Genomic DNA, 57,671 nt, shown 5'->3' on the forward strand with positions numbered 1-57,671 from the left:
GCCCGCGCCCGTGATCAGCACGGTGCCGTCGGGTCGCCACGGCGACCCGACGGCCGGCTCGTAAGCGGGGACCAGCCGCGGCACCAGCACATCGCCGCCGCGCGTGGCGATCTGGGGTTCACCCGCCGGCAGCGGGCTCGTCGCCCCGTCGTCGGTGTCGACGAGCAGGAAGCGGCCCGGATGTTCCGACTGCGCCGACCGCACCAGCCCCCACACCGCCGCGGCGGCCGGATCGGTGACGGCCGCGCCGCCCACCGCCACCGCGCCGCGGGTGCGGATCGCCAGCAGTCCGGTATCGGCCTCGCGCAACCACGCCCGGATCCGATCCAGCGCCGCGTCCAGCGCGGCCCGCACGCCCGTGGGCGTCGGCTCGAACGCGGGCAGGTCGAACCAGCTCAGGTCCGGCCACGCCAGGCCCGGACCCTCGGCGGACGGCCGGATCCAGCCGAGCCGGTAGCGGGCCCCGAGGGCGCCGAGGGCCACCGGCCGCAGCACGAGCGCCTCCACCGACAGCACCGCGCGACCACTCGCGTCGACCACGTCGACGGAGGTGTCGGTGCCCGTGGTCAGTCGCGCTCGCACCGCGCCCTCGGCGGGACCGAAGAAGCGAATCCCGCGCCAGGAGAACGGCATCCGTATCGGCCCCGACGCGGCGGCCAGCGGATGCAGGACGGCGTCGAGCACCGCGGGATGAATGCGATGACCACCGGCGGGCATCCCGGCGACGACGGTCAGGTGGTCGTCGCCGCGCGTGGACACCTCCGTCGCGCCCCGGAACGCGGGCCCGTACTGATAACCCGCCGCCGCGAGTTCGCGATACCGCGCGTCCAGGTCGGCGGCGACGGCCCCGTCCTGCGACCAGCCGCGCACCGACGTCTCGGCGGGCGCGATCGACGCGTCGGCCGGGGCGGGGGACAAGGTCGCCTCGGCGTGCAGGACCCAGGCGCCGTCCGGCGGACGGGTGTGGACGGTCAGACCGCGACGCCCGCCGGGAGCGGGGGCGGCGACGGCGAGTTGCAGAGGGAGAGAACCGGTTTCGGGAATCGCCAGCGGTTCGAGGAGAGTGAGTTCCTCGATGTAGTCGTCACCGGCCCGCTCACCCGCCAGCAACGCCATATCCACGAAGGCGGTCGCCGGGAGCAGTGCGGTGTCGTGGATGACGTGGTCGGACACCCATCCGGCCGAGCCGCGAGACAGGCTGCCGGAGAAGAGGAATCCGCCGTCGGCGAGTTCCAGGCAGCGGTCCAGCAGCGGGTGCCCGGTACGTTCGCGGTCCGCGCCCACGGTGTCGCCGGCATCGAGCCAGTACCGGCGATGCTGGAAGGCGTAGGTCGGCAGTACGTCCGGATCGGGGGTGACGCCGGGATACCATTCGATCGGCGTGCCGGCGGTATGCGCCGCCGCGAGCCCCGCGACGACCGCGTCCGGTTCGGTGCGCCGACCCGGCAGCAGCGGCGTCGTGGTCACGGCGGGGGTGCCGGAGAACGCCTCCCGCGCCAGAGCGGTGAGCGTGCTGCCCGGCCCGACCTCCACGAACACCCGCACGCCGTGGTCGTCGTGCAGGCCGCGCAGCCCGTCGAAGAACCGGACCGGACGGCGCACCTGGTCGACCCAGTACCCCGGATCGCGCAGCCGCGCCGGATCCGCCAGCGCCCCGGTCACGTTCGACACGATCGGCAGCGCCGGCTCGTGGTACTCGATACTCCGGCACACCCGCGCGAACTCGTCGAGCATCGGCTCCACCAGCGGCGAGTGGAAGGCGTGCGCCACCCGCAGCCGGGAGGTGCGCCGCCCCAGCGTCTCCAGGGTGGCGGCGATCTCGCCGACCGCGGTGTCGGCGCCCGACAGCACGACCGCGGAGGTGCCGTTGATCGCCGCCACCGACACCGCGTGCTCGCGGCCGACCAGCAGCGGCGTCACCTTGTGCTCGCCCGCGGCGACCGCGATCATGCTGCCGCGGCCCGGAAGCCGGTCCATCAGGCGGCCGCGCGCGGCCACCAGCGTCGCGGCGTCGGGCAGGCTCCACACACCCGCGAGATACGCGGCGGTGAGTTCCCCGATGGAGTGGCCGATCAGGAAATCCGGTCGCAGCCCGAAGGATTCGGCCAGCCGGAACAGCGCCACTTCGACCGCGAACAGCGCCGCTTGCGTAAAGCTGGTGCGGGCCAGCGACTCCGCCGCCGCGGTGCCCGGTTCGGCGAACACAACCTCGGCCAGGTCGGCGTCCAGGTGCTCGGCGAAGTGACCGCAGACCTCGTCGAATGCCCGCGCGTAGACCGGGTGCGCGGCATACAGCTGGCGGCCCATGGCGACACGCTGCGCACCCTGCCCGGGGAACATGACGGCGGTCGCGACCGGCCCCGCGGGCGCGCTGCCGCGGACGACGGTGGGCGATTCCCCGCCCGCCGCGAGCGTATCCAGGGCCGCCAGCAACTCCCCGCGGTCCCGGCCGAACACGGCGGCGCGACGGGAGAATCGGGTCCGGGCCGCCGACGCGGCGCCGATCTCCGCGAGGGGCAGATCGGCATGCGCGCGGACGTGCCGCGCGAGCCCGGCCGCCTGCCCGGCCAGCGCCGCATCGCCGGGCCCCGACAGCACCCACGTCGTGAACGGCGACAGTGGTTGCGGGCGGGCCGGTTTCGGATCCTCCGCGGGCGCCTGCTCGATGACGACGTGCGCGTTGGTGCCGCTGATCCCGAACGACGACACCCCCGCCCGGCGCGGCCGCCCCGTCGCGGGCCACTCGCGCGCGGCGAGCGCCGGTCGCACCGCGCCCGCGGACCAGTCCACGTGCGGGGTCGGCTCGTCGACATGCAGTGTGGCCGGGACGATCCCGTGCCGCATCGCCATGATCATCTTGATCACCCCGGCCACACCGGCGGCGCCCTGGGTGTGCCCGAGATTCGATTTCACCGAACCCAGCCACAGCGGATCGCCGTCCCGGTCGCCGAACACCTCCAGCAGCGCGCGCACCTCGATCGGATCGCCGAGGGTGGTCCCGGTGCCGTGCCCGTCGACCGCGTCTATCTCACCGGGCGCGACGCCCGCCGCGGCGAGCGCCTGCCGGATCACCCGCGCCTGCGCGGCGCCGCTGGGCACCGTGAGGCCGGGGGAGTCGCCGTCGGAATTCACCGCCGACCCGCGCAGCACGGCCCACACCCGATGCCCGTGCCGCCGCGCCTCCGACAGCCGTTCCAGCACCAGGACGCCGACGCCCTCGGCGAACCCGGTGCCGTCGGCCGCCGCCGCGTACGCCTTACACCGGCCGTCGCGGGCCAGGCCGCGCTGGCGGCTGAACTCCAGGAAACTCGACGGCGACGACATCACGGTCACCCCGCCCGCCAGCGCCAGGCCGCATTCGCCGCCGCGCAGCGCCTGCATCGCCTGATGCACCGCCACCAGCGACGAGGAGCACGCCGTATCCACGGTCACGGCGGGACCCGTGAACCCGAAGCTGTAGGCGATCCGGCCCGACAGCACGCCGCCCGCGCTGCCGGTGCCCAGCTGCGCCTCCAGCTCGCCGGGCACCTCGCGCAACCGGCTGGCGTAGTCGTGGTACATCGCGCCGACGAAGACGCCGCAATCGCTGTCGCGCAACGCCTTCGGATCCAGACCGGCCCGCTCCAGCGCCTCCCACGCGACCTCCAGCAGCAGCCGCTGCTGCGGATCCGTCGCCAGCGCCTCGCGCGGGGAGATGCCGAAGAAGTCGGCGTCGAAATCGAAGGGGGCGTCGAGGAATCCGCCGCCCTCGGCGGTGACGGTGCCCGGCCGGTCCGGGTCGTCGCCCAGCAGCGCCTCCGGATGCCAGCCGCGGTCGGTGGGGAAGGGCCCCACCGCCTCTCGCTCGTCGGCCACGAAATCCCACAGCTGCTGCGGGGACTCGATGCCGCCGGGATACCGGCACCCGATCCCCACCACCGCGATCGGCTCGCGGGGCGCGGCCTCCGCCCGGCGCAGTCGCGCGCGGGCGTCCAGCAGTGCGGCGGTGGCGCGCTCGAGATAGTCGCGCATGGCGGTGTCGTCGGTCACGGGATGCTCCTCCCCAGCGGCAGGGCTCGAGTGGTCGGGGGACGGTGGTTCAGCGTGTTCCGAGCTCCGCGTCGAGCAGGTCGAACAGCTCGCGGTCGGTCGCGCCGGTGAGGTCGGCCGGGGCCGCGTCGCCGGAGCCGGTGAGGTGGTCGAGGGAGGTGCGCAGGCGGGCGCGCAGTTCGGCCCGGACGGCCGGGTCGAGGGTGTCGTGCCGCAGCGCGCGCTCGAATTCGGTGATCCGGTCGAGGATCGCGGGGCGCGCGCCGCGCGTCGCGAGCCGGGTACGCAGGTGCAGTACCAGCGCGCCGACCGTGGGGTGATCGAACAGCGCCGTACTGGGCAGGTCCAGCTGAAGGGTCTCGCCGAGGTGGCGGGCCAGCTCCACCGCGGCCAGTGAACCCAGCCCGATATCGCGCAACCGGTCGTCCTCCGCGAGGACCGGCGGCGCGCCGCGAATGGTCCGGGCCAGACCGGCCGCCACCACGTCGAAGACGAGGCGGTACTGCTCGTCCGGCGGCAGCGACGGCAGCTCGCGCAGCCACTGCGGCGCGACCGGGGTGTGCGAAGGCGTTGCGGCAGTAGGTGTCTCGGCCGCCTCGTCGATATCCGGCGAGTCGAAGACGCTGTAGTCGTCCGCGGCGAGGGCTGCGCGGATACCGACCTTGTCGATCTTGCCCATCGCGTTGCGCGGGATCTGCCCGGCGTGCACCACCCGCGTCGGCAGCTTGTAGCGCGCCAGCTCGCCCTCGGCGAACCGCCGCAGCTCGGCCAGCGCCGGACGGATACCGGCGCGGCCGGTCACGACCGCGACGACGCTCTCGCCCTCGTGCGGATCGGGTACCCCGACCACCGCCACGTCCTCGACGCCCGGGAAGCGTTCCAGCACGTGCTCGACCTCGGCCGAGTACACGTTGTCACCCCCGACGATGATCATGTCCTTGCGCCGGTCGACCAGGTACAGGCAGCCGTCGGCATCCAGATATCCGATATCGCCGGTGCGGAACCAGCCGTCCGCGAAGGCCGCCGCGGTGGCCTCGGGCGCGTCGCGGTAGCCGCGCGAGACGGTCGGGGCGCGCAGGCACACCTCGCCCCGCTCACCGGGTTCGAGCGGTGCGCCACCGGCGGGATCGACGATCCGGATCTCGGTGTAGGGCAGGACGAGACCGGCCGACCCCGGATGCTCCGCGGTCCGGTCGGCGGGCAGGCAGGTCGCGAACAGGGTCTCGGTCAGGCCGTAGGCCTGTTGCAGCGCGATGCCCCGCGCCCGATACCGCTCGATCAGCGGGGCCGGGGCGGGTGCGCCCGCGGTGACCGCGGTGCGCAGCGCCGACAGATCCGCCTCCGGGAACTCCGCGAGCGCCGCGACCGCCGCGAACATGGCCGGGACCGCGAACACCGTGGTCACCCGGTAGTCGACGAGATCCGCGAGCATCCGCGGCGCCTGGAAGTCGCGGCGCAGCACCACGGTGCCGCCGCGCGTGAGCGTGCGCAGCGCGAAACAGCCCAGCGGCGCGGTGTGGAACAGGGGAGCGACGACGAGCGTCACGTCCAGCGGCAGGGCCGGCGCCACCATGTCCATATTGACGCCGTTCCACCACAGATTGCCGTGCGTGAGTTCGACGCCCTTGGGGCGGCCCGTGGTGCCCGACGTATAGGCCAGCATGGCGAGCCGGTCGGCCGGACACGGCACCGGATCGGGCGCCGGCAGATCGTCCGCCGGCAGTGTTTCCCAAGGGGCGCTCGGTGTTTCGTCGATATCGGCCGCCGGATCACCGGGGACCAGCAGCAGGCGGGTCCCCTCCGGCGCGGCGGCGTCCGCGATTTCCCGGTGCCCCGGCTCCACCACGAGGGTGTGCGGTGCGCAGTCGCCGAGGACCACCGCCACCTCGGGCGCGGTCAGCCGCGAATTCACCGGCACGAACACCGATCCCAGCCGCGTCGCCGCCAGGAAGGTCGCGAGGAACGTCACGCTGTTGCCGCCCAGGTACACCACCCGGTCCCCGTCCCCCGCGCCCCCGGCGGCCAGCACCGCCGCGAGCCTGCGCGCCTGCGCGGCCACCACGGCATAGCTGTAGGTGCCGCCCTCGTACACCACCGCCACCCGCCGCCCGGCCCGCGCGGCCAGGTCGTCGACGCGTGCGGCCGCGCCCAGATCCACCGTCCCCGTCATCCATCCTCCCGGTGTCGTCGGTTACCGCCGCCGCGTCACGCCGAATCCGGCAGTGCCACAGGCAGGCTCGCGGGAAATCCCGCCCGCCGCGCGAACTCGGCGATCCCGGCGAGGTGCCGGGGCCCGAGCCCGAAGTCGAGTGCGCCGGTGTAGTAGCGCCGCAGCGTGTCCGCGTCGAATTCCTCCCAGCGCGCGGCCCTTTCGCACAGCTCGTCCATCTCGGTGAGCGCGAGATCCCGCGCGGCGAGCAGGTCGCTGTGCACGCGGTGCACCGTCTCCGGTTCGCGCGCGGCGAACTCGCGCCGCACCCCGAGGACGGCGAAGACGAACGGCAGCCCCGTCCAGTCCCGCCACATCTGCCCGAGGTCGTGCACGGCCAAACCCCGTGCGGGAGCGTCGAACAGCGCGGTGCGCAGCGCCACGTCGCCGATCAGCACGGCGGCCGGGGCCTGGGTGAACATGATCGCCGGATCGGGCGGGCTCACGAAGAACCGCGGCCGCACCCCGACGCATTCGCTGAGCAGCAGCCGGGCCAGGCGCACCGAGGTGCGGCTGGTCGAACTCAGCGCCACCGGAACGCCGTCCAGCCGGTCCAGCGGCACCCGGCTCACGATCAGGCACGACATCACCGGCCCGTCGCAGCCGATCGCCAGATCCGGCAGCAGCTCCAGATCGTCCGCGTGCGAGAGATATTCGACCAGGCTGATCGGCCCGAGATCGAGCCTGCCCGCGGCGAGCGCGTCGCTCAGATCGTCGGGGGTGCCGTGCACCAGATCGAGTTCGATCAGGTTGCCGGTGCGGGCCAGCCCCCACAGGATGGGTAGCCAGTTGAGGAAGTCGATATGACCGACCCGCGGACGAGGCCGCACGGTCGTGCGGTGGCCGGTGCGGGCGGCCGGGCCGGACAGTGAGCGCATAGGCTCACTGTCGTCCACCGGTGCAGGGGCGGTAACCCCTACGCGGCCCCTAAGGTCGCCGTCTCACCGAACGGTTGTGCGCTACACCGCGATCCGATCGGGATCGGTCGCGTGCTCGCGCAGCAACCGCAGCATCGCCGTGCGGGCCCGGTCGAAGACGGCCGTATCGTCCAGCAGGGTCGCGTCGGCGACGGCGCTGCGCTCGATGGCGGCCAGCTCGAAGGCCAGCTGCGCCGGATCGGTTCCGGGGGTGATCTCGCCCAGTTGCTGGGCCTCCACGATGGTCTGGCGGTGGAAGTCGTGCCACTGCTGCCACACCGACACGATCGCGTCGCGCACCCGGCCGGGCCGCGACCCGTACTCGGACCCGACAGACAGGAAGAAGCAGGCGCCGTCGGCCGCGGCGTCCTTGCTGGTGTGGTCCAGCCACGCCTCGCACAGCGTGCGCAGCCGGTCGATGCCCGAGGGCCGGCGCAGCGCCGGGCCGATCACCTCGGCGACGAATGTCGACTTGGCCTCCTCGATGGCGGCCAGCTGCAACTCCTCCTTCGACCCGAACAGGCCGAAGACGCCGCTCTTGCTGGCGCCGAGCGCGGTGGCCAGCCGGCCGATGGTGAGCCGGTCCAGGCCCTCCACCGCGCCGACCTGAACCGCTTCGCGCAGGATCGCGCGACGGGTGTCGTGCCCGCGTGCCGGGCGAGTCTCGGTCATCGACCCCAGTCTCCTTCTTCACCTGCCCTGTAGGGCATACCCCTGGACAGTCATCCTAGCCGAACGGTCGTTCGTGAAGTTCGTGCCCGCGGTCGGTGCCGCCGCCCGTGCTTCGCGCAGTTCGCCGAGTACGGGCGGGGTACCCAGGTTCAGGTAGCTCGACACCTCGTCTTGACCGAAACGAACGATCGTGCGTTAATTATCGCGCACGAACGTTCGGTTCAACAACTGTGAGGACTTTCCGATGTGCCCTCTCGTGACTCCGGCAGGTGGACGATGACTGACGACCTCGCCGACAAGATCTCGGTAAATCGGAGCGCGGCACCCGGCCGCCCGGCGATCGAGCCGCGGCGTGTCCTGCTGATCACCTCGGTGGCCACCTTCGTGGCCTTCCTCGACATGTCCGTGGTGAACGTCGCGTTCTCCGACATCTTCGAAAGTTTCCCCGACACCGCGCTGCCGACCCTGTCGTGGGTGGTGTCCGGATACGCCGTGTTCTTCGCGGCCGTGCTGACCCCCGTGGGCCGCTACGCCGACGTGGTCGGCCGCAAGGCGGTGTTCCTGTGGTCGCTGCTCGGCTTCACCGTCGCCTCGGCCCTGTGCACCATCGCGCCGAGCGTCGAATTCCTCATCGCCGCACGGTGTTTGCAGGGCGTCGCGGCCGGCGGCATGATCCCCGCCGCGCTCGGCTTGGTGCTCGGGTCGTACCCGCCGGAGCGCCGGGTCGCGGCGGTGGCGGCCTGGGCGGCGGCCTCCTCCGCGGCCGCCGCCTTCGGTCCCGCCCTCGGCGGGCTGCTGGTATGGGCCTGGGACTGGCGGGCGGTCTTCCTGATCAACGTGCCGGTCGGCATCCTGGCCTGCGCGGTGGGCTGGTCGTGGCTGCCCGAGATCAAGCCCGAGCAGCGGGTGCGGCCCGATCCCGTGGGCGCGGCGCTGGTCGCGCTCGGCGTCGGCCTGGTCGTCGTGGGGCTCACCCAGGGCGGCGAATGGGGCTGGGGGAGTGCGGGATTCCTCGCCACCACCCTGGGCGGCGTGGCGCTGCTGGCGGCCGGGATAGGACGCTCCCTGCGGCACCGCGCGCCGGTGTTCGAGGTGCAGCTCTGGGCGGACCGGAAGTTCGCCTCCGCCAGCGCGGTGTCCTTCCTGTTCGGCATCGCGATGTTCGCGTGGCTGCTGGCCTGCCCGCTGTGGACGATCGTTGTCTGGAAGTACTCCATCTGGGAAGCGGGCCTGGCGAATTCGCCGGGCGCGTTCACAGCGGCCATCGGGGCCGGCGTCGTCGGCAAGTCGAAGAATCCGGACATCCAGCGCATCGCGACGATCCTCGGTGCGGTGCTGTTCGGCATCTCCGCGGTGCTGTTCGCCGTGCTGCTGCACGAGGAGAGCCGGTTCCTGGCCGTGTGGCTGCCGGTGGGCCTGCTGTCCGGCCTGGCGATCGGCCTGCTGATGACCGCGGTGTCCTCGGCCGCGGCGACCTCGCTCCCGCCGGAGAAGTTCGCCTCCGGCTACGGCATGAGCATGACCGCCCGGCAGATGGGCGGCGGGCTCGGCATCGCGGCGTTCGCGGCCATCACCACCTCGGTCACGACCGGCTGGCTCGACGGGCTGCACGCGGTGTTCTGGTTCGCCGCCGCCGCGATGGTCCCGGTGGCCCTGGCCGCCCTCCCGATGACCGGGTCGCCCGTCCCGGCGGCCACCGGCGCACCGGGCGTCCGCGACGACGTGTGATCGAACTCATAACCCGGAATTCGCCGGATCGACGGGGCCCGGCGGCGTCCGGAACGGCGGTGGGAAAGGCGGCCCGCACCGAAACTCCCGAATAGAAAAATTTCGCCTGAACCGGTTGGGCGTATCGGACGATCCGATACGTCCTACCGGCGTGTTCGCGTCCGCCGTATTTCTCCGGCATGGGTGAAGAATTTCCGATGAACCGGTTTTTCGGGTGCACCGTGGGTAGCAGCATGGAAATCGAGGCAATGGGGGGCGAACATGGGATCTTCGGCTGAATCTACCGGTTGCTGCCCATGAATTCCGGGGCTTCGGCACGGCATTGGTGTGAACGCATTCGGGCATTTCTGCGATTACCATGACGAACGATGGACGCCGGGGTCCTCGTACCGCATCCGTTACCGGTCGCAGCCCGTCTGCGTCGGTCCGTTGGGTAAGGCTCTGCACCTTGGTAGCTATCGAAAAAATTGCGGAATCGACGCGAGAACTCTCCGAGCCGGTCCTCCCCGCCGCTGGTCGGAGCTGGCCGGTGCCCGCGGCGCTGGCCTATTTGAGACAAGGCGGTACGGCCCGGATCCGGGTCGCGCGGTTGCTGGCCGTGCTGGATCAGCCCACGGCGCTGTGGATCCTGGCAAGCGTCCTGGACGCCGATCGCGCCGCGGTGCGGTCCGTCGTGGGGGAACTGACCACGGTGAATCTGGTGGGCTACGCGCGGTTCCGGCGCCGCGACGTCCGCGAGGCGGTGCTGCGCGAGACCCCGGTCCCGGTGCGGCAGCGGCTGGAACGCCGGATCGCCGAGGTCCTCAACGACGGCGGCGCGCCGGCGGTGCGGGTGGCCGACCACCTGCTCGGCGCCGGCGACGTGCGGCTGCCGTGGGCGGTCACGGTGCTGCGCGCCGCGGCCGAGGACGCCGTCGCCGACGACGAGATCCCCAGGGCCATCGACTATCTCGAGCTGGCCTGCCGGCTCTCGGGGGACGAGGCCGAGCGCGCGGTCATGCTCCTGACGCTGGCGATGATCCGCTGGCGGCTCAACCCGTCGACGTCCAACCGCAGCTTCGCCCGGCTGCTGGCGGCGCTGCGGGCCGGGGCGATGCCGGTGGCGTGCCTGCCGATGACGGCGCGATATCTGTTGTGGCACGGCCGAACCGGCGACGCCGCGGAGGCGCTGCGGCTGCTGGAGTCCGCGGCCGACGCGGGCGACCCGGCCGGGATCGCCGGCTGGTCGGCGCTGCGCGAATGGGTGGCGTGTCACTACCCGGGCCTGCGCGAGATCCCCGGGTCGGCCGTCGGCGAGCCGCCGACCGGCAGCGAGACCGACCGCGCCGCGGCGTTTCTGGGCAGCGGCTGGGCGGAATCGGATGCCGATGCCGCACACCTGCTCTCGGATGTGTTCGCGCACGGCGCCTGTGAGCACGCGGTGGCCCGGGCGCGGCGGCTGGTGCGCGCGCATCGCCTCGACGACACCACCTTCGGCGCGCTGCTCATGGTGCTCGACGGCATGGTGTACAGCGAGCACCTGGAATCCGCGGCGACCTGGTGCGAATCGCTGATGCTGGAATCCGCGGCCCGGCGGGCCCCGGCGTGGCAGTCGATCTTCGCGATCTGGCGGGCCGCGATGTACGTGCGGGCCGGCGCGCTCGACGCCGCCATCGGCCACGCGGGCGGGGCGCTGGGCCGGGTGCGCGGCGAAAGCCTGGGCACCTACGCGGGTTTGGCGGTGGCGAGCCTGGTGGAGGCGTCGACCGCCGCCGGCCGCTACCGCGAGGCCGCGGCCTATCTCGAGACCGATCTGCCGGAGACGGTGCCGCTGTCCCGGATCGGCCTGCACTACCTGCACGCCCGCGGCCGCTACCTCCTCGCGATCGGCGAATACGAGGAGGCGCGGCGGGACTTCGCGGCGTGCGGCGACCGGATGCGGCGCTGGCACATGGATATTCCCGGCGTCGTGGCCTGGCGCAACGATCTGGCCGAGGCGTACCTCGCCGCCGGTGATCCGCGTTCCGCCCGCACCTGGGCGTCGGCGCACGTGCACCACATCCGCGGCGCCGCACGGCATCCCACCGGCGCCACCTCGCTGCGCGTGGTCGCGGCCACGAGCGCCCCGGCCCAGCGGATCGGGCTACTACGCAAGGCGGTCGACATCGCCGGGACGGGACCCAACATGCTCGGCTTGGCTACGGCCCTGGCCGATCTCGCCGACGCCTACCATCTGGTCGGCGAGCGGGACCGGGCGCGCACGGCGTCGCGGCGGGCGCTGCGGCTGGCCGAGCAGTGCGGCGCGGAACCGCTGCGGGCGCGGCTGGCCGGGGGACGAGGGCCGGCGCTGCACTCGGTGAACGCGGCCGAGAATCCGCGCGGTGCGCTGGATACGCTGAGCCCGTCGGAGTTGAAGGTGGCGCGGCTGGCGGCGGCCGGGTGCCGCAATCGCGATATCGCGCGGGATCTGCACATCACCACCAGCACGGTGGAACAGCATCTGACCCGCGTCTACCGCAAGCTCGGCATCGCGCGCCGCACCGATCTGACCGTGGTACTCGGCGGTGCGGCCGACTCCGCGCGCACCGAGGCGGTCTGACGCGGTCTCACTGCTGCAGGATCTGCTCCATGAGCTTCTCGGCCTCCAGCAGCAGGAGGAACAACCCGTAGTAGATCGTGAGCATAGTGAATAAGTGTGCAACACTCCGCCGCGGCGGGCCCAGCTTCGCAGGTAGACCGGGCCCCCGCGGGACGCTCAGTCGCCGGCCGCGGGGGACCACCGGAACTCGGTGTCGGCGAGCAGTTTGGTGATCTGCTCGGCGGGCATCGGATGGTGGAAGAACCAGCCCTGAGCGGTGTCGCAGCCCAGGTCGAGCAGCCTTTCGGCCTGGTGCTGGGTCTCCACGCATTCGGCGGTGACGGCCAGCCCGAGTTCGTGACTGAGGTCGATCACGGTCTGTAGAACGAGCAGGTCGCTGCGCCGCGAGGTGCTCGGCGTGCGGATGCGATGGATGAACGGCCCGGCCAGCTTGACCACGTGCAGCGGCAGCTGCCCGAGATACGCGAGATTCGAGTAGCCGGTGCCGAAGTCGTCGATCGCGATGCGCACCCCGGACGCGGCCAGGGCGCGCAGCACCTGCAGCGGACGCCCGGTGGCGTGCATGAACGCCCGCTCGGTCAGCTCCAGCTGCAACCGGTGGGGATCCATGCCGGTCTCGGCGACGATCCGCTGCACCCCGTCCAGCCAGGTCGGATCCGCCACCTCCGCGGCCGAGACGTTGACGCTCAGCACCGGTGTGCGCGCCGCCCCGTAGCGGTCGTGCCACTCCCGCGCGGCGCGGCACGCCTCGGCGAGCACCACGGCGCCCAGCGCGCCGATATGGCCGCTGTCCTCGGCCAGCTCCACGAACCGGGTCGGGGTGAGTACGCCGAGTTCGGGGTGACGCCACCGCACCAGCGCCTCCACGGCCAGCGGCGTGCGGTCGGCGAGCGAGACGATCGGCTGGAATTCGAGGAAGAACTCCCCGCGGCCCAGCGCCCCGGGCATGGCCGCGGACAGTTCGGCGCGGGTGTGCTCGCGGCGGCGCCGGTCCGGATCGAAGACCGCGTAGCGCGCGCGGCCGTCGGCCTTGGCCCAGTACATGGTGGTATCGGCGGATTGCAGCAGCTCGTCGGCGCTCAGCTGCCCGGCGCGCTGCACCGTGACGCCGACGCTCGCGCTGATGCCGAGCCGATGGCCGTGGATGTAGAACGGCGCGGCGAACGCGGCCAGCACGGTGCGCGCCAGCCGGGCCAGCTCGCCGCTGCCGCCCGAACGCGGCACCAGCACCACGAACTCGTCGCCGCCCATGCGGGCCACCAGATAGTCCGGCTGGGTGATGCACGCGCTCAGCCGCGCGGCGGCCTGGGTCAGCAGTTCGTCGCCCGCCGCGTGCCCGAAGGTGTCGTTGACGCTCTTGAAGTGGTCGAGGTCGACATAGCAGAGCCCGACGTGCGCCGCCGGATCGGCGAAGGCGGCGGTCAGCGCGTCGAAGAAGCGCGTCCGGTTGGCCAGCCCGGTGAGCGGGTCGTGATGGGCGCGGAAGTGCAGCCGCTCGCGCAGCGCGCGCTGTTCGGAGATGTCCTCCACCAGCACCAGCGTGAACTGCGGCTGCCCGTGCTCGTCCCGGATCAGCGAGACGTTGATGTTGGTCCACACCGTGTGGCCGTCGCGGTGCAGGTAGGCCTTCTCCGTCTGCACGTTGTCGTGGTCGCCCCGCAGCACGCCCGCGTACAGCTCCCACATGGCCGGCGGGTCCTCGGGATGGGTGAGTTCCGCGACGTTGAGTTCCAGCATCTCCTCGGGCAGGTAGCCGAGCATGCCGGCGAACGCGGCGTTGACCTCGATGATCCGGCCGGTCATATCGGACAGTCCGGTGCCGATCCCCGCCTGGGAGAAGACTGCCCGCAACCGGGCCTCGCTGGCGCGCAACCGCTTCTCCGCCCGGCGGCGCGCGGTCATGGCGGCGGAGTGCACGCTCTCCTGCTCGCTCAGCAGCCACGCCCGGAACGCCCGCATGTAGCCGGAGGAGAAGGCGGCCAGCACCTCCGCGGCCCGGTCGGGCGTGACGGCGATCGCGGCGAAATAGGAGCTGATCGCGGCGACGCTGCGGCCGAGCACCTCGTCGCCGACGAAATGCGCGTCCGCCAGCCGCGCGCCCGCCTGCGCCGCGCGGGCGGTGCCCCCGGTGTGCGCGACGGCATCGAGCTCCGCGGCCAGCGCCGTCAGCAGTTCGCGCACCTCGGCGGCGCTCAGCGGCACGACATGATCTCGTGTCCCGCCGCCGAGTGCGGCCGCCCAGCGTTCGGCCAGATCGGCGTGCAGGACGTCCCTGGACCCTTCCCACGCCATAAAGATCGATCGTAGCCGGGGCCGTCGGAACATGTGAACCGCACGCATTTCTGTGGTTGCTCGAATACGATTGCGATGCTTCGCCTTCCGGTAGCAGAGGGGATTTCGATGAGCAGACCGACTTGGGCGCCCGAGGGGATCGATCTGGATCGGCCCAGCGCCTCGCGGGTCTACGACTATTTCGTCGGCGGCATGCACAATTTCGAGATCGATCGCGTGCTGGCGCGTCAGATCGAGACGTTCACCCCGAATGTCGCCGAGGTCATGCGCGCCAATCGCGATCTGCTGCGCCGGTGCGTGCGCGATCTGGTTGATGCCGGGATCACGCAGTTTCTCGACCTCGGATCGGGCATTCCGACCGTCGGCAACGTGCACGAGGTGGCGCAGGCGCGCGAGCCGCGGGCGCGGGTGGTCTACGCCGATATCGATCCCGTCGCGGTGGCGCACAGCCGGGCGATCCTGGACGGCAACGCGGGCGCGACCGTCATCCAGGCCGATGTCGCCGAGCCGGCGGCGATCCTCGCCGATCCCGAGGTGACGCGGCTGCTGGACTTCGACGCGCCGATCGCGGTCCTGTTGCTGGGTGTGCTGCACTTCGTGCCCGATACGGCCGATCCGGCCGCGTGCGTGGCACGGCTGCGGGAGGCCGTGGCGCCCGGCAGCTACCTCGCGATCACGCACGCCACGGCCGACGGCCAGCCCGCGGAGGTCCTCGAGGCGCAGAAGCTGTCCGGCCGCACCTCCACCGAGATCGTGCTGCGCTCCCGCGACGAGATCACCACCTATTTCGGCGACTGGCCGCTGCTCGAGCCGGGCCTGGTCCACCTGCCCCTATGGCGCCCGGAGAACCCGGACGACGTGGGCGAACGCCCCGAACTGTCCGGGGCGTACGGCGGTCTGGCCCGGAAGGAGTAGGGCGGCATCTCCCTCCCGTTGTCGTGACGGCCCGATGTTTCCGGCACGCTTTTGGCCGGAATCAGATGCCGAGGCCGCCCGGAACGTTTGCCGGGGAATTGTTTTCACCGATCCATGATCGGTCGGTGCGGCGGCGACTGTAAGGTGTGAGCGCCTCGAACGTATGGAAGGACTGTGGTGCGTACACCTTTGCTGATGGTTGGGTTGGGACTGGCGCTGGCTGCCGGCGGCCCGAGTGTGGTTGCGGCGGCCGATCCGGCGCCCGGCGTGAATTTCGTTGTGCCGGTGGCCGAGCCGATGGTGGTGGGCACCGACGCGAACGGGCAGTCGATGACGCTGTCCGCCGGGCAGGAACTGGTGGTGGCGCTGCCGGACGACCCGTCGACCGGCTACAGCTGGCAGGTCGGCCAGGTCGACGCGGCCGTCCTGCACCAGGAGGGCGACCCGCAGTTCCGCGGCCAGCCGGGCCAGCTGCTCCCGGGCGGCCCGGGCACCTCGGTGTGGGCCTTCACCGCCGGTGACCCCGGCACGACCCACCTGTCCATGGTGTCGGTGAAGCCGGGCGCCGCCCCGGCCCAGGAGTTCACCCTGGATATCACGGTGCGCTGAGTGCGGCCCCTGGTGTTTCCGGCCAAAAGCACGCCGGAAACACCAGGGAAGTATGGGCTGTGCCGGAAGTCTCGGCACAGCCTTACTCATTTCCCGGCATGCTTTTGGCCGGGAACTCAGGACACCGCGATCAACCGCGCCGCGTTGGCGGTCTCGTCGTCGGCGGCCTCGTTGGCGGTGAGTTCGGCGCGGACGCGGTCGCGGTAGCGGGTGAGTTCGGCGGCCTTGGTGGGGGCGTCCCAGCCCAGGTGCGGGGCGACGAGGTCGGCTACCGTGTCGGCGGCGGCGAGGCCGCGGTCGGGCACCTCGATGGAGATGCGGGTGCGGCGGGTGAGGATGTCGTCCAGGTGCAGGGCGCCCTCGTGGGTGACCGCGTAGACCGCCTCGACGCCGAGATAGTCGCCGCCGCCCGGCAGCCGCATCCCCAATTCCGGTGCGGCGTCGATCATTCCGATCAGTTCCGTCGTCAACGAGCCGTAGCGCTCCAGCAGGTGCGACACCGTCTCCACCGGCAGCCCGGCCCGCCCCGCGACACCCTCGGCGTCGTCCAGCAGCTCGTGATAGCCGACCGCGCCCACCAGCGGCAGGCTCGCGGTGACCGACGGCCCCACCGCCTGCCCGAATCCCGCCACGGCCGCGTCGACCACGTCGGCCGCCATCACCCGGTAGGTGGTGTACTTGCCGCCCGCGATCACGAACAGGCCCGGAACCGGTTCGGCCACCGCGTGTTCGCGCGACAGCTTCGAGGTGTCGCTGGACGCGCCCGACAGCAACGGCCGCAGCCCGGCGTAGGTGCCGACGATATCCGCCTCCGACAGCGGTTCGCGCAGCAGCGAATTGACGTGGTCGAGGATGTACCGCACATCGGTGGCGGTGGCCACCGGATGATCGCGGTCCAGCGACCAGTCGGTATCGGTGGTGCCGATGATCCAGTGCTCCCGCCACGGGATCACGAACAGCACGCTCTTCTCGGTCTTCATGATGAGCCCCGAGTGCAGGTTCAGGCGCCCGCGCGGCACCATGATGTGCACGCCCTTGGACATGCGAACATGGAACGGGAAGTCCACGCCCGTCAGGGAATTCATCTCGTCGGTCCACACCCCGGTCGCGCTGATCACGCTGCGCGCCCGCACCTCGTGCGTGCGACCCGTCTCGAGATCGGTGACCACCGCGCCGACGACCCGCTCCCCCTCACGGAGCAGGCCGGTGACCTTGGTGCGCGTCAGCACGGTGGCGCCGTGCCGGGCCGCGGTGCGGGCGAGCGTCATGGTGTGGCGCGCGTCGTCGACCTGAGCGTCGAAATAGCGGATCGCGCCGGTCATGGCGTCCTCGCGCAGCGCGGGCGCCAATTCCAGTGCGCGCGAACGGCTCAGGTGCTTGTGCATCGGCAGGGCGCGGGCGCCGCCGAGGGTGTCGTAGAGCGCGACGCCCGCCCCGATGTAGGGCCGCTCCCAGTGCCGTTGCAGCGGGAACAGGAACGACACCGGATGCACCAGATGCGGGGCCAGCCGGTTCAGCAGCAGCCCGCGCTCCTTGAGCGCCTCCCGCACGAGCGCGAAGTCCAGCTGTTCCAGATACCGCAGGCCGCCGTGGATGAGCTTGCTGGAGCGGCTGGAGGTCCCGGCCGCCCAGTCGCGGGCCTCCACCACGACGGTGGTCAGCCCGCGGGCGGCGGCGTCGAGGGCGGCCCCGGCCCCGACCACACCGCCGCCGATGACGAGGACGTCGATATCGGTGCGGCCCAGGGAGTTCAGCCCCTCGGCCCGGTACTGCGAATCCAATTGTGTTGTCACTGCAGTATTTCTCTCTCGTCTTGCGTGATGGGTCAGTCGTCGACGTCGATCCAGTCGAGCGTGCGCGAGACGGCCTTCTTCCAGCGGGCGTAACCGCTCTCGCGCTGCTCCTCGGTCGAGGTCGGGTTCCAGCGCTTGGACTCCTGCCAGTTCTGCGCCAGTTCGTCGGTGTCCTTCCAGAATCCGACCGCGAGCCCGGCGGCGTAGGCGGCGCCGAGCGCCGTGGTCTCCGCGACCACCGGCCGCGACACCGGCACGCCGAGGAAGTCGGCCTGCAACTGCATGCACAGCTCGTTGGCGGTGACGCCGCCGTCGACCCGCAGCACGTCCAGTTGCACACCGGAATCGGCCTGCATGGCCTCCACGACGTCGCGGGTCTGATAGCAGATGGCCTCCAGCGCGGCCCGGGCCAGATGCGCGTTGTTGCTGAAGCGCGACAGCCCGACGATGACGCCGCGCGCGTCCGAGCGCCAGTAGGGGGCGAACAGGCCGGAGAACGCCGGGACGAAGTACACCCCGCCGTTGTCGTCCACCTGCCGCGCCAGCGATTCGCTCTGCGCCGCACCGGAAATGATGCCCAGCTGATCGCGCAGCCACTGGATAGCGGAGCCGGTCACCGCGATCGAACCCTCCAGCGCGTACACCGGTTTGCGGTCGCCGAACTGGTAGGCGACGGTGGTGAGCAGGCCGTGCTGCGAGCGCACCATCTCCTCACCGGTGTTGAGCAGCAGGAAGTTTCCGGTGCCGTAGGTGTTCTTGGCCTCGCCGGGGCGGAAGCACAGCTGGCCCACGGTGGCGGCCTGCTGGTCGCCGACGACGCCGGCGATGGGGATCTCGGCCTGGAACGGCCCGTCCGCGGAGGTGGTGCCGAACAGTGCCGGATTCACCGAGGGCTGGATCTCGGGCAGCATCGCGCGCGGCACCCCGAACAGCTCGAGCAGTTCGTCGTCCCAGTCCAGCGTTTCCAGATTCATCAGCATGGTGCGGCTGGCGTTGGTGACGTCGGTGACGTGCCTGCCGCCGCGCGGGCCGCCGGTGAGATTCCACAGCACCCAGCTGTCGGGCGTGCCGAACAGCGCGTCGCCGCGCTCGGCCGCCTCGCGCACGCCCGGCACGTTCTCCAGGATCCACTTCAGCTTGCCGCCGGAGAAGTACGGCGCCGGGGGCAGGCCCGACTTGTAGCGGATGGTGTCCGCGTGACCCCCGCGTTCGAGTTCGGTGACGATGCGATCGGTGCGGGTGTCCTGCCAGACGATGGCGTTGTAGTAGGGCCGCCCGTTGCGCCGGTTCCACACGATGGTGGTCTCGCGCTGGTTGGTGACGCCCACCGCGGCGAGATCCTCGGCGGTCAGATCCGCGTGTGCCAGTGCGGTTTTGATGACGGTGCTGGTGCGCTCCCAGATCTCGGCCGGGTTGTGCTCCACCCAGCCGGCGCGGGGCAGGATCTGCTCGTGCTCCAGCTGCCAGCGGGCGACCTCGCTGCCGCCGTGATCGAACACCATGAAGCGCGTGCTGGTGGTGCCCTGGTCGATGGCTCCGACGTACCGGGTCATCGCGGGTTCCTTTCGGGAAAGGTGATGGGGGAGAGAGTGTTCGGAGAATGTCAGAAGACGGCGGCGGCGACCAGCCCGGCGAGCGCGCCGCCCACCAGCGGGCCGAGGACGGGCACCCAGGCGTACGCCCAGTCGTTGTTCTTGCGTTGCGGCTGCGGGGTTTCGGCCGATTCCGTGCCGCCGGACCGGGCGCCGACACCGGCCGGAACGCGCGCCGCCGAGGTGACGGGCAGGACCGCGTGCGCCAGTCGCGGGCCCAGGTCCCGGGCCGGGTTGATGGCGTAGCCGGTGGGCCCGCCCAGCGAGGCGCCGATGCCGACGACCAGCAGCGCCGCCGCCAGCGGGCCGAGGCCGCTCGGGGTGTGGCCGATGCCGATGATGACCAGCACCAGCACGAAGGTGGCGATCACCTCGGTGGCGAAATTCCAGCTGTAGGAACGGATCTCGGGGCCGGTGGAGAACACGCCGAGCTTCTTCGCGGCGTCCGGCTCGGCGTCGAAGTGTTTCTTGTAGGCCACGTACGCGGCCGTCGCGCCGAGGAATCCGCCCACCATCTGCGCGGTCAGGTAGGCGATCGTATTACCGGCCGTGACGGCGACGCCGGGCGCGTACTCGTCGGCGCCGTTGAACAGCATGCCGATCGTGACCGCCGGATTGAGGTGCCCGCCGCTCTTGTAGGCGACGTACACGCCGCCGAAGACCCCCAGCCCCCAGCCGAAGTTGATCAGCAGCCAGCCGCCGTCGAAGCCTTTGGTCTTGGCGAGGACGACGTTCGCGACGACGCCGACACCGAGCAGCGTCAGCACGCCCGTGCCGAGCGCCTCGCTGAGAAAGATAGAGCCGAAGTTCACCGTTGAGCCTCCGTCTGCCATCGGTCGTTGGTCCGACCGTACTGATCGTGACGGTACGGGCGTGGTGACAACCCGGACATACCGGCGATTCGACATTGTCGAACGCCCGGTCTGGAGCGTGATCGGGGGGAAGGTTACCGTCCGCCCGTGGTGATGAGATATGGCCCAGGTCACACCGCGCGTTGCGGACGTCACCGGAGCGGCGGGCGTGTTCGACATCGTCGAACGCACCGCATTCGCTCCGGCCATGCGCGGGCTGACGACGGCTACGCCGACTGCGTCCATTAGGTTGCGTGCATGCCGGGTCCGATTCAGTCGATCGAACGCGCGGCGGCCGTCCTGCGATTGCTCGCCCGCTCCGGTCGCCTCGGGGTCGGTGAGGTGGCCTCCGCGCTGGGCCTGGCGAAGCCGACCGCGCACGGCATCCTGCGCACGCTGCAGGGCGTCGGATTCGTCGAGCAGGAACCGGGGAGCGGCAAGTACCGGCTGGGTACGGCGCTGCGCGAGGTCGGCACCGGCTACCTCGACCCGAACGATCTGCGGTCGCGGGCGATCAACTGGGCCGACGCGCTCGCGGCACGCACCGGCGAGGCCGTGCGGATCGCGGCGCGCGCCGGGGACGACGGCATCGTGGTGGTGCATCACGTATTCCGGCCCGACAACTCCGAGCAGGTGCTCGAGGTCGGCGAGCCGCTGCCGCCGCACGCCACGGCGCTGGGCAAGGTGCTGCTGGCCTACGACGCGGATCTGGCGGCGCAGCAGCGCGGCGCGCTGACCGCGGTGACCTACCGCAGCGTCGTCGACCGGGCGGCGCTGGACAAGGCGCTCGCGCAGGTCCGGCAGGACGGATGGGCGGGACAGGTCGAGGAGTTCCGGTCGGGCGTCGCGGGTATCGCGGCGCCGATCCGCTCGCGGGGCGGGCTCGTGGTCGGCGCCATCGGCATCGCCGGGCGCGTGGAGCGGCTGTGCGACGCCCGCCTCCGGTTCCGCCCCAAGCTCGTCGGCCACGTCCGCGACGCCGCGCGAGCGGTGTCGCGGGAGCTGGGAGCGCAGTGATAGGAGACGGCTACCTATGACGCAGCGATACGTCCTGGCTATCGACCAGGGGACGACGTCCAGCCGGTGCATCCTGTTCGATCAGCGCGCCCGCTTGGCCGGCGTGGCGCAGCGCGAGCATCGCCAGCACTATCCGCGGCCGGGCTGGGTGGAACAGGACGCGGCGGAGATCTGGCGGAATGTGGAGCGCATCCTGCCGCAGGTGCTGCGCGACTCCGGGATCGCCGCGAATCAGGTTGTGGCCGTGGGTATCGCGAATCAGCGCGAGACCACCGTGGTGTGGGACCGGCGGACCGGGACGCCGGTGGGCCGGTCGATCGTCTGGCAGGACGTGCGCACCGAGGAACTGGTGCGGTCGCTGGCGGACGCGCCCGGCGCGGAGCGGATCCGGGAGCTATGCGGCCTGCCGCTGGCCACCTACTTCGCCGCGCCGCGGCTGCGCTGGCTGCTGGATACCGTGCCGGGGCTGCGGGAGCGGGCCGAGCACGGCGACGTCCTGTTCGGCACCATGGAGAGCTGGCTGATCTGGAATCTGACCGGCGGCGTGGACGGCGGCCTGCACGTGACCGACGTCACCAATGCCAGCCGCACCCTGCTGATGAATCTGGCGACCCGCGCGTGGGATCCGGAGTTGTTGCGGTTCTTCGGGATTCCCGCCGCCATGCTGCCGCGCATCCAGCCCTCGACCGCGTCGTTCGGCCGCACGCGCAGCGTGGTCCCCGGCATCCCGATCGCGGCGGCGCTGGGCGATCAGCACGCGGCGCTGTTCGGCCAGACCTGTTTCGCCCGCGGGGAAACCAAATGCACCTACGGCACCGGCGCGTTCCTCATGATGAACACCGGCAGCGAGCTGGTGCAGTCCGAGCACGGGCTGCTCACCACGATCGGCTACCAGATCGACGACGAGCCGGTGTACGCGCTGGAGGGGCCGATCGCCATGACCGGATCGCTGGTGCAGTGGGTGCGCGACAATATCGGCCTGGTCGCCACCGCGCCGGAGATCGAGACCCTGGCGCGCTCGGTGGACGACAACGGCGGCTGCTATCTGGTGCCCGCCTTCTCCGGCCTGTACGCACCGCATTGGCGCAGTGACGCCCGGGGCCTGCTCATCGGGCTGACCTCCTATGTCACCAAGGGGCACGTGGCGCGCGCGGTGCTCGAGGCCACGGCCTGGCAGACCCGCGAGGTGGTCGACGCCATGAACGCCGACTCCGGCCTGCAGGCCCGCGCGCTGCGCGTCGACGGCGGCATGACCTCGGACAACCTGCTCATGCAGATCGTCGCCGACGTGCTCGACATCCCCGTCATGCGGCCGTTCGTGGCCGAGACCGTCTCCCTCGGCGCCGCCTACGCGGCCGGGCTCGCGGTCGGCTACTGGCCGGATCTGCAAGGGCTGCGGGGTAATTGGCGGGTGGCGGCGCAGTGGGTGCCGCGGATGGACCCGCGCCACCGGGAGGAGGAGTACGGCAACTGGCAGCGCGCGGTGGAGCTGTCGATCGGGTGGGCGCGCCCCCGGCAGGAGCGGTCCGGGACGGTCGTCCGGCGCGGCTGATCGGTGGATACCGGCGCGTTCCGGTGGCACACTGCGGGGCGTGAGCGCGGTGGTGAAGGAGACGGCGCCGGTCATCCGGTGCGGGACGCGGGTGCGGCTACAGTCCGAGGCGCACGCGCGGGCGGGGCGGCTGGCCGCGGCGCTCGCGGGCGCGGGGATCGGCCGCGGCGCCCGGGTCGCGGTGCTGCTGCGCAATGATATCGAGTTCCTCGAGGTGTCCCTGGCGGTGGCCGCCGCGGGCGCGAATCCCGTTCCGGTGAATACGCGCTGGCAGGCGCCGGAGGTGGCGCACGTCCTGTCCGACAGCGGCGCGCGGCTGGTGATCGCGCACACCGAATTCGTGGACGTCGTGGAGCGGGCCGTCGAGATCGCCGCCACCGCCGTCGATCTCGTGGAAGTGGCGATGCCGGTCGAACTGCTGGCCGAGGCCGGCCTGGAGCCGGGACTACAGGCCCCGACCGGGCGGTACGCGACGCTGGAGCAGTGGATCGATTCGCGGCCCGAACAACTCGGTCATATCGAGGGCGCGATCGCCGACTCGATGGGGTTGATCTACACCTCCGGCACCACCGGTCGCCCGAAAGGCGTTGTGCGCGATCGCATGACGCCGGAACAGCTGCTGTCGATCGCGGGCGGGTCGGCGCGGCGGATGGGTCTGGCGCCGGGCGGGGAGATGCTGGTGGCCGGTCCGCTGTATCACACGAGCCCGAACGCCGTCGCGGTGCTGGGCCTGCGGATGGGCACGAACATCACCGTCATGCCGCGCTTCGACGCCGAGTGTTTCCTGCGGCACGTGCACACCCATCGCGTCACCCAGGCGAAGGTGGTGCCGACGATGCTGTCGCGGCTGCTGTCCCTGCCGGAGGACGTGCGCGCCCGCTACGACGTCTCCAGCCTCACCCATCTGATCCATTCCGCGGCACCGTGTTCCGCGGCGGTGAAGCGCGCGGCCATCGACTGGTTCGGCGACGCGGTCGTGGAGTTCTACGGCTGTACCGAGGCCGGGACGATCACCTGGATCTCGGCGGCCGAATGGCTCGCGCATCCCGGCAGTGTCGGGCGGCCGGCCGACGGATCCGGGGTGGTGGTCGCCGACGACCACGGAAATCCGTTGCCGCCTGGGGAGATCGGCCGCGTGTACGTGCGCGGCGCGGACTACTGGCCCGGGTTCACCTATCTCGGCGCCGACGAGAAGGCCGGTCCCGTAGCCGGTTTCATCGGCGTCGGCGATACGGGATACCTCGACGCCGACGGATTCCTCTACCTCACCGGCCGCTCGTCGGAGATCGTCATCCGCGGCGGTGTGAACATCTACCCCGCCGAGATCGAGAACGCCGTCATGGCCCTGCCCGGCGTCGAGGACGTGGCGGTGTTCGGCATACCCGACACGGGCGACCTGGGGGAGGCCGTGGTGGCACACGTCGTGCCGCGGCCGGGCACCGAGGTGACGGCCGAGACGATCCGCTCGGGCCTCCGGAGCGTCCTGGCGGCGTTCAAACTGCCGACGACGATCCGGATCACCGCCGCCCTGCCCCGCGACGACTCCGGGAAGATCCGCAAACATCTACTGCGCGAGCAGTATTCGCAGCGTCTGTAGTCGCGCGGAGACGAATATCCTCGTCGGCGCGATCAGTTCCGCGCCAGGGGATTCCGCGCGGTCAGCGGCCGGTGTCGGGTGACCTGCCGGCTCCGGAGCCGTGGCCGGACAGCGGAGTGGACGGCGTGACTCGGTAGCGGCGGCCGGGGATCCGGTCGGGCCGGTAGTGGACGACGGGGTCGGTGACGACGAGCCATTCGTGTGGGCTGCCCGCGAGGATTCGGATTGCACTGGAAATCAACATGTTTGGGTCCTATTCGCCCAGCGGGACGATGGGGTCGAATTGCTGTTCGTAGTTGCTCATGCTGTCGTTGAGGGTTTGCATGAGGCGGAAGATCATGGACGGGGGGAACTTCACGCGGGCGACGACCTGGACGGGCTGGCGCAGAATCGGTTTGCCGTCGTCGTCGTGGCCGGGGTCGGCCGGGAGGTGGACGAGGAAGTCGAGGGTGAAGTCGGTGCGGTTGTACCAGCAGGTGAATCCGTTGGCGTAGACGCCGATGCTCATCGCCTCGGGCACGATGACCTCGACGCTGACGGGCGGCGGAGGGGGTTCACTCATGGGCACACCTGGCGGTAACGGCACCGAATGGGTCACCCGCGCAGAGCGACCCATTCGACGTCACCTCGGTTCTCCTAGCGGGTCTGCTGCATCCGGGTCTGCTGGCGGAGCTGCTGGAGTTGCATCTCCCAGCGGCTGGCGCGGTCCTGGTTGCGGTTGGCCTGGTCGTCGGCCTGCTGGGCCAGCTGGTTGGCCTGGTCGGCCTGGTCCTGCGCGGTCTGGGCGCGTTGCTGGGACTGGTTGGCCTCGCCCTGAGCCTGCTGGGCCTGCTGCTGGGCGCGGTCGGCGTCGTTCTGTGCCTGCTGCGCCTGGTTCTGCGCCTGGACGGCCTGCTGGCGGGCCTGCTGTGCCTGCTGGTTGGCCTGGTTGGCCTCGTTCTGCGCGATATTCGCCTGCTGCTGGACCTGACGGGCCTGCTGCTGGGCCTGCCGAGCGAGGTTCTGGGCCTGCTGGGCCTGCTGGCGCGCGTTCTGAGCCTCGTGCCGAGCGTCGTCGACCTGTCCGCGGAGTTCCTCGATATCCCGGACGGTAAGCATGTCGCGCTGCTCGCTGGTCTCTTGTGCCATATCGAAATCTCCTGTGTGGCTGAGTATTTGAGAGTCCCTGCGGCGGTGGAGGGGATATAAGAGATGTCTACTCGCGGCGGCACGTGAACGCAATGAGTACGAAACATGACTGTAACAATTGTCGTATAGGTGAAGAGCCCTCGATTTCGTGGCCCGTGGCAGCGCATTTCCGGCACGTCCTATCCGGACACGTGGCAGGGGGACGCACATTCGCGACATCCGGGTGGCGAATGCCGGGAAATCCACCGGTCGCGGACTACGGATTCGGCCCCGGCCCGGCAACCGGAAAATTTCCGGCCGCCCCGCCCGCGGCGGTCTCGGCGGGTTTACAGGGCCGGCGGTGGAAGTCATGCCCGGCGGATGTCGTGTGGTCCGGATGTCGTTCGGCGGATCACCGGTTCGTCCGCGCGGAAGACGAACCGGCCGACGCCGGTCCGGCCGCTCGCGGCGCCGGGATCGCTCGACGGTTCGACCACGGGACCGAAGAAGACGAACAGGCCCCAGAACTCGCCGGAACCGTCGTTCTTGCGGAGCACGTCGTACCCGGTCCCGTGCACCCGCCGCCAGCAGTCGTCGCCGAAGGGGCCGTGGATCACGTCCCCGAGGCGAACTTCGGTCACACCCACTGCCTCGATGCCCATCGTGGTCCCTTCCACACCCAGCAGCGGTCGTCCGTTCCCGCTGAGGAACCACCATCGCGCGCGGCGTCCCGGCAGGTCTAGGGCAGAAATGCCCCTTGACCGGCGCGAAACGCCCCGCCCGCGCCGGACGGCACGGGCGGGGCGCTGAGGCGGAATCAGTCCAGGCAGCCCTTGGTCTTCAGCTCGGCGAGCACGTCGTCGGAGACCGTGATCGACTTGCCCGGCTGCAGGTCGATGCCCGCTCCCAGGTCGATGTTGTTCTGCACTGCGCAGCCCAGTACCTCGGCCGTGACGGAAATGGTCTCGTCGGCCTGGGCCACTCCGCTGCCCAGGACGGCCAGGCCGGCCAGGGCCACGGCGACGGCACCGATCTTGACGAATCGCACGGAAATCCTCCTCGGTTCGAAATCGGATACGGCATCTTCCGGTCGTTTGTCCAGGTCAAATGGGCTTTCGGCCGGCGTCCGCCGCGATTGCGGACCCAAGGGTAGGGGGTGCCTCGGCGGGCGTGTCGGGCAGCCCCGCGAACCGGCCGGGCTCAGCGGAGATCGCGGGCCAGGCGGGCGGCCCCGACCGCCATATAGCTCCCGGTCAGGGCGACCAGCGGCGCGGCGGCGGTGCGCGGCACATCCCCGCGGGCGAGATGGTTCGCGCCGTGCGTGGTGTCGATGATGTCGACCATGAGGGCCAGGCGCTGCCAGCGGCGGCGCTCGCCCTCCGGCGCGGTGAGGTAGCCCAGGCCGAGTGCCAGGGCCCGCGCGCCGAATATACGGGTGAGATAGACGGATTCGGGACCGAGACGCATCCCGAGCGTCCGGCCCAGCCAGCGGGGCGCCACCAGGGAGGCGGCGCCCAGGGCGATGCGACCGGCCGCGAGTCCGCGCAGGGCCGTCGCCAGTGTCCGGTCCGTGCGCGATGCCTGGTTCGGAGTCATGGTTCGAGCGTGCCCGCTCCGAAGGGTCCGGTCGATTACCCGCGAGGTAATGGGCGCGGCGGGACGGAAGAGACTTCAATCAATGATTGAAACAGTGATTGAATCTGTGCTTGACTGGTCGGCATGAGTGAGAAGGTCTCGGTGCTGGGCACCCGCGAGCGGCTGCTGGCCGCCGCGGAGCGCCTGCTGCTCACCGAGCGCTACGACGAGGTCTCGGTGCGCGCGATATGCGCTGCCGCACAAGCCAATCCGGCCGCCGTGCACTACCATTTCGGGTCGAAGGACGCGCTCGTGTCCGCGTTGCTCGAGGATCGGCTGGGCCCGCTGTGGGAGGACCGGCTGTCCGCGCTGGCCGCCCGGCGCGCGAGCGTCCCGGAACTCGTCGAGGCCGTCGTCGCGCCGTTCGTGGAACTGTCCGCCGATCCGGTCGGCCGCCTGCATCTTCAGCTGCTGGCCCGGTTCGTCCTGGGCCGGCACGAGGGGGACTGGCGGCAGCCGTGGTTCCGGATGGACTCCTGGACCGACCTGCTGCCGGGAGTGAGCGCGGCCGACGGCGGCCGCCGGTGGATGCTGGCCTTCGAACTGATCATCACGCGGTTCGGCGCCGCCCGGGAGCGCGGGCCCTCGCCCGCCTCGGTGGCCGCGCTGCGGGAGTTCGTGGTGGCCGGGCTGACCGCGGGAGGCGACCGGTGACCGATATCTTCGAACCCGCCACCCTCGGCCCGATCACGCTGCGCAACAGGGTGATCAAGGCCGCGACGTTCGAGGGCCGCACGCCCGACGCGCTGGTCACCGACGACCTGATCGAGTTCCACCGCGAGATCGCCGCGGGCGGCGTGGGGATGACGACCGTGGCCTACTGCGCGGTCGCGCCGGGCGGCCGCACCGACCGCCACCAGCTCTGGATGCGTCCGGAGGCGGTGGCCGGACTGCGCGCGCTGACCGACCGGGTCCATGCCGAGGGCGCGGCGGCGAGCGCCCAGATCGGGCACGCGGGCCCGGTCGCCAACGCCGCCTCCAATCGCGCGCCCGCGCTCGCGCCGAGCCGGATGTTCAGCCCGCTCGGCATGCGGCCCATGCGCGTTCCGGGCGAGGCCGAGATCGCCGAGGTCGTCGCCGCGCACGCCGAGGCCGCCCGCCTGGCCGAACAGGCCGGATTCGACGCGGTGGAAATCCATTTCGGCCACAACTACCTGGTGAGCTCGTTCCTGAGCCCGCTGCTCAACCGCCGCACCGACCGCTACGGCGGATCGGCCGAGAACCGGGCGCGCCTGGCCCGCGAGGTCGCCGCGGCGGTCCGCGCGGCCGTCGGCGGCCGATTGGCGGTGACCGCGAAACTGAATATGGAGGACGGGGTGCGCGGTGGGCTCACCGTGCCCGAGTCGCTACAGGTCGCGGCCTGGCTCGAGGACGACGGCACGCTGGACGCCCTGGAACTCACCGCCGGCAGTTCGCTGCTGAATCCGATGCTGCTGTTCCACGGCGACGCGCCGCGCCGCGAATTCGCGAAAGTCCTTCCGGGACCGGCACGCTGGGGTTTCCGTATGGTCGGCCGCGCCTTCCTCAAGGAGTACCCGTACCAGGAGGCCTACCTGCTGGAGCGCGCCCGGCAGTTCCGCCGCGAGCTGTCGATGCCGCTGGTCCTGCTGGGCGGCATCACGAATCTCGACACCATGCGGGCGGCGCGGGCCGAGGGCTTCGAATTCGTCGCCATGGGCCGGGCGCTGCTGCGCGAGCCGGATCTGTTGCACCGCATCCGATCCGACGCCGCCGTCCGGTCGGTCTGCGTGCATTGCAACCGGTGCATGCCCACCATCTACACCCGCACCCGGTGCGTATACCGGCCGGAGCGGCCGGACCCGCGGGTGGCGTCCTCGACCGAGAGCACGGGATCGGAGAACCCATGACGGAACGACTGTCCGGACGCGTCGCGCTGATCAGCGGCGCGGCGTCGGGAATGGGCGCCTCGCACGCGCGCGCGTTCGTCGCGGAGGGCGCCGCGGTGGTGCTCGGCGATATCGCCCTCGACGCGGGCAAACAGCTGGCCGCCGAACTCGGCGAGCGGGCGGCCTTCGTCCCGCTGGACGTCACCAGCTCCGCCGATTGGCAGACCGCGGTCCGCACGACGGTCGACCTGTTCGGCAAGCTCGACGTGCTGGTCAACAACGCCGGGGTGCTCGACGGCGGCCGGCTCGGCGCCTACACCGAGGAACAGTGGCAGCGCGTCCTGTCCATCAATCTCACCGGTCCTTTCCTCGGCCTGTCCGCGGCCCGCGACGCGCTCGTCGCCGCCCGTCCGTCGTCGGTCGTGAACATCTCCTCGGCCGCCGGCATCCAGGGCGTCTCGGGCATGCACGCCTACACCGCCTCCAAGTTCGGGCTGCGCGGATTCACCAAATCCGCCGCGCTGGAACTCGCCCCCTTCGGCGTCCGGGTCAACTCCGTCCACCCGGGCGGGATCATCACTCCGATGATCGGCGTCCAGCCCGGTCAGGTCACCATCGACAGGAACGAGAACACCCTCGAACGCCTCGGTACACCCGAGGAGGTCTCGGGCATGGTCGTCTATCTCGCCAGCACCGAGTCGAGCTATTGCACCGGGGCCGAATTCCTCGTCGACGGCGGCATGACCACGGGCTCGATCCACGACTGAGGCGGCTCAGCTCGCGTAATCGAGTGTCGGGAGAACGAATTCGTCGGTCACCCAGCGGGCGACGCCGTCCGGATAGGGCGCGGGCGGGTTGAGGACCAGGTGGGTGAAGCCCGCATCGATGAGCCCCCGCAGGTACTCGCGTGTCCGCTCCGGCTGCTCGTAGGGAACGACCAGCTGCGCCGAGCGCGTGATCTCCCCGGGATCGCGGCCGACCTCGGCGCAGTACTCGTCCAGCGTCCGGCTGCGCTCGCGCAGCACGCCGAGATCGCCGGCCGGCGGGCCGATCACGTTCCAGATGTCGGCGTGCTCCGCGACGATCCGCAACGTAGCCGGTCCGGCGCCGGCGATGAGCAGCGGCGGATACGGCCGCTGTACCGGCCGGGGGTGACAGCGCGCGCCGGTGAGCGTGTAGTACCGCCCGGGGAAGTCGAAGACGTCCCCGGTCCACAGCCGACGGATGAGCGTGCACGCCTCGGCGAATGCCGCGACCGCCTCACCCCACGGCCGGATCGGGATGCCGTAGGCGTGGTATTCGGGAGCGACCGTGATCGGGAACTGTGGATTCGTCCTGGGCAGACCGCCGATGCCGAGGCCGACATCGAGCCGCCCGCCGGAGATCTCGTCGACGGTGGCCGCGATCTTGGCCAGCAGGGCGGGATGCCGGATCCGGTTGTTGGTCGCCAGCAGCCCGAGCCGCAGCCGATCGGTCCGAGCGGCGAGCGCGGACAGCAGCGTCCAGCCCTCGTGGACCGAGCCGGACAACTCCGTATCCGCCGCGCCGCCCCGGCCGACCCGGGGGAGCAGATGGTCGTACAGCCAGGCGTGCTCGAGTTCGGGAATCCGGTCGGCCTCCTGCCAGACCCGCAGGATATCCCGATAACCGACATGGGCAGGCGTCGTCTTGATACCGAAACTCGGTGTGCGCGTGGCCATGATCGCGACCTTACGAGCCGGAGGGCACTCGAAGTCAAGTGGCGGGCCGGTGTGGCGTCAGTCCGGGGTGGCCGCGGCGGGTTCGGGGAGGGCCAGCGTGATGACGGCGAGGACGACCGCGACCGCGGCTATGGCGGCGAGCATGGTGATGCTGCCGGTGAGGGTGTGGGCGCGGAAGAAGACGGTGCTGAGGACCGCGAGGCCGACGGCGTTGCCGACCTGTTCGATGGTCGGCAGGGTGCCGGAGGCCTCGGCCATGCGGACCTCGTCCAGGCCGGCCAGCATGACCGGCTGGAGCGGGACGCCGAAGGCGCCGATGCCGTAGCCCGCGACGAAGACCGGGCCGACCGCGAGCGCCAGGCTCACATCGCCGTCGGTCACCCAGAGGTAGCCCGCGGCGATGGCCACGCAGCCGCCGAACAGGGCGATGCCGACCGCGAGCGTGCGCACCCCCCATCGCTTGATGAACAGGGGAGACGACAGCGCGCCCGCCGCGGCGCCGAGGGCGAACGGGGTCATGGCGATTCCCGTGCGCAGCGGCGACCAGTGCAGCACGTCCTGCAGGATGATCGAGGCGGCGAAGACGAACGCCGTGAACAATCCGAAGAAGATCGTCACCAGTATCGACCCGACGGCGAACCGGCGGTCCGCGAACAGCTCCAGCCGCACCAGCGGCGTCCCGCCGCGATCCCGCCGCCGCAGCTGATGGGCCACGAATACCGCGGCGATCGCGAGCGCCACCGCGACCATGACGAGATACTCCGCGCGCCAGCCGTTCTGCTGTACCTCGGCCATGGCCGACAGCAGCAGGAACAGGCTGACCGTGGACAACACCACGCCGGTCAGGTCGAGGCGTTCGCGCTCAGTCGAGGGGCCCAGGTGCAGGAAGCGGTAGGCGAGCACGAAGGCGAGCAGCCCGAGCGGCAGGTTCATCAGGAAGACGGCGTGCCAGCCCGAGCCGCCGATGTTCAGCGTGATGAGCACGCCGCCGACGATCGGCCCGAGCATGCCCGCGAATCCGGCCGTCGCGCCGTAGAGGGCGAAGACCAGCTGATGCCGTTCGCGCGGGAAGCTGGCGGTCAGGATGGCGATGGTCTGTGCCGCCATCCCGGCCCCGGTGACGCCCTGCGCCACCCGCGCGATCACGAGTTCTGTGGCGCCGGTGGACATTCCGCACCACAGCGAGGCCGCCGTGAATCCGACGACCGAGACCAGGAACATCGTGCGCCGGCCGACCAGCGCGCCGATGCGGGCGGCGGTGAGCAGCGTGCACGCGAACGCGAGCGAGTATCCCGCCACGACCAGTAGCTGCGCGGTCTGGGTGGCGCCCAGATCCCGGGTGATGTCGGGGAGTGCGGTGTTGACGATGGTGACGTCGATCATCTGCATGAAGACCGAGATGAGACATCCCGCGAAGGCGAGCCAGGCGGGCAGTTCGTCCGCGGTCGGCAGCGGCCCGGCAACTCGCCGGACAACACCGACAATGGCATTGTCCGGCATAGGAATCCTCCGATCGTGGACTGACGACAGTGTCACTACCGCTTCGCCCCCTCACTGTGACAGACGTGAGAAACTGTGTCCCCCTGTATGTCCGAATGTTCCGCGACAGCACAGACCGGGTGTCTTCAGTCTGTGAGACACACCAACGGGTTGTGTGGCGGCGCAATGGTCACCGTGCGCAGGTGTGCTGCATGATGAAACGCCGATAGTCCAGCGATATTCTGGCAATGGCTCCGTACCGCGTTCGATGAGAACCGGATCTTTCCGCCGTCCACTCAGCGGGACGGGGATTCGTCCTTCTCGGGCCGGGCGAGGGCCGATTCGAACATGGGCCAGGAATTGTGCAGGTCCTCTTCCCAGTACCCCCAGGAATGGGTCCCGGTGGGGCGGAAATCGAAGGTCGCGGGAACGTTCAACTGCCGCAGGCGTTCCTGGAGCTGATGGGTGCACACATTGGTGATCGCCTCCAGCGGCGCGCCGAAGAACAGCTGGTACATCAGCTGCATCGCGTCGCCGCGCGCGCCCTGTAGATTGTCGCGCGGCCCGGGCAGCCCGGTGCCGGTGGACACGTAGACGGCCGTGCCGCGCAGCCGGTCGGCGTGCAGGTAGGGGTCGTTGGCCGCCCAGGCGGGGTCGCTCGGCGGGCCCCACATGTTGACGGCGTTGCCGCGCTGCCCGGTCACGACCGCCTGCACCATGGCCTGGCCCTGCGGATCGCTCGTGCGCACGCAGCCGCTGTAGGAACCGATGGCCCGATACAGCTGCGGCGCCCCGATGGCCAACTGGAACACCGACGTCCCGGCCATCGAGAGGCCGGCGATGGCGTTGGCGCCGTTACCGCGGAAGGCGTTGTCGATGATCGGCGGCAGCTCCTGGGTGAGGAAGGTGGCCCAGCGCTGGCGGCCCAGGATCGGATCGTCGGTGCGCCAATCGGTGAAGTAGCTGCCCGCGCCGCCGAACGGGATCACGACGTTGACCTGCTTGTCGTGGAAGAACCGCACGAGATCGGTGGTCTCGAGCCAGTTGCCGTCCGATCCGCCGTTCGCGCCGTTGAGCAGGTAGAACGTGGGCGCCGGCCGGTCCGGATCGGCGGCTCGCAGCACGGTCAGGCGGGTCACCGTATCCATCGCCGCCGAGTGCACCCCGACGTCCAGGACACGATCGGAGACCTGCCGGATGTCGTGGATGCGGGTACCGTCGTCGGCGGTCAGCGGCTCGCCGGTCGGGGGCGCCGCGACGGCGACGCCGTCCGCGGCGAATCCGTTGGCGCTCAGCACCGTAATCAGTATGGTGGCCGCGGTGAGCAGGCCCCGAGACAGCCGCTCGGCCATATCGCTCTCCGATCTGGACGCCGTGCCACCCCGCCGCTGCGCGCAGGCGGCGGGGTGATCCCCGAATCTGATCCGAGTCAACCGCATGGTGGCCGGATATCGCCAGGTTCCACCGCAATGTTGTGGCCGTTCCCAGATCGCGCATCGCCCCTGTTCCCCCTGGCCCCAAAGAGCGCTGCCGTATCGCGGGGGGCCATGCGTCGCGCGGAGTAGCCCCAAAGGCCCGGTGGTTCAGAGGCCGAACGCGCGCTCTTCCGGGGGCAGCCGGTCGAAGGTGGCCGAGATCCGGGCGACCAGTTTCCAGGGGCGGTTGGCGTCGGTGGCGGCCTTGCCGCTGGTGAGGATTGCCCCGGACAGGCCGCGTTCGGGATCGGCCCAGCCGTACTGGGTGGTCAGGCCGCTGCGGCCGAAGTGGGAGCGGGTGTGGGCGCCGAATTTCGAGCGGCGCCCGCCCAGTTCGAATCCGGCGCGACTGACCCGCCCGGCCGCGCCGGGGATTCGCGGCGCCGGGCGCACCGCGTCGCGGAGGGTGTCCGGCGAGAGGATGCGCACGCCGTCGAGTTCGCCGCCGCGCGTGAGGATTTCGTAGAATCGCGACAGCTCGGACGCGGTGGTGACGAGATTGCCCGACGGCAGCTCCGCCGTGAGGAAGTCGCGGGTGTCCGCCTCGGAGACCGGTCCGCTCATGCCGCCGCCGAGCGCCTTGTGCGCCAGGAACTTCCACAACCGCGGCGGCGGCGGACCGGTCCGCACGCTGGGCACGACGAGATCGACCTCCTCCGGGCGTACCCCGAAGCTGGTCCAGCGGAAGTCCAGCGGCCGCAGCACCCGCTCGCTCAGATGGTCGCGCATCCGTTTGCCGGTGGCCCGCTGCACCAGAAGCCGCTGAATCAAACCGCTGGTCAGCGCGTGATACACGCGGAACCGCCCCGGCGGCCAGCTCGGCTTCAGGTCGGCCAGCGCCCGCACGGCCAGCTCCTCGTCGACCACGAGCGCCGCGCCGTTGTAGGGCGGCGTGATGAACGGAATCCCCGCCGAATGCGACAGCACGTCCCCGATGGTGATGCGGCCCTTGTTGTTGGCGGCGAATTCCGGAATGTACTCGGCCACAGGATCTTCCGCCCGGAACACCCCCTGCTCGAGCAGCATGGACATCACCGTCGCCGCCACGCCCTTGGCGGTGGAGAACCCGCAGAACGGCATATCGGGCGTCACGAGAACCTTCTCCGCCTCGGGCCCGTCCCCGGGCGCATTCCCCCGGAAGTGCCCGATGGCCCGATTCAGCACGACCTTCCCATTCCGCCGCACACACACCTGAATAGCGGGAGTGGTCCCCATCCGGTACCACTCGACCACGGACCCCCACACAGCCTCGACGTCACCCCGAGACACCCCGGTCCCCTCGAGCCCGTCCTCACCCCCGGCCGTCGTCACGGAGTCCACGTCACCAGGAACGACCACCATAGGATTACTCACCCCCGCCAGCATAGCGACGCCACAACGGCCCCTCGGGCGGCGCACGCGACCTGCTCGCGGTAGATAGGGGCTCTGAGCGGGGCCACGGTTACCTTCGTCGATTCTCGGTGAGTCCGACCACTGATGTCCGGACAGGGCACGCGCCGCGGCCCGCGCCTGGGCGAGCATCCGGGGGCGGGTTCGGGTGATGGTCGAAGTCGTTGGGGGGCAATCGGATCACGGTGAGTGGAAGGGGTGGGGTCGGAATGGGGCGTGGTTAGCGTGGGGATATGAGTGGTGGGTTCGGGCGGCGGCGGGTTTTGAAGACGACCACGGGGGTGAGTGGGTCGCCGGGGGTGTACGGGGCGGCGATCGATCCGGGGCGGTCGACGTTGGCGGACGTGGTCGAGGTGGCTCGGGTGGCGGAGGCGAACAAGATCGATGCCTTGTTCGCGGCGGATCTGCTGAGTTTCGGGGCGCAGGGGGCCATCGGGGCGCAGGAGCCGCTGGTCGTGTTGTCGGCCTTGAGTGCGGTGACCTCGCATGTGGGGCTCATCGGGACCGTGACCACGACCTTCCACCACCCGTACAACCTGGCCCGGTTGTTCGGGACGCTGGATCACGTCAGCAACGGTCGGGCGGCCTGGAACGCGGTGACGTCGTCGGTGGGGGAGGAGAACTACGGGGACGCCGACCTGCCGAGTCCGGACGAGCGGTACGCGCGGGCCGCGGAATCGCTCGCGGTGGTGAACGCGCTGTTCGACAGCTGGCGGCCGGGCGCGCTGACCTCCGACGGGCGCGGCGGCGCGGTGCTGGACGCCGAGTCGGTGCGGCCGATAGAGCATGCGGGGCGGTACTTCACGGTCCGCGGGCCGCTCAATATCCCGTCGTTGCCGCAGCGGCGACCGGTGCAGTTCCAGGCCGGGCAGTCCGAGGGCGGTATCGAACTCGGCGCGCGTTTCGCGGAGGTCGTCTTCACCTCGCTGCCCACCCTCGAGGACGCGGTGACCTACGCGAAGCGGATCCGCACGCGGGCGGCCGAGTTGGGCCGCGCCGACGGGCTTCCGCTGATCATGAGTTCGCTGCACGCCACCTACGGGGCGACCGAGGCCGAGGTGCGCCGGGCGGTCCGCGACCAGGAAGAGGCCATCGACCTCGAGGCGGGACGGTCGCGGCTCGCGGATATGTTCGGCGGCGGCATCGACCTGTCGGACCTGCCCCTGGACAAGCCGATCCCCGAGCGCCTGCTCCCCGAGATCGGCTCGATCAACCGCCGCCGCGGCCGGGTGGAGATCTTCAGCCGCTTCGCCCGTCAGGGAAAGACGTTGCGCGAGCTGATCATTGCCGCGAAAGACACCGGGCACTGGGCCGTGGCCGGAACACCCGAGCAGATCGCCGACGCCGTCGAGGAGCGGTACGCCGCAGGCGTTCTCGATGTCCTGGGCCTCGGCGGACTCGACCACCCGCGCTCCCGCGACTTCGTCCTCAACGGGCTGCTCCCGGAACTCCGGCGCCGCGGCATCGCCGGCACCGACTACGCCGGCGGCACCTTCCGCGAGAACCTGGAACTGCCGCCGCTGCCTCCCTACGGCGACTAGGGCACCACCACGAGTTTCCCCGTGGCCTCGTTGTCTTCCATATAGCGATGGGCCGCGGCGACATCGTCCAGGGCGAAGGTCCGGTCGATGGCGGGACGGTATGCGCCGGACTCGATCTCGCGCACGATCCGCTGCAAGACGGGCGCTCCCGCCGCGCCTGCGAGAGTGTCGCTGTGGAACGCCGTGAGCCCGACCCCGGACGGAATCATGGCGATCGGCTCGAATTCCGGAATCGCCCAGCCACTGAGCGATCCCGAGACGCACACCGTTCCGCCGGGACGGACCAGACGCAGCGAATCCAGGACCGTGCGCGCCCCGACGAGATCGAGCACATGATCCGGCCCCTCGGGCCACACCGCCCGCACGCTCGCCGCCAGCGACTCACCGTCGTCGACGAGCGGGTGACCGACGCCGGCCGCCGCCAGCGCCCCGAGCCGGTCCGCCCGCCGCGTCGTCGCCGCGATCTCGATCCCGGCACCGGACGCGATCGACGCGGCGGCCAGGCCGACCGACGACGTCCCGCCGCGAATCAGCAACCGGGACTTGACATCCGGCGTCACACCCAGCGCGTCCAGTGACCCTTGCGCGGTCACATAGGTCTCGGGCAGCGCGGCCAGGATCTCCCAGGGCAGGGTGGTGGTGATCGGCATCAGCAGCGCGTTCGGCAGCAGCGCGTACTCCGCGTAGCCGCCGTCGAAGGCCCGGCCCATCTCGCCCATGACCGCCGCGACGGTCGTCCCCTCGGGCACCCGCGGGTCGGTCGAGACCGCCACGGTCCCCACGCATTCGATCCCGAGCACGCGGGGAAACGTCACACTCGGCGAATGACCCTGGCGGGTCCGCAGTTCCGACCGGTTCAACCCCGCGGCCCGCACCCGCACCAGGCTCCAGCCCTCCCGGACCGCCGGGACCGGCAGCTCCCGGATCTCCAGCACCTCCGGTCCGCCCGCGGCGGTGCACACGGCCGCCCGCATCGTCGTAGTCGTCTCGTTCCGCCGGTGCCAGTCGCTCATGCGTCCACTCTCGCGAGAAGCGCACCGGCGAGCTACCGATAGAATGCCACCTTATGCCTGATAGCCGCCAACCTCCCGCCGCGTCTCGGCTGTGGCCGTCGGGAGGGGTGCATCTGTGGCCGTCCGGAGGCACGAGCGCGGCGGACTCGCACGACCGCGGGCATCTGGTGTACGCGGCGCGCGGGGTGCTGACCGTTCACACCGCGGGCGGCACCTCGATCGTGCCCGCCGACCGGATCGCTTGGACCCCAGCCGGTTTCACGCACTATCACCGTGCCCACGGGAATACCGACATGCGGATCGTCTTCCTCCCGGCGGCCCTGGCCCGGCGCGTCCCGGACCGTCCGGCGGTCTTCGCGGCGACCGGCCTCGCCCGCGAGGTCCTGCTCGCACTCACCGGCCCGCGCGAGTACGACCGCGCCGCGACCGCCCGCCTGCACCGGGTCCTCGTCGACGAACTCCACGAGGCCCGCGAACAGCCGCTCCACCTGCCGGAACCGCGCGACGACCGGCTGCGCGCCCTCGCGCGGCTGCTCTACGAGAACCCCGCCGACAACACCGCGCTGGCCGACCTCGGCCGGACGGTCGGCGCCGGCGCACGCACCCTCAGCCGCCTCTTCCACGACGAGCTCGGCATGACCTTCTACGAATGGCGCACGCAGCTGCGCGTCTACCACGCGCTGGTACTGCTGGCCGACGGCCACGACACCACCTACGTCGCCCACGCCTGCGGATGGGCGAATCCGAGCGGGTTCATCGCGGCCTTCACCGCCCTCGTCGGCACCACCCCCGGCCGCTATCGCACCGGTCGCTGACCGTCACCAGGGTCCGGCGACTCCCTCCACGAACAGCAGGCGCAGGTCGATCGCGCCCGCCCGGACGGCGATGGCCTCCTGGTATTCGGGGGAGTGATACCACTCCCGGATGCGGTCGACGGACGGGAACTCGATGGCCGTCACCACCCGGCCGGCGGGCCATTCGCCCTCGGCGACCTCCGGGGTGGCCCCCTGGATCAGATAGCGGCCGCCGTAGGAGGCGATGGATGCCTCCGCGAGATGGCGGTATTCGGTGGCGCGGACGGCGTCCAGATTGGTGGCTTCGACGAGAACGTAAGCGGGCAAGGGGAACTCCGGTCAGGAACGGGTGCGGACGGTGGTCTCGGGAATAGATTCCAACAGCCGGCCCCATTCCGGATAGGTCCGGACCTTCTGGAGGTGGAGGCCGTGAATCTTCGCCCCGAGTTCCGGATCCGGATCGTCGGACAGCCGGGCCGGGGCCAGCCGCTCGAGGTGGGGGAGGATCTCGTCGTCGCCCGCGAGATGCACCGGGTCGTACAGATAGCGTTCCAGCGCGGCGAGATCCGCGACCCCGACGCAGTAGGCGTGCGTGAAACCCTCGGCCGGATCGCCGAGATCCTGGCCGACGGTGGCGAACGAGACCGACTCCACGGCCGCCGTCCGGCGCATCGCCGCCAGCGCCGCGGCGCGGGTCTCGGCATCGGCCGAGTCCTTGAAGCGGAATCGTAGGATGTTGACTATCAAGGCAATACCTCCTCGAACTGAACCAGTGAGTTCAGATTAGTGGTCCATACAGTTTTGTCAATCCGTACATCCGAATGAACCAGCGGGTACAGATCGGGGCCGGGGCGGATAAGCTGCGGGAATGGCAGCGGGACAGACGGCGGCGCGGGGCCGCATCGACAAGCGGCAGGCGATCCTCGACGCGGCCTTCGCGGTCTTCGCCCGCAAGGGCTTCGAGCAGGCGTGCGTACAGGACATCGCCACCGAGGCGGGCGTCGCCAAACCCACCGTCTACAACCACCTCAGCGATAAGCACAGCCTGCTGCGCGAGTCGATCGCCGTGGTCGCCGACGCCGTCGGGGCCGATTGCGTCGCCGTCCTCGACCGCCTGCGCGCCCCGGGCGCCGACCTGCCCGCGGCGCTGGAGGACGTGGCCTACCGGCTGCTGCGCATCTGCAACGACGACCGCTCGCGCGCCCTGCGCCGGCTCGCCTACGGCCAGTCGCCGACCCATCCGGAACTGGTCGAACTGGCCCGCGACCGCACCGGCGTGCGCACCCTGGACGCGCTGACCGACCGCCTGGCCAGGCTCGCCCTCGCCGGACGCCTGCGCACCGACGACCCCGCGACCGCCGCCGAACAGTTCCTCGCCCTGCTCACGGCCCCGCTGGAGAACCGCTCGCGCATGGGCACCCGCACCGTCCGGACCGCCGAACTCCGCGCGATCGCGACGGCGGCGGTCGCCACATTCACCGCCGCCTACGCGCGCTCACCACGCCCCTAGGCGTCCTTGAAGTACACGAGCTGGTGGCTGGTGACCAGGAGTTCGCCGTCCGCGGTCCACAGCTGCGCCGACTGATCGAAGTAGCCGTTGCCGAAATGCTGGGCGCGCGCGGTGGCCAGGATCGGGTCGTCGCCCTGGGCCGCGAGCAGGTCGGCCGTGGCGTGGAAGTACACCGTCATCGAGACGGTCCCGGCCGGGACGATGCGGCCCAGCCGGTGCATGACGCGCGGAAAGAACACATCGCTCAGCGCCGTGAGCGCGGGATAGTCGAGCGGGCGCGGCGGCTCGTCGCGCACCCAGAGCGTCGAGGTGGACGACGACGGGCGGCCCGCCTCGATCTCGGCGACGGCGCCCTCGACGAAGCGCATCTCGTAATTGCCCACCCAGGCGATGAACTCCGGCACCTCCGACACCGGCACCGACGCGGCCGGCGGTGCGGCGGGCGGGGTCAGCTCGGTGGCCGCCCACGTCGGCCGCCGGTTCGCGAAAACCGCTGTCGCCGTGGTGGTTACGGCGTCGTCCTGGCTCATGGTCAGCAACCAGTGCTGGGTGCTGCGATTGGTGCGCACCGGCCGCGCGTCGATCTCGAACGGACCGTCGGCGACCGGTCCCGCGAAGTTGACCGTCAGCGACACCGGCTCGGCCAGGCGCCGGGGGTCGTCCAGGATCGCGCGCATCAGCGTCGCGGCGGTGATCCCGCCGAACGGCCCGACCATATTCGCGTACGGCGCCGCGGTCCGGCCGGCGAACCGCCCGTCGCCCACCGCGGCCAGCTCGGTGGCGAGATCGAACGGATGCGGCAGCGTTCGCGTCACGGTAACTCCTGATCGTCGGTGTGGTCCCGTCGAAGACTATCGATGCCGCCGCGACCGCCCTACGCGACCACCGCCAGCAGCGTCGTCGCGGCGAGCCCGAGTTCCCGATCGCCCCGGAGATCGGCGCGCCCGCGCGCCTGCTCGACGGTGACCGCCCGGCAGCCCAGCCGCCACACCGTGTCCTGATCCATCCGCACCGAGGCGGCCGGATCGCCGCAGGCCGCGGTGGTGAGATCCCACCCGCCGCCGTCGCTGACGACCGCCCAGCGTCCCCCGGCGGGACCGGTGACCTCGACGCTCACGACCGTCCCGGCCGGGCGGACCACGTCCCGCAGGGCGACGGGCAGTGCGTGCAGGAACGTGACGACCACCGGCCGCACCAGCGCCGCGTCGTCCGCGCCCGGTCGGCCGACAGCGTCGCGGATCTGCTGCTGATGCACCCAGAACTCGGTGTAGTCGCGGGCGATGTCGAGCCACGCCGGGCAGGTTCCGGCGCCCGCCCAGGACACGTTCAGATCCGCGGGACCCTCCGGATCCATTGCGGCCCACACGGAATCGAGTTGCGGGCCGAGGTGTGCCAGCAGGTCGACCATGACCCGCGGGCTGCACTGCCGCATGGCCCGGACGAATTCGTCGTTGGTGCGGTCCAGGTAGACGGGCAGCGTCTCGTCGTCGGCGAAGGTGGCCCCAGCGTGCCCGTCGCGGCTGCCGGAGAGGCGGCGCAGGTGGTCGTTGACGATATGCGCGGTCACATCCCGCACGGCCCACCCCGGGCAGACGGTCGGCAGTTCCCAGTCCGCCGGTGCGAGCGTTCCGAGCAGGTCGATCAGCTCGCGCCGTTCGGAGCGGAAGAGGGGCCGGGTGTCGAGGGGGATCATGGCCGCCAGTCAACCGGGGGCGCCGGTGGGAACGCGAACGGTTTTCCGGCGCGTCGCGGATCAGCGGGTCAGGGCGGGTTCGAACAGCTCCCAGGAGCGGTGGAGGTCGTCCTGCCAGTAGCCCCACGAGTGGGTGCCGACCGGGCGGATGTCGAAGGTGGCGGGGATGTCCAGCTGGTCGAGGCGGTCGCGCAGGGATTCCGCGCAGCGCTGGGTGATGGCCTCCAGGATGCCGCCGCTGACCAGCTGGCCGATGAGTTTGCCGCCGTTGCCGTGGATTCCGGGGCCGTCCAGGGTGTCGTAGGGGCCGGGGAAGCCGGAGCCGTTGGAGACGTACACCGCGGTGCCGCGCAACCGGTCGGCGTGCAGGAAGGGATCGTTGGCGGCCCAGGTCGGATCGTTCGGCGGGCCCCACAGGTTGGCGGGGTTGCCGCGCCAGCGCAGCACGACCGCGTCCACGAACGCCTGGCCTTGCAGGTCGCTGGTCTGCACGCAGCCGCTGTAGGAGCCGATCGCGCGATACAACCCCGGCGCGGCGAGCGCCAGCTGGAAGACCGACGTACCGGCCATGGAGATGCCCGCGACGGCATTGGCGCCGCTGCCGCGGAACGCGGAGTCGACGATCGGCGGCAGCTCCCGGGTGAGGAAGGTGGTCCAGCGCTGGCGGCCGAGCACCGGATCGTCGGCGCGCCAGTCGGCGAAGTAGCTGCCGTTGCCGCCCATCGGGACGACGAGGGTGACCTGCTTGTCCCGGAAGAATTCGGTGATATCGGTCTGTTCGGTCCAGCTGCTGGAATCCGCGCCGCCGCTCGCCCCGTTGAGCAGGTAGAGCACGGGCGCGGGCCGCGAATCATCCGGCGCGGGGCGGACTTTCACGGTCAGGTCGGCGCCCATCGCCGCCGAGTGCACCTGTAGCGCGAGCATGCCGTCGGCGCTGTCGGTCGCGGCGACCAGGTGGGATCCGTCCTCGGCGGCCGCCGTCATACCGGGCAGCAGGGCGGGGTCGCCGGCGCCCGATTCGGCGGCGGCGGGCGACAGCGGCGTCAGGCCGGCGGCGAGCAGCGGTACGAGCAGCAGCCGCTTCATGGCGCGGGCGCGCCGGGCCGATCTTTCGCCGCGACTGCTCACGACACCTCCATCAATTCCCGTTCCACCGGTTCGATGCGCTCACCGTAGGTCCGGATATTCCGCTGCGACAAGCGGTTACGTGCGGAATTGGGACGACCGGTCGGGGCCGTCGCCCGATCCTGGGGAAGGTCACAAGATTCCGGCGCGGTGGTAGTCGTATGCGCCAGGGTGTCGTTAACTCGTATTCGTGTTACCGGCAAGTTACCCGGCCGGTCACCGAGTTATCCTGTGCTGCACGAATTGAGGGCATCAGTGGTCAATTTCGGCTTGTTCGACGATTGGTATCCGGAGCCGGGAAGGCTCACCAGCTGGACGGCATCGCCGAGGTCACGGGCCGCGGTACGGGAGGCTCCGGTGCACGAGGCCGGCCCCTCCTATCAGCAGGAATCGTATCTGCGGGCCACGCACCGGAATTCGGGCGCGGGGTTCCGGGTATCGCGTTTGTGCATGATCGCATTCGATATCCCGGGCGCGCCGGATTATGACGCGATGACCCGGACGGTGAATGCCTTTCTGCGCCGCCACGACACATTCTCGAGCTGGTTCTCGATCGATTCCGACGGGCGGCTGGACCGGCATGTGGCGGATCCTTCGGATATCGATGTCGTCGCCACCGATCACGGCGAATTCACCGACAGCGAAGCCATTCGCGCGCACGTGCAGGAGGAGACCCCGGAGGCGTTCGACTGGGACTGTTTCAGCTTCGGCGTCATCGCGCGCGACGACTCCTTCACCGTCTACGCGGCCGTGGACCACCTGCACACCGACGGTGTGGGACAGGCGCTGTCGTGCGTGGATCTGCTGACGCTGTACGGCCGCGAACTGTCCGGCGGCCAGGTGCCGATCGCGGAGGTCGAGGGGCATATCGCCCACTGCGCGCGGGAACGCGAGCGCAATGCGCGGCTGACGCCGGATTCTCCCGAGGTGCGCCGCTGGGTGGAACTGCTGCAGCTCAACGACGGTGACGTCCCGGCCTTCCCGCTCGATCTCGGTGGCGGCGCGGGCTATACGCGTGGCGCGCAGCTGACCCTCCCGCTGATGAGCGAGGCCGACGCGCTGCGGTTCGAGCAGGTGTGCGTGGACAACGGCGGGCGGTTCCTCGGCGGCCTGTTCGCGGCGATCGCGATCGCGGAACTGGAATTGGCCGGCCGGGACTGGTATTTCGGCTTCACCCCCGCGAATACGCGCGCCACGCCGGGCGAGGCGGGCTCGATCGGCTGGTATACCAACCTGATTCCGGTGACGGTGGCGATCCGGGCGGACGACACCTTCGCCACGCTGGTCGCCTCGGCCCAGGAGGCCGCCGAGAGCGCCAAGGATCTGCTCGACGTCTCGCTGCACCGGGTCCTGGAGCTGACCACCCCCGATATGGGCATTCGCACCCGTCCGGGCTGGACGGCGCCGATGCTGTCGTACGTCGATGTTCGCAAGATCACCGGTGCGGAGATGTTCGACAAGATCAACGGCGGGCTGTACGGCAGCAGCGCCTCCGCGGGCGAGGTCTTCACCTGGGTCAACCGGCTGCCCGAGCAGACCAAGCTGAGCCTGCTGTTCCCGGACACCCCGCAGGCCCGCGAGTCGATCGACCGGTACGTGAAGGCGCTGACGGCGATCATCACCACGGTGGCCGCCCAGGGGGACTACGGCATCCGGGCCGTCACGGCGTCATGAACCCCGGCCCGCCCGGAGGCGCGCGGAGTTTCCCGTGACCACGACGTCCGCCCGCGACCGGTCCGGAAACTCGCCGGTCGATTCCGCCGGGCCGGAACGAGAGTCGCCGGCGCGGTTCGCTGTCCGGCCGGTGCTGGCGATCGCGGGAGCCGCCGCGGCGATCCTGCTGGTGCGCGCCGGCCGGTACGACTACTTCGGCGACGAGCTGTACTTCCTGGCGGCCGGGCGGCGGCTGTCGCCCGGCTATGTCGATCAGGGCCCGCTGGTGCCGCTCCTGGCCCACGCCGCCGACCTGATCTCCCCGGGATCCCTTGTGGTGCTCCGGCTTCCGGCGATCCTCGCGACCGCGGCGGCGATCGTCGTGGCGGCGGCGCTGGCCCGCGAGTTCGGCGGCCGCCGCGGGGCGCAGGTCCTCGCCGCGCTGGCGTACGCGACCTGCCCGTTCCTGGTCACCCAGGCCGCCACCCTCTCGACATTCGCCTTCGACACCACCCTCATGGCGACCGTCGTCTGGTTGCTGGTGCGCTGGAACAGGATTCGCGACGACCGCCTGCTCCTCGCCGCCGCCCTGGTGGCCGCCCTCGACGTACAGGTGAAACTGCTGGTGCCGGTGCTGCTCGCCGGTCTCGCCGCGGGCATCGCCGTCTGCGGGCCGCGCGAACTGTTCCGCCGTCCCGCCCTGTGGATCGGCGCGCTGGTGATGGCCGTATCGGCGCTCCCGGGCGTGCTCTGGCAGGTGCGCCACGGCTGGCCACAGCTGGCCATGGGCTCGGTGATCCGCGCCGAACAACAGGCCGCGACCGGCGGAACCGCCGGTCTACCAGTGCAATTGGCGCTGTTGGTCGGTCTGCTGGGTGGGGTCCTCGCGCTTGCGGGACTGTGGGCATCGGCCACGGCGGTACCGCACCGACGTGCGACCTTGCCCCGCATTCTCCCGGCACGCTTTTGGCCGGGATCCCCCAGCGACGGGGCGAACCGTTATCTGGCGGTGGCGATCCTGTGCCAGATTTCGTTCGTGGTGGCGACCGGTACCCGGCCCTACTATCTCGCAGGACTTTTCCCGGTGGTGTTCGCGGCCGGGGCGGTGTGGGTGCTGGGGCTCGGGCGGCGGTGGGTTGCCGCCGCGGGTGGGGTTATGGCAGTGATCTCCGCGGCGATCGTGGTGGTCGTGGTGTTCGCGCTGCCACGGCCGCTCACCGCGCTGGACCGGCCCACCGAGACGCAGAGTCAGTTGTCCACGCGGTTGCGGATGTTCGGGACCAGCGGGTGGGATCGGCTGCGCGCCACGGTCGTATCCGCGTACAGCGTGCTGCCGCCGCCGGAGCGGGAGCGGGCCGTGATCGTCACCCGGACCTATTGGCAGGCAAGCGCTCTCGATCGGCCCGGGATCGGTCTGCCCGCCGTCTACAGCCCCGATCGCGGATTCGCCTACTTCGGAATTCCGCCCGAGACCGCCACCACCGTGCTGTATGTCGCACCGGTGAACGCCGAACCCGCACTGCGCCGGGTGTTTTCCGACGTCCGGCCGGTGGCCCGCCTCGACGACCGGCTCGGTTTCCCCGGCATCGACGGGAAGCTCGCGGTCTGGCGCTGCGACCGTCCCCGCGGCTCCTGGGCCGATGCCTGGCCGGGACTGACCACCAACGTGCTCGACCCGGGCATCTGACGCGCACAAGGAGATTCGATGACGCTCACGACCGACACCACCGGAACAGCCTGGTTCCGGGGCGAGTGGTCGCTGCCGGAACTGATGGAATACAAAGGCGGGCGCGGCATCTCGGTCGTCATCCCGGCGCTCGACGAACAGGACACCGTCGGCGGGGTGATCGCCTCGATCCGTGACCTCGTCGGAACCCTGGTCGACGAACTGGTCGTCGTCGACTCCGGATCGACCGACGCCACCATCGCCCGCGCCCGCGCCGCCGGCGCCACGGCCGTGTACACCCGGGAGGAGGCGCTGCCGTCCCTGCCGCCGCGCCCCGGCAAGGGCGAGGTGCTGTGGCGCTCGCTGGCCGTGACCACCGGCGACATCGTCGTCTTCATCGATTCCGATCTGCGCGAACCCGATCCGCGCTTCGTGCCGTCGCTGGTCGCGCCGCTGCTGGTCGACGACGGGCTGCGGCTGGTGAAGGGCTGCTACCGGCGGCCGCTGGGCGGCGACCCGTCGGGTGACGCCGACGGCGGGGGCCGGGTCACGCAGCTGGTCGCCCGCCCGCTGCTGGCCGCGCTGGCGCCCGAACTGGCCGATGTGGTGCAGCCGCTCGGCGGCGAATACGCCGCCACCCGCGACCTGCTGACCGCCGTGCCGTTCGCGCCGGGCTACGGCGTCGAGATCGGGATCCTGCTCGACACCTGGCGCCGCCACGGCGCGGCGGCCATCGGGCAGGTCGACCTCGGCACGCGGGTGCACCGCAACCGGCCCACCCACGAACTCGCCGTCATGAGCCGACAGATCGTCGCCACCATGCTGGACCGCCTCGGTATCCAGGACTCCGGAATCGGGCTGACCCAGTACCGCCCCGACGGCGCGTGCTGGCGGCGCTACACCACCCCCGTCTCGCTCGAGGATCGTCCCGCCATGGCCGATCTGCTCACCCACCTGCTCGCCCCGTGACACCCCGCGGGGAGTCACGACCCCGCCCCGCCCCCGGAGGACCCACCGTGACCGGACACCACGACCGCGTCGCACAGGCGGCACGCGCGCTACTCCTCGCGCTCGCGTTGGCCGTCCCGCAACTCGCCGAAATCCCCACGGCCGCAGCCCAACCGCCGATCGAGGCGGCCGCGGCGGACGGCTCCCGCCTCGACCACATCCAGCCCGGGCCGGGTCGCGCCCTCGACCTGTACGTCCACTCGGCCGCCATGAACTCCGTGATCCGCTCGCGGGTGCTGCGCGCGGCGGACGAGCAGACGCCCGCGCCGACGCTGTACCTGCTCAACGGGGCCAACGGCGGTATCGACGGCAGCTGGTACGACGAGACCGACGTCGCGGAGTTCTTCCGGGACAAGCAGGTCAACGTCGTCATCCCGATCGGCGGCGCGGGCAGCTACTTCGCCGACTGGCAGGCCGACGACCCCATTTTGGGCCGCCAGCGCTGGTCCACCTTCCTCACCACCGAACTGCCGCCGATCGTCGACGCCGCCCTGAACGGCACCGGCGCCAACGCGATCGCCGGCCTGTCGATGGCGGGCACCTCGGTGTTCCAGCTCGCGATGGCCGCGCCGCGGCTGTACCGGGCGATCGGCTCCTACAGCGGCTGCGTGCGCACGAGCGATCCGCAGGGCCAGGCCATGGTGCAGGCGGTGGTCGCCCGCCAGCGCGGCAACGCCCTGAACATGTGGGGCCCGCTGTCGGATCAGGCCTGGGCCGACCACGATCCGTACCTGCACGCCGACCGGCTGCGCGGCACCGCCGTCTACGTCTCCACCGGCACCGGCGTCCCCGGCGAACTCGACACCCCGCAGGGCACCCGCGGCGATCTGCTCCAGCTCACCTGGCAACTGCTGTTCGGGTCGCCGCTGGAGGCCATGGCGAACGTGTGCACCCAGCAACTCCACGACCGCCTCATACAGCTGAATATCCCCGCCACCTTCGATTTCCGGCCCACCGGAACGCACTCCTGGGGGTACTGGCAGGAGGACCTGCACCGTTCCTGGCCGCTGTTCGAAACCGCACTGAACCGCTCGCTCCGTTAGGTCTCATCGGCGCCCCACCCGCCCGACTGTGGACCGTCATCATCGACACCGCAGCACATTTCGGGCATAGCCGTTGTGTCGTAGCCTGGCCGACCGATAGGCAAGGACCGCGGCGGATCGGCAGGAGCGGAATGGTGGGTGATTCCTTCGGCGGGAGCTCGCGGTACTGGGAACCGCCCTCCGAGCGGATCGCCGACCTGCTGCGGTCCGCCGTGGAAATGGTGCTCGACCATCCGGAGCTGATGTACGAGGCGATGGACGACGCGTCGCTGGCCGCGGCCAGCCCGGCGATCGCCGCCGAACCCGCGCTGGCCGAGGCGGTGCGCGCCTGTGTCCGGGCGAATCTCACCCATTGGTGCGTGGCCAATCTGAATGCCCCCGGAATGCCGGTGGCGCCTAATCTGTCGGCCGAGAACATGAACATCGCCCGCGCGGTGGTGCGGCACGGATTCGACGAAATGCTCGTCACGAATTTCCACGCCGGGCAGAACGCGGCCGTGCGGAAATGGACTCAGCTGGCGTTCTTCGTGAGTCCGGATCCGTACGAGGTGCGGGAATTACTGGACGTCGTCATGGGCTCGATCTTCGCATTCATCGACGACACCCTCGGCGGCGTCTTCGACCTCATCCAGCGCGAGCGCCGGGAACTGGCGTACGTCGATCACACCGAACGGATGGAGACCCTGAATCTCGTTCTCGGCGGGGCGCCGATCAGCGCGGGCCGGGCCGGGGAACGGCTGCGGTACGAATTGGACCGCGCCCATCTGGCGGCGATCGTGTGGAGCGATTCGTATCCCACCGCGCCCGAACCGCTCGAACTGGCGGTCAACGCGCTCGCGCAGGCGTCCGGATCGGTGCAGCCGCTGACGATCGTGCCGAGCCCGTCGACGCTGTGGGTGTGGCTGCCCGCCGAGGAACTACCGCCGCTGACGGAGGTCCGGCGCGCGCTGGCCGCGCCGGGGGTGCGGATGGCGGTCGGCTCGGTGGGCGCGGGCATGGCCGGCTTCCGGCGGGCACACCTGGATGCCGTTGCGGCGCAACGGCTCATGCGGCGGCTGCCGTCGGGGGAGCGGCTGGCCACCTACGACGAGGTCGAGGTCGTCGCGCTGGCCACCGGGGGCGACGAGGAGCGGGCCCGGGAATTCGTCACCCGGACGCTGGGCAACCTGGTGTCCGCCGACGCCGAACTGCGCGAGACCCTGCGCGTCTACCTGCACGAGGGCTCGAATACCGCGCAGACCGCGCGGGCGCTGTTCACCCACCGCAACACCATCGTGCACCGCCTCGACCGGGCGCGGGGCCTGCTGCCGCAGCCGCTGGAACAGCGCCCGCTGCAAGTGGCTCTGGCGCTGGAGATCGTGCGCGTCATCGGGGTGACCGACAGCAACTGAGCCATAGCCGCGGTGCGCCCGCCACGCACCGCACCGGCGATAGTGCACAACGCCGCCGCGCAGCGATGTGCACTTCGGCCTGTTCCCCGTGCGGTACTTCGGGTTAGAGTTTCCCACCGGCGAATTACGCCGCGCAGAAATGTGCCCTCGCATCGTCGAACGGGGAATGTCATGACCATCCATCGCCCGGGCGCGCCGATTTCCGGCCACGGCCGTCGGTGGCCGTTCAGTGAAGTAACACAGAGAAATTCGCCGCAGAATAGTGAATTCTCCCATACGGGAGGCCGGCCGTGACAGTCACCGACGGGATCGGGGGAATTACCGCGGCCGAGATGTCCCCGGGCGCGCCGAATTACCAGACGCTGTCGCGGCGGATCGTGGACGGCCTCGAGCTCGCCGACCTCTCCGACGGGACGCGGCAGGGCCCGGGGGTGCGCGGCGACCTGCTCGCGGTGGTGCGCTGCGTGACGGAGGCGATCGTCACCGCCGCCCGCACGAATACGCGCGTCCCCGACCGGGCGGCGGCGCGGCTCGAGGCGATCGCCGCGCGGTGGGCGGACCGGCAGCTGCCGATCGAGGTGATCCAGCACGCCGTGCACGCCGCCGCCGAGGCCGTCACCGATCTCGTCGTCGGCGATCAGCACGGCTCGGACCTCGTGGCCGGGCTGCACGGGGCGGGCGTCGTGCTGATCGATGCGCTGCGCACGCTGTCGACCGCGGTCGCGCGCGGATACGTCAACGAGGTGCGGGCGATGACCGGCGAGCGGCGGGTCGCCTCGCAGACGCTGGTGTCCGCGTTGCTGACCGGCCGCGTCGACCCGGCGACGGCGCGCCGCAACGGGGTCGATCTCGCCGATACCTATGTGGTGCTGGCGGTGGCGCTGGGTGAGCATCCCGACGAGCAGGACGCGCGCGTCGACGGCAGTGTGGTCGCGCGCCGCAAACTGCGCCGGGTACAGGCCGAACTGGCGCGCGAGCCGGGGGAGCGGGCGCTGTCGCTGCTGAGCGTCGACGGCGGGACCGTGCTGGTCCCGACGACCGGCGACGAGGGGGACGGCACCCTCGACGCGCTGATCGATCGGCTGGGCGAGGCCGCGTCCGCCCCGGTCACGGCGGCCTTCGTGGCGGCGCCGCGCGACCGTATCCCGCGCGCCGCCGATCGCGCGCATCAGCTGCTGGACCTGGCGCTGCGGCTGGGCCGGGGCCCGGGCCTGCACCGGTTCCAGGAGCTGGCCTGCGAGTATCAGCTGGTGCAGCCCGGCCCGGCGAACCGGCACCTGCGGTCACTGCTCGATCCGTTGCAGAACGAGCCCGAACTGCTCGATACCGTCGACGCCTATTTCGCCGCCCAGTGCAAACGGGAATCCGCGGCCCGGCGGCTGGGCATCTCGGTGAGCGCGGTCCGCCGCCGCCTGGAGCGGATCACAGCGCTGACCGGATTGAATCCGGATACGCCCACGGACCTGTGGTATCTGCGGGCGAGTGTCGTCACGCGCATCTTCGATCCGGGGCAGGTCAGCGGCGCACTGTGAACCTTCGGCCTCCGTTCGCGGCCGCACTGGTAGTCGCCACAAAGTGCGGTCGGGGCGGCGGTCCGGGCTGTTAGCGTCGGACCCAGGAGGTGGCCATGGCCGCAGAGCGGCGGTTCGATGTCGACGTGCTGATCGTCGGGTCCGGATTCGGTGGCAGCGTCACGGCGCTGCGGTTGGCGGAGAAGGGATACAGCGTCGCGGTCCTCGAGGCCGGACGCCGCTTCGCCGACGCGGACTTCGCGGCCACGAACTGGGATATGCGCCGCTACCTGTGGGCCCCGTGGCTGAAATGCTATGGGATTCAGCGCATTCACCGGCTGCGGGACTGTTTCATCCTCGCCGGGGCGGGTGTCGGCGGCGGCTCGCTGAACTACGCCAACACCCTCTACAAGCCGGGACCGGCGTTCTTCGGTGACAAACAGTGGGCCGACATCACCGAATGGGACGCCGAACTGAGCCCGCACTACGAGCAGGCGCAGGCGATGCTCGGAGTGGTCCGCAATCCGCACACCACGCCCGCCGACGAGATCATCCGATCGGTCGCCGACGATATGGGCGTCGGCGACACCTACGTGCCGACGCCGGTGGGCGTCTACTTCGGCGAGCCCGGAAAGACCGTGCCGGACCCGTATTTCGGCGGCGTCGGCCCGGACCGCACCGGCTGTGTCGAATGCGGCGAATGCATGACCGGCTGCCGCCACGGCGCGAAGAACACACTCGTCAAGAACTACCTCGGGCTGGCCGAAAAGGCCGGCGCCCGAGTGCATCCGATGACGACGGTGACCGCGCTGCGCCCGCAGCCGGACGGCGGCTGGAAGGTCGACACCCGCCGCACCGGGGCCTGGGTGCGCCGCCGGCCGCGGACGTTCACCGCCCGGCACGTCGTGCTCGCCGCGGGCACGTGGGGAACCCAGCAGCTGCTGTTCCGCATGCGGGATTCCGGTGTGCTGCCGGATCTTTCGCCCCGGCTCGGAGTGCTCACGCGCACCAATTCCGAGGCCATCCTCGGCTCCGGCCGCACCCAGGTCGACCCCGGACTCGATCTCACCGCGGGCGTCGCGATCACCTCGTCGTTCCACCCCACGGCCGACACCCACATCGAGCCGGTGCGGTACGGCAAGGGCTCCAACGCGATGGGGCTGTTGCAGACCTATCTGGTCGACGGCGGCCGCCGGACCCCGCGCTGGGCCCGCGTGTTCGCGACGGCGTTCGCCCACCCGGTCATGACCGTGCGACTGCTGCGCACCCGGCAGTGGAGCGAGCGGACCCTGATCCTGCTGGTCATGCAGAGCCTGGACAATTCGATCACGACCTACACGACGCGCGGCCTGTTCGGCCGCCGCCGCGTCACCAGCAAACAGGGCTACGGCGAACCCAATCCGACGTGGATCCCGCCCGGGCACGAGGTGACCCGCCGGGTCTCCGAGAAGCTCGGCGCCACGCCCGGCAGCACCTGGCCCGACGTCTTCGGCGTGCCGATGACCGCGCACTTCATCGGCGGCTGCGTCATCGGCGACGATCCCGAGCACGGCGTCATCGATCCGTACCACCGCGTCTGGGGCTATCCGACGCTGAGTGTCGTGGACGGATCGGCGATCTCGGCGAACCTCGGCGTCAACCCCTCGCTGACCATCGCGGCCCAGGCCGAGCGCGCGGCGGCCCTGTGGCCCAACCGCGACGAGGCCGACCCCCGCCCACCCATGGGCTCCCCCTACCGCCGCATCCCCCTCGTCCGTCCCCGGAACCCCGCCGTCCCCGCCGAAGCCCCAGCCGCCCTTCGCCTTCCGCTCTACGTGGTCCGGGACTCCGAGAACCAGAGTGGAGACCAATCCGCCTGAGCTGCTACATGTCGTGCTCCCAGCTGCCGCGCGTGTCGACGTCCGCGACGTCCGCCAGCGTCTCCAGCTCCGCGATCTCCTCGTCGGCGAGTTCGATGCCGCGGGCTCGGACCAACCCGTCGATGTGAGCCGCCTTCGTGACCCCGATGATCGGGGTAGTGCCCTTGGCGATGGCCCAGGCGGTGGCAACGTCGGCGGCGGGCGCGCCGCGGTCCGCGCCGATCGCTCCCATCCTTTCGATCAGCGCCTGCAGCCGGGGCAGGATGCCGTTGTACACGGCCGCCCGGCCGCTGCCCTCCGGCAACGGATGGGCCGGGCTGTATCTGCCGGTCAGCGCGCCTTGCTCGAGAACCATGTAGGAAAAGAACCGCACGTCGTGCGCGCGGCAGTGCTCGAGGATGCCCGCGCGCTCGGAACTCCGGTACAGGAGGCTGTAGTGGTTCTGGACCGCCTCCACCCGGAAGCCGGCCTCGCCGAGAATCCGGTCGGCGAGGGCGATCTCCTCCATAGTGTGGTTCGAGACGCCGACATGTTTGATCCTGCCGCGCCGCAGCAGCGGAATCAGGAGAGGAGTCCACCGGGCCACGTCGGCAGGGTTGTGGATCCAATACAGATCCAGGTAGTCCGTGCCCAGGCGGTCGAGGCTCTGCTCCAGCATGTCCGCGACCGGATCGTCGCCGTCGCCCGCGAGCTGCGGGGTGAACTTCGTCGACAGCTGATACTCGGTGCGGGAGAAGCCCTTCAACGCCTGCGCGAGGACCTCCTCCGAGTGGCCCATGCCGTACACCACCGCAGTGTCCCACAGAGTGAACCCGTTCGATTGCGCCTTCTCGACGACCTCTCGCAGGCCGGACGCGGTGAGCCGGCTGCCGAAATAGCCGTCGCCCACCTCGCCGCTGTCTCCCCAGGCCCACGTGCCCAGCGCCACCGCCGGGGTCCTGCTCGTCATATCGCCTACCTCCAGTCTCGTTTCCCGGCACCACCGGGATCGTGTCGGAATGTTCGATCCCCAGCAGACCGCGATGGCCGCCACCGGAGAAGGTCGCGTTCATGGGGGGTATGACCTCGACCCCCCTCGCGCCGTAATCGGTGGCTACCGTGAACGACATGGACCAGCAGCCCGGACATCGCGGCGAAGTCCGGCATTTCCTCGCCAGTCGGCGCGCCAAGATCACCCCGGCACAGGCCGGGCTGCCGACCAACTCCCGTCGCCGGGTCGCCGGGCTGCGGCGTGAGGAGGTCGCCGTCCTGGCAGGGGTGAGCACGGAGTGGTATACGCGGCTGGAGAAGGGGCACATCGGCGGCGTGTCCGAAGACGTTCTCGCCGCGGTCGCTCGCGCTCTGCAACTGGACGACGACGAACGCACCTACCTGTTCGATCTGGCTCGGTCCTCACGGCCCGCGAGTCGCACACCGGCGCGTCGCCGGGACGTCGAGGTCCCGCCTCAGGTGGGGTGGCTGCTCGACTCCATGACGATGTCCTCGGCGTTCGTCCGCAACGGCCGCACGGACGTCGTAGCAAGCAACCCCCTGGCCCGAGCCCTGCACGCGCCGATGTTCGACAGCGCCACCGTCGACCGGCGCGGCCGCCCCAACATCGCCCGCTACGTCTTCCTCGACCCCGGCGCCCGCGACTTCTTCGTCGACTGGGACGCCGCCGGCAACGCCACCGCCGCCCTGCTGCGCGCCGAGGCCGCGCGCGAGCCCAGCGACCGGGCACTGCGCGCACTCATCGGCGAGCTGTGCACCCTCAGCCCCGAATTCCGCGGACTATGGGCCGCCCACGACGTCCTGATCCGCCACGACGGCATCAAACGGCTCCGGCACCCCGACGTCGGCGACCTGGAACTGACCTTCCAGTCCCTCGACCTGCCGCTGTCCGGCCGAGCCGTGCACAACCTGATCACCTACACCGCCGAACCCGGCACCGCCTCCGAAGACCGGCTCACCCTCCTCGCCAGCTGGGCGGCTACGCAATCACGGGCGGCGCGCCAGCCCGAGTGACGGGTTACGGCAAAGGTCATTTCCACGCGAGGGCTTCGCCGAGGATACGGGCGGCGTCGGGGAAGGCCCCCGGTCCCGGGCCGGAGTAGTTGAGGCGCAGGTAGGGGCCCGTAGGTTCGGCGGGAAACCATTCGGTTCCTGCCGCGACTATGACGCCCGCGGCCTCGCAGTCGCGGACCAGTACGTCCAGGTCGGTGGTGTCGGGTAGCCGGACCCAGAGGTTGAGGCCGCCCGCCGGGACCTGGTCCACCTGTGCGGCGGGGACATGGTCGCGCAGGGCTCCGACGAGTAGATCGCGGCGCGAGAGGAGCTGTCGGCGGACCGTGCGCAGGTGGGTCCGCCAGGCGGGCTGGGTGACGACGTCGAGGGCTACCGCCTGCAGGACGCCGCTGACATACATGGATTCGGCCTGGACGTCGGCGAGGATGCGCTCGCGGGCGGGGCCGCGCGCGATCATGCCCGCGACGCGCACGGCCGGCGACACGCTCTTGGTCAGCGAGCGCAGATAGACCACGTGCCCGCCGTCGTCGCGCGCGGCGAGCGGGGCCGGATCGGCGGTGAGCGCGAGATCGTGCGCCCAGTCGTCCTCGATCAGGAACGCGCCGTGCCGGCGGACGGTGTCGAGCACCTCGTCGGCCAGCGACGAATTCCAGTGCGCGCCGGTAGGATTCGCGAAGGTGGGCTGGGCATAGAACGCTCGCGCCCCGGTGCGCTCGAAGGCGCGCGACAGCTCCGCCGGATCCGGGCCGTGCATACCGCTGGGCACGGGCACGATCTGTACCCCCGCCTGATGGGCGGCCAGGATCGCGCCCCAGTAGGTGGGCGACTCCATGAGCAGGGGACGCCCCGAGCCCACCAGCGCGCGGAAGGCGGTATTGAGCCCGCTCTGACTGCCCGGCAGGATCACCGCGTCGCCCGGCGCGGGCGGTGCCACACCCGCCGGGGCGGCCGCGCCGAGTTCGGTGGCGAACCACGCCTGCAACTCCGGCAGGCCCGCGGCCGGCGGCCTGGCCGTGACCGCCGCGCCGCGAGCCGCGCGCGTGAAGGCGGCGCGAACCAGGCGCTCCGGCAACAACTCTCGATCGGGATAGCCCGAATGCAGGGCGATCACATCGTTCGGCGCGGTGCGCAAGGCAGTCGACAGCCGCGCGCCCCGGACGCGCGGCGATCCGAGCGCGGCCGTCTGCCAGCCGTAGTCGTGCGGGCGGGCGATGCTTACCGCGCGCACGAAAGTGCCTACGCCGGGCCGACTCTCGATCATTCCCTGCGCGGTCAGTGTCCGCAGCGCCTTCTGCACCGTGACCGGGCTCGCGCCGTACCGGGTGACCAGTGTCCGGGTCGAGGGCAGCTGGGCGCCGGGCGCAGCGGTGGCGATCCAGTCGCGCAACGCGGCGACGACACCACCGCGCCGGCCGGTCACAGCGCCGTCGTGATCGCCCTGCTGCCCGCCGCGACCGCCGTGACGGCCGTGCTGCGCGGGCACGAGCGGCCGCCGTCGTCTTCGCGGCGGTGCAGGGCGACGGGCTGGGCGGGTTGCGCCCGTCGGATCTGCTGTTGTTCGGCGCGGTCGTCGCGGCCGCGATCGGCTATGCCGAGGGCGGGCTGCTGGCCCGCGAACTCGGCGCCTGGCAGACGGTGTCCTGGGCGCTGGTCCTCGCCGCGCCGCTGATGATCGCCCTCACGGTCGCCTCGGCGCTGCGGCACCACCCGGGCGGTGGCCCGTCCGCGTGGTTCGCCTTCGCCTACCTGGCGGTGGTCAGCATGTATCTCGGCTTCTTCGCCTGGTACCGCGGTCTGGCGATCGGGCCGATGTCGCGGGTCAGCCAGGTTCAGCTGGTCCAGCCCGTGCTGACCATCGGCTGGGCAGCGCTACTCCTGCACGAGGATCTCACCTGGCCCACGGTCGTCGGCGGCCTCGCCGTGATCGCCTGCGCCGCCACCACGGTCCGCGCCCGCGTACGGACGAAAAGCGTTCGGGTGGAGCGGGATTCGTGACGGTCAGAAGCGGAAGACCGCTCCCGCGCCCTCCTGAACGCAGCTGCTGGCGAAGGTGTGCTGATACTCGACCGGGCGGCCGTGCCGGGCGCCGGTGGCCGTGACGGTGACCGGATCCCAGATCATCGTGCACATGGTGTGGGAATCCTGGGTGGCGAGGGCGTCGAGGTCGCCGTCGGTGGCGGCCAGTTCCTGGCAGGCGGCGTCGGCATCGGGGTGGGATCCACCGGACGGGTCGCAGGTCAGCGTGACCTCCCGCACCGCGGGCGCACCACCTTCGCCGCGTGCCACCGACAGGGTGAGCTGCGTGTCCGGTCCCGGATCGGCGCCGGCCGGGACGGCGAGCGCGGCGCTCGCGAGAAGTACGCCGGACGCGGTGAGCAGGGTTCGGAACGAGACGCGCATACGAGTGTGTCTTCCGCGCGGGCCCCGGCGTTACGCTGGGCACCCGGCCCGGCTTGGTAATCGACATGCCACGTGTTTGCCTTGTGGGCGTGTTGTCGAGGGTGATTCGGGTCGGTGCCGGTGTGATCGCGTGGATCGCGACGCTGACGGGGGCGGCCGGGATCGCCTTGCATTTCAGCAGGCTGGGCTCGCGGGTCGTCGTACTGGCCGCGTCCGGTGCGCCGTATCTGATGGGCGCGGCGCTGATCGGGGTCGTGGGGTTCGCGGCACTGCGGAGCTGGCGCAGCGCGGCGGTGGCGGTCGTGGTCGCGGTGATCGGCGCGTGGATCGTGGTCCCGCTGTATATCGAACGGTCCGGTAGCGGCGACGGTCCCGAGCTGACCGTCATGCAGTCCAATCTCCTGTTCGACGGCGCGGATCCCGCCGCGGTCGTCGACGAGGTGCGCGCACGGAACATCAGCCTGCTGACCGTGAACG

49 protein-coding genes and 1 pseudogene (1 of these 50 running past the window's edge) are annotated in these 57,671 nt (G+C 71.0%); 23 read left to right on the plus strand and 27 right to left on the minus strand.

Annotated features, from left to right (window positions below):
• From ON41_RS32325 to ON41_RS32340, 4 genes are all read right to left on the minus strand, one after another.
• The coding region (locus tag ON41_RS32325; protein WP_373281377.1) for a type I polyketide synthase at positions 1-4,011 on the minus strand (4,011 nt) is incomplete at its 3' end.
• Between the two features lie 67 nt (positions 4,012-4,078).
• Positions 4,079-6,199, minus strand: coding sequence for an AMP-binding protein (locus ON41_RS32330; protein ID WP_063709992.1), 2,121 nt, complete (start codon positions 6,197-6,199; stop codon positions 4,079-4,081).
• A gap of 35 nt (positions 6,200-6,234) precedes the next feature.
• Entirely contained in the window at positions 6,235-7,116 is an 882-nt protein-coding gene (locus tag ON41_RS32335; RefSeq protein ID WP_040751990.1) for a menaquinone biosynthetic enzyme MqnA/MqnD family protein, read from the minus strand.
• Between the two features lie 81 nt (positions 7,117-7,197).
• Complete coding sequence (locus ON41_RS32340; protein WP_040751991.1) at positions 7,198-7,827, minus strand: TetR/AcrR family transcriptional regulator; 630 nt, start codon at positions 7,825-7,827, stop codon at positions 7,198-7,200.
• 276 nt (positions 7,828-8,103) lie between these two features.
• On the opposite strand from ON41_RS32340, the gene ON41_RS32345 reads away from it, so the two are divergent.
• Both ON41_RS32345 and ON41_RS42585 read left to right on the plus strand, forming a co-directional pair.
• Positions 8,104-9,555 carry a DHA2 family efflux MFS transporter permease subunit gene (locus ON41_RS32345; protein ID WP_051162993.1) on the plus strand — a complete coding sequence of 484 codons (1,452 nt, stop codon included), beginning with the start codon at positions 8,104-8,106 and terminating at the stop codon, positions 9,553-9,555.
• A 529-nt stretch (positions 9,556-10,084) separates the two neighbouring features.
• Positions 10,085-12,133, plus strand: coding sequence for a helix-turn-helix transcriptional regulator (locus ON41_RS42585; protein WP_040751993.1), 2,049 nt, complete (start codon positions 10,085-10,087; stop codon positions 12,131-12,133).
• Between the two features lie 156 nt (positions 12,134-12,289).
• Here the strand turns inward: ON41_RS42585 and ON41_RS32355 are convergent, their stop codons facing one another.
• Positions 12,290-14,425, minus strand: a complete 2,136-nt coding sequence (locus ON41_RS32355) for a putative bifunctional diguanylate cyclase/phosphodiesterase (protein WP_051162995.1) — start codon at positions 14,423-14,425, stop codon at positions 12,290-12,292.
• 108 nt (positions 14,426-14,533) lie between these two features.
• Here ON41_RS32355 and ON41_RS32360 point away from each other — a divergent pair, with 108 nt between their 5' ends.
• The gene (locus ON41_RS32360) at positions 14,534-15,340 is read left to right on the plus strand and encodes an SAM-dependent methyltransferase (RefSeq protein ID WP_040751995.1); all 807 of its coding nucleotides are present in this window, start codon (positions 14,534-14,536) and stop codon (positions 15,338-15,340) included.
• Positions 15,341-15,535: 195 nt separating this feature from the next.
• The gene (locus ON41_RS32365; protein ID WP_157185707.1) at positions 15,536-15,949 is read left to right on the plus strand and encodes a protease inhibitor I42 family protein; all 414 of its coding nucleotides are present in this window, start codon (positions 15,536-15,538) and stop codon (positions 15,947-15,949) included.
• 116 nt (positions 15,950-16,065) lie between these two features.
• Here the strand turns inward: ON41_RS32365 and ON41_RS32370 are convergent, their stop codons facing one another.
• From ON41_RS32370 to ON41_RS32380, 3 genes are read right to left on the minus strand one after another with little or no spacing between them, the layout of a single operon-like run.
• Complete coding sequence (locus tag ON41_RS32370; RefSeq protein WP_040751998.1) at positions 16,066-17,742, minus strand: glycerol-3-phosphate dehydrogenase/oxidase; 1,677 nt, start codon at positions 17,740-17,742, stop codon at positions 16,066-16,068.
• A 32-nt stretch (positions 17,743-17,774) separates the two neighbouring features.
• Complete coding sequence (gene glpK, locus ON41_RS32375; protein ID WP_040752000.1) at positions 17,775-19,295, minus strand: glycerol kinase GlpK; 1,521 nt, start codon at positions 19,293-19,295, stop codon at positions 17,775-17,777.
• Positions 19,296-19,345: 50 nt separating this feature from the next.
• Positions 19,346-20,146, minus strand: a complete 801-nt coding sequence (locus tag ON41_RS32380; protein ID WP_246829642.1) for an MIP/aquaporin family protein — start codon at positions 20,144-20,146, stop codon at positions 19,346-19,348.
• A gap of 297 nt (positions 20,147-20,443) precedes the next feature.
• Here ON41_RS32380 and ON41_RS32385 point away from each other — a divergent pair, with 297 nt between their 5' ends.
• From ON41_RS32385 to ON41_RS32395, 3 genes are read left to right on the plus strand one after another with little or no spacing between them, the layout of a single operon-like run.
• Positions 20,444-21,202 (plus strand): IclR family transcriptional regulator, encoded by a 759-nt coding sequence (locus tag ON41_RS32385; RefSeq protein ID WP_040752003.1) that lies wholly within the window; start codon positions 20,444-20,446, stop codon positions 21,200-21,202.
• Positions 21,203-21,218: 16 nt separating this feature from the next.
• Positions 21,219-22,754 (plus strand): glycerol kinase GlpK, encoded by a 1,536-nt coding sequence (glpK, locus tag ON41_RS32390; RefSeq protein WP_040752005.1) that lies wholly within the window; start codon positions 21,219-21,221, stop codon positions 22,752-22,754.
• Positions 22,755-22,794: 40 nt separating this feature from the next.
• Entirely contained in the window at positions 22,795-24,351 is a 1,557-nt protein-coding gene (locus ON41_RS32395) for an AMP-binding protein (RefSeq protein ID WP_040752007.1), read from the plus strand.
• 61 nt (positions 24,352-24,412) lie between these two features.
• Here ON41_RS32395 and ON41_RS32400 read toward each other — a convergent pair whose 3' ends face one another.
• From ON41_RS32400 to ON41_RS32425, 6 genes are all read right to left on the minus strand, one after another.
• Entirely contained in the window at positions 24,413-24,595 is a 183-nt protein-coding gene (locus tag ON41_RS32400) for a hypothetical protein (RefSeq protein WP_040752009.1), read from the minus strand.
• Between the two features lie 9 nt (positions 24,596-24,604).
• Positions 24,605-24,913, minus strand: coding sequence for a DUF3467 domain-containing protein (locus ON41_RS32405; RefSeq protein ID WP_040752011.1), 309 nt, complete (start codon positions 24,911-24,913; stop codon positions 24,605-24,607).
• A 74-nt stretch (positions 24,914-24,987) separates the two neighbouring features.
• Positions 24,988-25,479: an alanine-zipper protein gene (locus ON41_RS39480; RefSeq protein WP_051162996.1), complete on the minus strand. Its 492-nt coding sequence runs from the start codon at positions 25,477-25,479 to the stop codon at positions 24,988-24,990.
• Between the two features lie 347 nt (positions 25,480-25,826).
• Complete coding sequence (locus ON41_RS32415) at positions 25,827-26,099, minus strand: hypothetical protein (RefSeq protein ID WP_157185708.1); 273 nt, start codon at positions 26,097-26,099, stop codon at positions 25,827-25,829.
• Positions 26,100-26,275: 176 nt separating this feature from the next.
• Complete coding sequence (locus tag ON41_RS32420) at positions 26,276-26,506, minus strand: hypothetical protein (RefSeq protein WP_040752015.1); 231 nt, start codon at positions 26,504-26,506, stop codon at positions 26,276-26,278.
• A gap of 152 nt (positions 26,507-26,658) precedes the next feature.
• Complete coding sequence (locus tag ON41_RS32425) at positions 26,659-27,054, minus strand: hypothetical protein (RefSeq protein ID WP_040752017.1); 396 nt, start codon at positions 27,052-27,054, stop codon at positions 26,659-26,661.
• 123 nt (positions 27,055-27,177) lie between these two features.
• Here ON41_RS32425 and ON41_RS32430 point away from each other — a divergent pair, with 123 nt between their 5' ends.
• From ON41_RS32430 to ON41_RS32440, 3 genes are read left to right on the plus strand one after another with little or no spacing between them, the layout of a single operon-like run.
• A complete protein-coding gene (locus ON41_RS32430) occupies positions 27,178-27,747 on the plus strand; it encodes a TetR family transcriptional regulator (RefSeq protein WP_040752019.1) in 570 nt (189 codons plus the stop codon).
• Positions 27,744-28,961, plus strand: a complete 1,218-nt coding sequence (locus ON41_RS32435; protein ID WP_040752021.1) for an NADH:flavin oxidoreductase — start codon at positions 27,744-27,746, stop codon at positions 28,959-28,961. Before ON41_RS32430 ends, ON41_RS32435 begins: the two co-directional genes overlap by 4 nt.
• Positions 28,958-29,707, plus strand: a complete 750-nt coding sequence (locus ON41_RS32440) for an SDR family oxidoreductase (protein WP_040752023.1) — start codon at positions 28,958-28,960, stop codon at positions 29,705-29,707. Before ON41_RS32435 ends, ON41_RS32440 begins: the two co-directional genes overlap by 4 nt.
• Positions 29,708-29,713: 6 nt before the next feature.
• Here the strand turns inward: ON41_RS32440 and ON41_RS32445 are convergent, their stop codons facing one another.
• From ON41_RS32445 to ON41_RS32460, 4 genes are all read right to left on the minus strand, one after another.
• A complete protein-coding gene (locus tag ON41_RS32445; protein ID WP_040752025.1) occupies positions 29,714-30,640 on the minus strand; it encodes an LLM class flavin-dependent oxidoreductase in 927 nt (308 codons plus the stop codon).
• Positions 30,641-30,697: 57 nt separating this feature from the next.
• Positions 30,698-32,140, minus strand: a complete 1,443-nt coding sequence (locus ON41_RS32450; RefSeq protein WP_083905802.1) for an MFS transporter — start codon at positions 32,138-32,140, stop codon at positions 30,698-30,700.
• Positions 32,141-32,415: 275 nt separating this feature from the next.
• Positions 32,416-33,471: an alpha/beta hydrolase gene (locus ON41_RS32455; RefSeq protein ID WP_051162999.1), complete on the minus strand. Its 1,056-nt coding sequence runs from the start codon at positions 33,469-33,471 to the stop codon at positions 32,416-32,418.
• Between the two features lie 231 nt (positions 33,472-33,702).
• Positions 33,703-34,947 (minus strand): serine hydrolase domain-containing protein, encoded by a 1,245-nt coding sequence (locus ON41_RS32460; protein ID WP_246829643.1) that lies wholly within the window; start codon positions 34,945-34,947, stop codon positions 33,703-33,705.
• A gap of 269 nt (positions 34,948-35,216) precedes the next feature.
• On the opposite strand from ON41_RS32460, the gene ON41_RS32465 reads away from it, so the two are divergent.
• Positions 35,217-36,524 (plus strand): NtaA/DmoA family FMN-dependent monooxygenase, encoded by a 1,308-nt coding sequence (locus ON41_RS32465; RefSeq protein WP_040752029.1) that lies wholly within the window; start codon positions 35,217-35,219, stop codon positions 36,522-36,524.
• On the opposite strand, the gene ON41_RS32470 is transcribed toward ON41_RS32465, so the two are convergent.
• The gene (locus tag ON41_RS32470) at positions 36,521-37,537 is read right to left on the minus strand and encodes a zinc-binding dehydrogenase (protein ID WP_083905803.1); all 1,017 of its coding nucleotides are present in this window, start codon (positions 37,535-37,537) and stop codon (positions 36,521-36,523) included. The genes ON41_RS32465 and ON41_RS32470 overlap by 4 nt on opposite strands.
• 53 nt (positions 37,538-37,590) lie before the next feature.
• Between ON41_RS32470 and ON41_RS32475 the strand changes: the two genes are divergently transcribed.
• Entirely contained in the window at positions 37,591-38,352 is a 762-nt protein-coding gene (locus ON41_RS32475; RefSeq protein WP_174411382.1) for a helix-turn-helix domain-containing protein, read from the plus strand.
• Positions 38,353-38,355: 3 nt separating this feature from the next.
• Here the strand turns inward: ON41_RS32475 and ON41_RS32480 are convergent, their stop codons facing one another.
• Complete coding sequence (locus tag ON41_RS32480; RefSeq protein WP_040752031.1) at positions 38,356-38,658, minus strand: DUF1330 domain-containing protein; 303 nt, start codon at positions 38,656-38,658, stop codon at positions 38,356-38,358.
• Between the two features lie 12 nt (positions 38,659-38,670).
• Positions 38,671-39,078: a Dabb family protein gene (locus ON41_RS32485; protein ID WP_040752033.1), complete on the minus strand. Its 408-nt coding sequence runs from the start codon at positions 39,076-39,078 to the stop codon at positions 38,671-38,673.
• 121 nt (positions 39,079-39,199) lie between these two features.
• On the opposite strand from ON41_RS32485, the gene ON41_RS32490 reads away from it, so the two are divergent.
• Positions 39,200-39,841: a TetR/AcrR family transcriptional regulator gene (locus ON41_RS32490; RefSeq protein ID WP_040752034.1), complete on the plus strand. Its 642-nt coding sequence runs from the start codon at positions 39,200-39,202 to the stop codon at positions 39,839-39,841.
• Here ON41_RS32490 and ON41_RS32495 read toward each other — a convergent pair.
• Genes ON41_RS32495 through ON41_RS32505 form a run of 3 tightly spaced genes read right to left on the minus strand, consistent with a single transcriptional unit; the run spans position 39,838 to position 42,620 of the window.
• On the minus strand, positions 39,838-40,656 hold the full coding sequence (locus ON41_RS32495) for an acyl-CoA thioesterase (RefSeq protein ID WP_040752035.1): 819 nt from the start codon (positions 40,654-40,656) through the stop codon (positions 39,838-39,840). The two genes, ON41_RS32490 and ON41_RS32495, sit on opposite strands and share 4 nt — an antisense overlap.
• Positions 40,657-40,715: 59 nt before the next feature.
• Complete coding sequence (locus tag ON41_RS32500; RefSeq protein ID WP_040752036.1) at positions 40,716-41,534, minus strand: maleylpyruvate isomerase family mycothiol-dependent enzyme; 819 nt, start codon at positions 41,532-41,534, stop codon at positions 40,716-40,718.
• Positions 41,535-41,594: 60 nt separating this feature from the next.
• The gene (locus tag ON41_RS32505; protein WP_040752037.1) at positions 41,595-42,620 is read right to left on the minus strand and encodes an alpha/beta hydrolase; all 1,026 of its coding nucleotides are present in this window, start codon (positions 42,618-42,620) and stop codon (positions 41,595-41,597) included.
• Positions 42,621-43,109: 489 nt separating this feature from the next.
• Here ON41_RS32505 and ON41_RS32510 point away from each other — a divergent pair, with 489 nt between their 5' ends.
• From ON41_RS32510 to ON41_RS32540, 7 genes are all read left to right on the plus strand, one after another.
• Complete coding sequence (locus ON41_RS32510; RefSeq protein ID WP_246461683.1) at positions 43,110-44,333, plus strand: condensation domain-containing protein; 1,224 nt, start codon at positions 43,110-43,112, stop codon at positions 44,331-44,333.
• Positions 44,334-44,367: 34 nt separating this feature from the next.
• Positions 44,368-45,999 carry a glycosyltransferase family 39 protein gene (locus tag ON41_RS32515; protein WP_051163003.1) on the plus strand — a complete coding sequence of 544 codons (1,632 nt, stop codon included), beginning with the start codon at positions 44,368-44,370 and terminating at the stop codon, positions 45,997-45,999.
• Positions 46,000-46,017: 18 nt separating this feature from the next.
• Complete coding sequence (locus ON41_RS32520) at positions 46,018-46,947, plus strand: glucosyl-3-phosphoglycerate synthase (protein WP_040752039.1); 930 nt, start codon at positions 46,018-46,020, stop codon at positions 46,945-46,947.
• 47 nt (positions 46,948-46,994) lie between these two features.
• Positions 46,995-48,029, plus strand: coding sequence for an alpha/beta hydrolase (locus ON41_RS32525; protein WP_040752040.1), 1,035 nt, complete (start codon positions 46,995-46,997; stop codon positions 48,027-48,029).
• Between the two features lie 131 nt (positions 48,030-48,160).
• Entirely contained in the window at positions 48,161-49,420 is a 1,260-nt protein-coding gene (locus ON41_RS32530) for a PucR family transcriptional regulator (RefSeq protein ID WP_051163006.1), read from the plus strand.
• Between the two features lie 290 nt (positions 49,421-49,710).
• Positions 49,711-50,952, plus strand: a complete 1,242-nt coding sequence (locus tag ON41_RS32535; RefSeq protein ID WP_157185709.1) for a PucR family transcriptional regulator — start codon at positions 49,711-49,713, stop codon at positions 50,950-50,952.
• A 95-nt stretch (positions 50,953-51,047) separates the two neighbouring features.
• Positions 51,048-52,790: an FAD-dependent oxidoreductase gene (locus ON41_RS32540; RefSeq protein ID WP_040752041.1), complete on the plus strand. Its 1,743-nt coding sequence runs from the start codon at positions 51,048-51,050 to the stop codon at positions 52,788-52,790.
• A gap of 4 nt (positions 52,791-52,794) precedes the next feature.
• Here ON41_RS32540 and ON41_RS32545 read toward each other — a convergent pair whose 3' ends face one another.
• Positions 52,795-53,739, minus strand: a complete 945-nt coding sequence (locus ON41_RS32545) for an aldo/keto reductase (RefSeq protein ID WP_040752042.1) — start codon at positions 53,737-53,739, stop codon at positions 52,795-52,797.
• Between the two features lie 158 nt (positions 53,740-53,897).
• Here ON41_RS32545 and ON41_RS32550 point away from each other — a divergent pair, with 158 nt between their 5' ends.
• On the plus strand, positions 53,898-54,794 hold the full coding sequence (locus tag ON41_RS32550; RefSeq protein ID WP_040752043.1) for a helix-turn-helix transcriptional regulator: 897 nt from the start codon (positions 53,898-53,900) through the stop codon (positions 54,792-54,794).
• 16 nt (positions 54,795-54,810) lie between these two features.
• On the opposite strand, the gene ON41_RS32555 is transcribed toward ON41_RS32550, so the two are convergent.
• A complete protein-coding gene (locus ON41_RS32555; protein ID WP_040752044.1) occupies positions 54,811-56,214 on the minus strand; it encodes an aminotransferase-like domain-containing protein in 1,404 nt (467 codons plus the stop codon).
• On the opposite strand from ON41_RS32555, the pseudogene ON41_RS32560 reads away from it, so the two are divergent.
• Positions 56,098-56,789, plus strand: a pseudogene (locus ON41_RS32560) (DMT family transporter); the annotation flags it as partial. The gene ON41_RS32555 and the pseudogene ON41_RS32560 sit on opposite strands and share 117 nt — an antisense overlap.
• 3 nt (positions 56,790-56,792) lie before the next feature.
• On the opposite strand, the gene ON41_RS32565 reads toward ON41_RS32560, so the two are convergent.
• A complete protein-coding gene (locus ON41_RS32565; RefSeq protein ID WP_040752045.1) occupies positions 56,793-57,194 on the minus strand; it encodes an SSI family serine proteinase inhibitor in 402 nt (133 codons plus the stop codon).
• 122 nt (positions 57,195-57,316) lie between these two features.
• On the opposite strand from ON41_RS32565, the gene ON41_RS32570 reads away from it, so the two are divergent.
• A protein-coding gene (locus ON41_RS32570) for an endonuclease/exonuclease/phosphatase family protein (RefSeq protein WP_246829645.1) crosses the window boundary here: on the plus strand, positions 57,317-57,671 show its start. The gene runs 572 nt beyond the window's last position; 355 of the gene's 927 nt are visible here — the first part of the coding sequence; the start codon lies at positions 57,317-57,319; its stop codon lies beyond the right edge, outside the window.

Source organism: Nocardia transvalensis NBRC 15921 (assembly GCF_000308875.1).
GTDB lineage: Bacteria > Actinomycetota > Actinomycetes > Mycobacteriales > Mycobacteriaceae > Nocardia > Nocardia transvalensis.

Coding starts and splice junctions, on each gene's coding strand:
- ON41_RS32330 (WP_063709992.1), bottom strand. CDS start 6,199: ATGACGGGGACGGTGGATCTGGGCGCGGCCGCACGCGTCGACGACCTG.
- ON41_RS32335 (WP_040751990.1), bottom strand. CDS start 7,116: ATGCGCTCACTGTCCGGCCCGGCCGCCCGCACCGGCCACCGCACGACC.
- ON41_RS32340 (WP_040751991.1), bottom strand. CDS start 7,827: ATGACCGAGACTCGCCCGGCACGCGGGCACGACACCCGTCGCGCGATC.
- ON41_RS32345 (WP_051162993.1), top strand. CDS start 8,104: ATGACTGACGACCTCGCCGACAAGATCTCGGTAAATCGGAGCGCGGCA.
- ON41_RS32355 (WP_051162995.1), bottom strand. CDS start 14,425: ATGGCGTGGGAAGGGTCCAGGGACGTCCTGCACGCCGATCTGGCCGAA.
- ON41_RS32360 (WP_040751995.1), top strand. CDS start 14,534: ATGAGCAGACCGACTTGGGCGCCCGAGGGGATCGATCTGGATCGGCCC.
- ON41_RS32365 (WP_157185707.1), top strand. CDS start 15,536: ATGGTTGGGTTGGGACTGGCGCTGGCTGCCGGCGGCCCGAGTGTGGTT.
- glpK (WP_040752000.1), bottom strand. CDS start 19,295: ATGACCCGGTACGTCGGAGCCATCGACCAGGGCACCACCAGCACGCGC.
- ON41_RS32385 (WP_040752003.1), top strand. CDS start 20,444: ATGCCGGGTCCGATTCAGTCGATCGAACGCGCGGCGGCCGTCCTGCGA.
- glpK (WP_040752005.1), top strand. CDS start 21,219: ATGACGCAGCGATACGTCCTGGCTATCGACCAGGGGACGACGTCCAGC.
- ON41_RS32400 (WP_040752009.1), bottom strand. CDS start 24,595: ATGTTGATTTCCAGTGCAATCCGAATCCTCGCGGGCAGCCCACACGAA.
- ON41_RS32405 (WP_040752011.1), bottom strand. CDS start 24,913: ATGAGTGAACCCCCTCCGCCGCCCGTCAGCGTCGAGGTCATCGTGCCC.
- ON41_RS39480 (WP_051162996.1), bottom strand. CDS start 25,479: ATGGCACAAGAGACCAGCGAGCAGCGCGACATGCTTACCGTCCGGGAT.
- ON41_RS32425 (WP_040752017.1), bottom strand. CDS start 27,054: ATGACTCCGAACCAGGCATCGCGCACGGACCGGACACTGGCGACGGCC.
- ON41_RS32430 (WP_040752019.1), top strand. CDS start 27,178: ATGAGTGAGAAGGTCTCGGTGCTGGGCACCCGCGAGCGGCTGCTGGCC.
- ON41_RS32440 (WP_040752023.1), top strand. CDS start 28,958: ATGACGGAACGACTGTCCGGACGCGTCGCGCTGATCAGCGGCGCGGCG.
- ON41_RS32445 (WP_040752025.1), bottom strand. CDS start 30,640: ATGGCCACGCGCACACCGAGTTTCGGTATCAAGACGACGCCTGCCCAT.
- ON41_RS32450 (WP_083905802.1), bottom strand. CDS start 32,140: ATGCCGGACAATGCCATTGTCGGTGTTGTCCGGCGAGTTGCCGGGCCG.
- ON41_RS32455 (WP_051162999.1), bottom strand. CDS start 33,471: ATGGCCGAGCGGCTGTCTCGGGGCCTGCTCACCGCGGCCACCATACTG.
- ON41_RS32465 (WP_040752029.1), top strand. CDS start 35,217: ATGAGTGGTGGGTTCGGGCGGCGGCGGGTTTTGAAGACGACCACGGGG.
- ON41_RS32470 (WP_083905803.1), bottom strand. CDS start 37,537: ATGAGCGACTGGCACCGGCGGAACGAGACGACTACGACGATGCGGGCG.
- ON41_RS32475 (WP_174411382.1), top strand. CDS start 37,591: ATGCCTGATAGCCGCCAACCTCCCGCCGCGTCTCGGCTGTGGCCGTCG.
- ON41_RS32490 (WP_040752034.1), top strand. CDS start 39,200: ATGGCAGCGGGACAGACGGCGGCGCGGGGCCGCATCGACAAGCGGCAG.
- ON41_RS32500 (WP_040752036.1), bottom strand. CDS start 41,534: ATGATCCCCCTCGACACCCGGCCCCTCTTCCGCTCCGAACGGCGCGAG.
- ON41_RS32505 (WP_040752037.1), bottom strand. CDS start 42,620: ATGAAGCGGCTGCTGCTCGTACCGCTGCTCGCCGCCGGCCTGACGCCG.
- ON41_RS32510 (WP_246461683.1), top strand. CDS start 43,110: ATGATCGCATTCGATATCCCGGGCGCGCCGGATTATGACGCGATGACC.
- ON41_RS32520 (WP_040752039.1), top strand. CDS start 46,018: ATGACGCTCACGACCGACACCACCGGAACAGCCTGGTTCCGGGGCGAG.
- ON41_RS32530 (WP_051163006.1), top strand. CDS start 48,161: ATGGTGGGTGATTCCTTCGGCGGGAGCTCGCGGTACTGGGAACCGCCC.
- ON41_RS32540 (WP_040752041.1), top strand. CDS start 51,048: ATGGCCGCAGAGCGGCGGTTCGATGTCGACGTGCTGATCGTCGGGTCC.
- ON41_RS32545 (WP_040752042.1), bottom strand. CDS start 53,739: ATGACGAGCAGGACCCCGGCGGTGGCGCTGGGCACGTGGGCCTGGGGA.
- ON41_RS32550 (WP_040752043.1), top strand. CDS start 53,898: ATGGACCAGCAGCCCGGACATCGCGGCGAAGTCCGGCATTTCCTCGCC.
- ON41_RS32565 (WP_040752045.1), bottom strand. CDS start 57,194: ATGCGCGTCTCGTTCCGAACCCTGCTCACCGCGTCCGGCGTACTTCTC.